This is a genomic window from Pedobacter sp. B4-66, from assembly GCF_018492665.1.
GTDB lineage: Bacteria > Bacteroidota > Bacteroidia > Sphingobacteriales > Sphingobacteriaceae > Pedobacter.
In genome coordinates this window covers 519,043-576,713 of sequence record NZ_JAFVME010000003.1, presented here as the reverse complement: position 1 = coordinate 576,713, position 57,671 = coordinate 519,043, and the positions used below count along the sequence as shown (strand labels likewise).

At 38.3% G+C, this 57,671-nt stretch carries 38 protein-coding genes (1 of these 38 running past the window's edge); 22 read left to right on the top strand and 16 right to left on the bottom strand.

What is annotated here, in order from left to right:
* The first annotated feature begins 156 nt into the window (after positions 1-156).
* Entirely contained in the window at positions 157-1,212 is a 1,056-nt protein-coding gene (locus J1905_RS07050; protein WP_214226572.1) for a patatin-like phospholipase family protein, read from the top strand.
* A 411-nt stretch (positions 1,213-1,623) separates the two neighbouring features.
* On the opposite strand, the gene J1905_RS07045 is transcribed toward J1905_RS07050, so the two are convergent.
* The 3 genes from J1905_RS07045 to dinB form a co-directional block, all read right to left on the bottom strand.
* Positions 1,624-1,935 carry a hypothetical protein gene (locus tag J1905_RS07045; protein ID WP_173089564.1) on the bottom strand — a complete coding sequence of 104 codons (312 nt, stop codon included), beginning with the start codon at positions 1,933-1,935 and terminating at the stop codon, positions 1,624-1,626.
* Between the two features lie 339 nt (positions 1,936-2,274).
* Positions 2,275-2,853 carry a hypothetical protein gene (locus J1905_RS07040; RefSeq protein ID WP_214226571.1) on the bottom strand — a complete coding sequence of 193 codons (579 nt, stop codon included), beginning with the start codon at positions 2,851-2,853 and terminating at the stop codon, positions 2,275-2,277.
* A 101-nt stretch (positions 2,854-2,954) separates the two neighbouring features.
* Entirely contained in the window at positions 2,955-4,010 is a 1,056-nt protein-coding gene (gene dinB, locus J1905_RS07035) for a DNA polymerase IV (protein ID WP_250318041.1), read from the bottom strand.
* Positions 4,011-4,016: 6 nt separating this feature from the next.
* Here dinB and J1905_RS07030 point away from each other — a divergent pair, with 6 nt between their 5' ends.
* The 3 genes from J1905_RS07030 (at position 4,017) to J1905_RS07020 (ending at position 6,327) form a co-directional block, all read left to right on the top strand.
* Positions 4,017-4,370 (top strand): hypothetical protein, encoded by a 354-nt coding sequence (locus J1905_RS07030; protein ID WP_214226570.1) that lies wholly within the window; start codon positions 4,017-4,019, stop codon positions 4,368-4,370.
* Positions 4,371-4,374: 4 nt separating this feature from the next.
* Positions 4,375-5,361, top strand: coding sequence for a Gfo/Idh/MocA family protein (locus tag J1905_RS07025; RefSeq protein WP_250318027.1), 987 nt, complete (start codon positions 4,375-4,377; stop codon positions 5,359-5,361).
* A 114-nt stretch (positions 5,362-5,475) separates the two neighbouring features.
* Positions 5,476-6,327, top strand: coding sequence for an HD domain-containing protein (locus J1905_RS07020; RefSeq protein WP_214226569.1), 852 nt, complete (start codon positions 5,476-5,478; stop codon positions 6,325-6,327).
* 289 nt (positions 6,328-6,616) lie between these two features.
* Here J1905_RS07020 and J1905_RS07015 read toward each other — a convergent pair whose 3' ends face one another.
* From J1905_RS07015 to J1905_RS06995, 5 genes are all read right to left on the bottom strand, one after another.
* Positions 6,617-7,033, bottom strand: coding sequence for a hypothetical protein (locus J1905_RS07015; RefSeq protein ID WP_214226568.1), 417 nt, complete (start codon positions 7,031-7,033; stop codon positions 6,617-6,619).
* Between the two features lie 25 nt (positions 7,034-7,058).
* Complete coding sequence (locus J1905_RS23705; RefSeq protein WP_214226567.1) at positions 7,059-11,813, bottom strand: collagen-like domain-containing protein; 4,755 nt, start codon at positions 11,811-11,813, stop codon at positions 7,059-7,061.
* A gap of 59 nt (positions 11,814-11,872) precedes the next feature.
* A complete protein-coding gene (gene porV / locus J1905_RS07005; RefSeq protein ID WP_214226566.1) occupies positions 11,873-13,039 on the bottom strand; it encodes a type IX secretion system outer membrane channel protein PorV in 1,167 nt (388 codons plus the stop codon).
* A gap of 4 nt (positions 13,040-13,043) precedes the next feature.
* Positions 13,044-13,544 carry a T9SS type A sorting domain-containing protein gene (locus tag J1905_RS07000; protein ID WP_214226565.1) on the bottom strand — a complete coding sequence of 167 codons (501 nt, stop codon included), beginning with the start codon at positions 13,542-13,544 and terminating at the stop codon, positions 13,044-13,046.
* A 207-nt stretch (positions 13,545-13,751) separates the two neighbouring features.
* Positions 13,752-16,127: an ABC transporter permease gene (locus J1905_RS06995; RefSeq protein ID WP_214226564.1), complete on the bottom strand. Its 2,376-nt coding sequence runs from the start codon at positions 16,125-16,127 to the stop codon at positions 13,752-13,754.
* Between the two features lie 381 nt (positions 16,128-16,508).
* Between J1905_RS06995 and J1905_RS06990 the strand changes: the two genes are divergently transcribed.
* The gene (locus tag J1905_RS06990; protein WP_214226563.1) at positions 16,509-18,293 is read left to right on the top strand and encodes a glycoside hydrolase family 15 protein; all 1,785 of its coding nucleotides are present in this window, start codon (positions 16,509-16,511) and stop codon (positions 18,291-18,293) included.
* Between the two features lies 1 nt (position 18,294).
* Here the strand turns inward: J1905_RS06990 and J1905_RS06985 are convergent, their stop codons facing one another.
* Both J1905_RS06985 and J1905_RS06980 read right to left on the bottom strand, forming a co-directional pair.
* Entirely contained in the window at positions 18,295-20,472 is a 2,178-nt protein-coding gene (locus J1905_RS06985; protein ID WP_214226562.1) for a bifunctional alpha,alpha-trehalose-phosphate synthase (UDP-forming)/trehalose-phosphatase, read from the bottom strand.
* A 44-nt stretch (positions 20,473-20,516) separates the two neighbouring features.
* Positions 20,517-21,221, bottom strand: coding sequence for a FadR/GntR family transcriptional regulator (locus tag J1905_RS06980; protein ID WP_214226561.1), 705 nt, complete (start codon positions 21,219-21,221; stop codon positions 20,517-20,519).
* Between the two features lie 172 nt (positions 21,222-21,393).
* On the opposite strand from J1905_RS06980, the gene J1905_RS06975 reads away from it, so the two are divergent.
* From J1905_RS06975 to J1905_RS06925, 11 genes are all read left to right on the top strand, one after another.
* On the top strand, positions 21,394-24,684 hold the full coding sequence (locus J1905_RS06975; protein WP_214226560.1) for a SusC/RagA family TonB-linked outer membrane protein: 3,291 nt from the start codon (positions 21,394-21,396) through the stop codon (positions 24,682-24,684).
* A gap of 18 nt (positions 24,685-24,702) precedes the next feature.
* A complete protein-coding gene (gene nanU / locus J1905_RS06970) occupies positions 24,703-26,247 on the top strand; it encodes a SusD family outer membrane lipoprotein NanU (protein ID WP_214226559.1) in 1,545 nt (514 codons plus the stop codon).
* Positions 26,248-26,326: 79 nt separating this feature from the next.
* Positions 26,327-27,256 carry a dihydrodipicolinate synthase family protein gene (locus tag J1905_RS06965; RefSeq protein WP_214226558.1) on the top strand — a complete coding sequence of 310 codons (930 nt, stop codon included), beginning with the start codon at positions 26,327-26,329 and terminating at the stop codon, positions 27,254-27,256.
* A 19-nt stretch (positions 27,257-27,275) separates the two neighbouring features.
* Positions 27,276-28,454 (top strand): kelch repeat-containing protein, encoded by a 1,179-nt coding sequence (locus tag J1905_RS06960; protein ID WP_250318026.1) that lies wholly within the window; start codon positions 27,276-27,278, stop codon positions 28,452-28,454.
* 39 nt (positions 28,455-28,493) lie between these two features.
* The gene (locus J1905_RS06955) at positions 28,494-29,741 is read left to right on the top strand and encodes an MFS transporter (RefSeq protein ID WP_214226557.1); all 1,248 of its coding nucleotides are present in this window, start codon (positions 28,494-28,496) and stop codon (positions 29,739-29,741) included.
* A gap of 29 nt (positions 29,742-29,770) precedes the next feature.
* Positions 29,771-31,345, top strand: coding sequence for a sialidase family protein (locus J1905_RS06950; protein ID WP_214226556.1), 1,575 nt, complete (start codon positions 29,771-29,773; stop codon positions 31,343-31,345).
* A gap of 2 nt (positions 31,346-31,347) precedes the next feature.
* Positions 31,348-33,423: a GDSL-type esterase/lipase family protein gene (locus tag J1905_RS06945; RefSeq protein ID WP_214226555.1), complete on the top strand. Its 2,076-nt coding sequence runs from the start codon at positions 31,348-31,350 to the stop codon at positions 33,421-33,423.
* Positions 33,424-33,434: 11 nt separating this feature from the next.
* Positions 33,435-34,616 (top strand): AGE family epimerase/isomerase, encoded by a 1,182-nt coding sequence (locus tag J1905_RS06940; protein WP_214226554.1) that lies wholly within the window; start codon positions 33,435-33,437, stop codon positions 34,614-34,616.
* Positions 34,617-34,651: 35 nt separating this feature from the next.
* Positions 34,652-35,827 carry a sialidase family protein gene (locus tag J1905_RS06935; protein WP_214226553.1) on the top strand — a complete coding sequence of 392 codons (1,176 nt, stop codon included), beginning with the start codon at positions 34,652-34,654 and terminating at the stop codon, positions 35,825-35,827.
* A gap of 1 nt (position 35,828) precedes the next feature.
* Entirely contained in the window at positions 35,829-37,784 is a 1,956-nt protein-coding gene (locus tag J1905_RS06930; protein ID WP_214226552.1) for a beta-N-acetylhexosaminidase, read from the top strand.
* 42 nt (positions 37,785-37,826) lie between these two features.
* The gene (locus J1905_RS06925) at positions 37,827-38,573 is read left to right on the top strand and encodes a hypothetical protein (RefSeq protein ID WP_214226551.1); all 747 of its coding nucleotides are present in this window, start codon (positions 37,827-37,829) and stop codon (positions 38,571-38,573) included.
* Here J1905_RS06925 and J1905_RS06920 read toward each other — a convergent pair whose 3' ends face one another.
* Entirely contained in the window at positions 38,574-41,669 is a 3,096-nt protein-coding gene (locus J1905_RS06920; RefSeq protein ID WP_214226550.1) for a PVC-type heme-binding CxxCH protein, read from the bottom strand. It lies immediately after the preceding gene.
* Positions 41,670-41,933: 264 nt separating this feature from the next.
* The gene (locus J1905_RS06915; protein ID WP_214226549.1) at positions 41,934-44,657 is read right to left on the bottom strand and encodes a PQQ-dependent sugar dehydrogenase; all 2,724 of its coding nucleotides are present in this window, start codon (positions 44,655-44,657) and stop codon (positions 41,934-41,936) included.
* A gap of 482 nt (positions 44,658-45,139) precedes the next feature.
* On the opposite strand from J1905_RS06915, the gene J1905_RS06910 reads away from it, so the two are divergent.
* From J1905_RS06910 to J1905_RS06900, 3 genes are all read left to right on the top strand, one after another.
* Complete coding sequence (locus J1905_RS06910; RefSeq protein ID WP_214226548.1) at positions 45,140-46,576, top strand: 3-keto-disaccharide hydrolase; 1,437 nt, start codon at positions 45,140-45,142, stop codon at positions 46,574-46,576.
* A 14-nt stretch (positions 46,577-46,590) separates the two neighbouring features.
* Positions 46,591-48,549 carry a hypothetical protein gene (locus J1905_RS06905; protein ID WP_214226547.1) on the top strand — a complete coding sequence of 653 codons (1,959 nt, stop codon included), beginning with the start codon at positions 46,591-46,593 and terminating at the stop codon, positions 48,547-48,549.
* Between the two features lie 118 nt (positions 48,550-48,667).
* Positions 48,668-50,353, top strand: coding sequence for a sodium/sugar symporter (locus J1905_RS06900; protein ID WP_214226546.1), 1,686 nt, complete (start codon positions 48,668-48,670; stop codon positions 50,351-50,353).
* A gap of 72 nt (positions 50,354-50,425) precedes the next feature.
* Here the strand turns inward: J1905_RS06900 and J1905_RS06895 are convergent, their stop codons facing one another.
* The 3 genes from J1905_RS06895 to J1905_RS06885 are packed head-to-tail and all read right to left on the bottom strand — an operon-like array spanning position 50,426 to position 54,192.
* Positions 50,426-51,784 (bottom strand): Gfo/Idh/MocA family protein, encoded by a 1,359-nt coding sequence (locus J1905_RS06895; RefSeq protein WP_214226545.1) that lies wholly within the window; start codon positions 51,782-51,784, stop codon positions 50,426-50,428.
* 10 nt (positions 51,785-51,794) lie between these two features.
* Positions 51,795-53,147, bottom strand: coding sequence for a 3-keto-disaccharide hydrolase (locus tag J1905_RS06890; RefSeq protein WP_214226544.1), 1,353 nt, complete (start codon positions 53,145-53,147; stop codon positions 51,795-51,797).
* A 31-nt stretch (positions 53,148-53,178) separates the two neighbouring features.
* Positions 53,179-54,192, bottom strand: coding sequence for a DUF6807 domain-containing protein (locus J1905_RS06885; RefSeq protein ID WP_214226543.1), 1,014 nt, complete (start codon positions 54,190-54,192; stop codon positions 53,179-53,181).
* A 171-nt stretch (positions 54,193-54,363) separates the two neighbouring features.
* Here J1905_RS06885 and J1905_RS06880 point away from each other — a divergent pair, with 171 nt between their 5' ends.
* The 3 genes from J1905_RS06880 to xseB are packed head-to-tail and all read left to right on the top strand — an operon-like array spanning position 54,364 to position 56,948.
* Positions 54,364-55,404, top strand: coding sequence for a S66 peptidase family protein (locus J1905_RS06880; RefSeq protein ID WP_214226542.1), 1,041 nt, complete (start codon positions 54,364-54,366; stop codon positions 55,402-55,404).
* Complete coding sequence (xseA, locus tag J1905_RS06875; RefSeq protein ID WP_214226541.1) at positions 55,379-56,770, top strand: exodeoxyribonuclease VII large subunit; 1,392 nt, start codon at positions 55,379-55,381, stop codon at positions 56,768-56,770. The genes J1905_RS06880 and xseA overlap by 26 nt, the downstream gene beginning before the upstream one ends.
* Positions 56,748-56,948, top strand: a complete 201-nt coding sequence (gene xseB, locus J1905_RS06870) for an exodeoxyribonuclease VII small subunit (RefSeq protein ID WP_173091152.1) — start codon at positions 56,748-56,750, stop codon at positions 56,946-56,948. The genes xseA and xseB overlap by 23 nt, the downstream gene beginning before the upstream one ends.
* Positions 56,949-56,953: 5 nt before the next feature.
* On the opposite strand, the gene J1905_RS06865 is transcribed toward xseB, so the two are convergent.
* Positions 56,954-57,671 carry the 3' portion of an NAD-dependent epimerase/dehydratase family protein gene (locus J1905_RS06865; protein WP_214226540.1) on the bottom strand. It continues 272 nt past the right edge of the window, so only the last 718 of its 990 coding nucleotides appear in the window; its start codon lies off the right edge, out of view — the gene reads right to left on this strand; it ends in the stop codon at positions 56,954-56,956.

Sequence of the window (57,671 nt, the reverse complement as noted above, 5' to 3'; positions counted from 1 at the left end):
CAAAGTACTAAAGAGGCCGGTACAAGTGCCTTATTCTTTAATCAAATCGCTACTACAAACATAAGCAGGCAATATTTTTATTACAACTGTGTAAATACGCAGGTAGGTTTTGCAATATGATATAAGTAAGTATATTTACAGTAACCCAAATGTATTATGAAGAAAATCCTTTCTATAGATGGCGGTGGGATAAGAGGAATTATTCCAGGGATGCTTTTAGTAGCGCTCGAGGAAAAGTTAAAAAAGGAAAGTAAGAACCCAGATGCAGCTATTGTTGATTATTTTGATTTTTTTGCCGGAACGAGTACAGGAGGTATTTTAACCTGCCTGTTACTATGTCCGTCCGAAGAAAATCCAACCCGGCCAAGATTTTCGGCTAAGGAGGCACTCGATCTTTATCTGGAGCACGGTAACGAGATTTTTAAAATGAGTTTCTTTAAACGCTTGAGAGCGAAGTTTGGCTTAGCGGGTGAACGCTACAATAGTCGCATCTTTGAGGGGGTGTTGAAGAAGTATTTCGGTGAAACTAAGCTTAGTCAGCTTATTAAGCCATGCATCATAAGTGCTTATAATATTGAACTTCGCAAAACACATTTTTTTAGACAACAAAATGCAATAGTGCGTGGCGATGTAAGGGACTTTTATTTAAAAGATGTGTGTAGGGCTACATCAGCTGCACCAACTTATTTTAGTGTTGCTGAGATACATTCATTGGCAAATGTTAGGTACCCATTACTTGATGGGGGCGTATTTGCTACAAATCCTGCGTTGAGTGGCTTAATAGAAGTGACAAAAGCATTTAATCAGACAAGGATAAACGACATTTATCTATGTTCTTTAGGTACCGGTCGTTCTAAAAGGTCTTATGATTACGATCACTTTAAAAAGAGTAGCGCGATGGCTATTGTGCCTGCTTTAATTGATATTATGATGAGTGGCGTTGCAGAAACCAGTGATTTCTTTTTGCAGCAACTTTTTCACTCAGTAGGGAAGGAGAAGAATTATGTACGTATTGAACCAAATAGTTTGGAGAGTATTAAAGAAGGGTTAGATGCGGCTAGTCCAACAAATATTGAGAAATTGGTGGCTCTAGGAGATAAAACCGTAAGTGAAAATGAAAGTCTGTTAAACCTGATAGCTAAATTCCTGGTTGAGGAGGAAAAACGATCTTCAAATAAAATGCCTTGGGATTTTTTAAAGGTTGCACGCTAATTCCCAATAGAACATTTATTAGGGAGTAGTTATTTTACAGGCCTGATAGAAACAGAATACAAATAAAATAAATGCTAAAACTTTTAAGACACTAATAGCATACTTGGTTACAGATGATTTTTTTGTTTTTTTGAGATACATGGCATTAGGGTTTATTAATTGCTTTTTTATTGATACCAAAATTAATAGGGAATTGGAATGATTACAACTGTGAAAATACGCAGTTATTAAAATAAGTATTGTAAAAACACGTCTGGCAATTAATTAGATGCATTTTTATATCTTATATTGCATGATGGTATTTTTGTGAAATAACATCACAATTAATAGAAGTTATGCTAAACAACAAAACCAGATTGCTCTGGCTTTGTTGCTTGTTAATTAAACTTTAGGGATTTTTGGTTCTTTATATTACTGGATAATTTTTCCGTCTTTGTCAATCTTCAATGAACCTGTTTCTGCTTCTTTTTTAACATCAACTTGATAGTATGTCGATTTATCTTGTTTTGTTACAAGAAAAGCTGCTGTTGGAGTCCAAGCTTTAACTGCATCAGATTGTAGTGTTTTTTGAACTGGCTCAGGAAGATCTTTTAATTCAATCGGAGTTTTCGTAACACTATCTTGTTGAACAGCAACTCTAACTGGGTTTTTAATGTCGCTTGCTTTTACTGTAGTTAATCCTGCTAATGCTAAAAATGCTGCTGATAAGATGATCTTTTTCATAATACTTATTTTAAAATTTCAGTTAAAAATTCTTGTTAGTTATGTCTAGACTAGGCTACATAATAATGCCTAAATCTTATGTTTATGGCATTAGGTTGATTTTTAGATAGTTACTGGTTTTTGTATGTGTTGAACTTGTGGAGAAACTCCACAGATTGGTGAGATCAGAAACAAAAAAGTGGTAATGACGTTATACTACTATAGCACACGTCCTGATCTCGAACAAACAGATTTAAAATACGGGTATAAAGAGTACTTTAACAGAATGCATCGTTGATAAATAGAAAAGGCCGTATCATGTTTAAATGATACGGCCTTTTCAAAGTTAAAGAGTAGCGATTATTGCATATCTCTTTGTACTTTACGTGCGGTACCTTTTCCTGGTAAGTAAATTTGGAAACCTACCCCAAGACCAAGATTATGCGCATAGGCACTACTGCCAAAACCTACAACACCATTGTATTTAAGTAATGCTTCCAAACCGATGCTAGGCGTTACAAAGTAAGTCCAGCCCGGTCCGAAACTAAAACCTAAGCCGTTAGTAGAGCCACCAACTGAAGGATTTACACCTGAAATACCAACTGTAGCTTCGCCAAAGAACCTTGAGTTTTTAACCACTTCATTGGCTCCGGTAGCACCATAGTAACGACCAAGAGCACCAACGCCGTAGCTGATATCAGTACCTGCACCTTTAGCGGTTGCAAGACCAAATGAAACATCACCACCTAATGCCAAACCATCTTGTACAAACCATGCTGCTTTAGGATTTATTTTTAAACTGAATACATTTGGTTTATCCAATCCGAAAGAAATGTTTGAGAGGTTAGCACCCATCATTACATTACCTTTTTGTATCTGTGCATTTGCTCCAAATAACACCGTGATACCTAAAATAAGAGTTAAAGTTAATTTTTTCATAGCTAGATTTTTTAATTATATAATAAGTTAACAAATCCGGATGTTTTTTGTTTGAAAAATGGAAATACGGACTTAAAATATTAAAAACTAGTTAGGTTAGCTTAATCAAATAGTTGAAGTTGGTAGGGGTCTCCTAAACGGGGATGAAGCTGGATTTCATTGAAATTGGAAAGAGATATTCCAAGTAGTCTAACCTTTTTTTCTACTAAATCAATATTCTCTAAAAGCTGTTTGGCAGTGTCTATAATTATCTGGTAATCAGAAACAGGATGTGGGAATGATTGATTTCGGGTGATTTGTTTAAAGTCGCTGTATTTTAATTTAAGTGTAATTGTTCGTCCCTTTAGCTGATGTTTATTTAAGCGAATAGCTACTTTATCTGCCAGTTTGCTTAATTCGGTATGCATTTCCTCTACAGTAATTAAATCATGCTCAAAAGTATCTTCCGCTGCCAGAGATTTAGTTTGCCGTTCAGATTGTACAGCCCGGTTATCAATACCTCTAACAATTGTATAATAGAATTTGCCTGCTTTGCCGAAATATCTAACAAGGTCTTGTTCAGTGAGTCTTTTAAGATCAGCACCCGTATGAAGCTGCATGCTTTTCATTTTCTTGGCAGTTACTTTACCAACACCAAAAAAGCGCTCTACCGGAAGTTTTTCCATAAAGCTTTCAATCTTTGAGGGGCCGATAAATGTTAAACCATCAGGTTTATTCATGTCTGAAGCAATTTTAGCAACAAACTTACCTGAGGAAACACCAGCAGATGCAGTTAAATTAAGTTCATCCTTTATGGCTTGTTTAATCTGTTTGGCAATTTCAAGCGCCGACCCTATATTCAATTTATCTTGTGTTACATCAAGATAAGCTTCATCAAGTGATAAAGGCTCGATAAGATCGGTGTATCGACTAAAGATTTCTCTAATACGTACTGAAACGGCTTTGTAAGCTTCAAATCGTGGTCTGATAAATATAATTTCAGGACATAGTTGAAGCGCTTGTCTCGAAGGCATTGCTGATTTAACACCAAATTTGCGTGCTTCATAGCTTGCCGTTGCTACAACACCCCGACCATCAGGGGAGCCACCAACAGCAATTGGTTTACCCATAAATTCGGGGAAATCACGCTGTTCAACTGATGCATAAAATGCATCCATATCAATATGGATAATTTTTCTGATCACAGTTTAAATTTAGGCATAACATTTACAAATGTATTTCAACTGGTAAACAATAACATAGTTTATGTGTTTTTAAATAAAAATAAAGACATTATTATGGAGAAGGACTTGAACCCACATGAATTTACGATTGAGATTAGCGGCGAGCCAAGTGCTATTCGTATTGAAATGCCAAAAGAAGGGGACTATATCGTATATATTAATGGCGAAAGAACAGGGCATATCTATTGTATTAAGGGAAGCAGTTCAGTACAATGGAAAACTACAGATCATATAAGTCAGGAATTGGTTGATGAAATAGGAATGCATATTGTAGCTTTGGAAAGTAAAAGCTAAACTAATGCAATCAATAAAAGAAATTAAATGGGGTATTATAGGTTGTGGTGATGTAACTGAAGTGAAAAGCGGCCCTGCCTTTAATAAAGTGCCAAATTCATCAATTGTAGCAGTAATGCGACGAGATGCGGCGAAAGCTAAGGATTATGCGTTAAGACATGGAGTTCCTAAATGGTATGACGACGCAGAAAAATTAATTAACGATCCTGATGTCAACGCTATTTATATAGCAACACCTCCTTTACAGCATGAAGAGTATACATTGCTCTCATTAGCAGCAGGTAAGTCTGTTTATGTAGAGAAGCCTATGACTTTAAATGCTGAATCGGCCTTAAGGATGCAGAACGCATCACTAAAGTATAAGGTTAAATTAAGTGTAGCGCATTATCGGAGGGCACAGCCAATGTTTTTAAAGGTTAAGGAGCTATTGGATAAGAGAGTAATCGGAGAGGTTCGATTTGTACAATTGCAAATGCTACAATCTCCTGCTCATAATTTAATAGCTAGTACGGGAAACAATTGGCGACTAGATCCATCCATTTCCGGAGGTGGGTTATTTCATGATCTGGCACCACATCAATTAGACTTAATGATTTATTACTTTGGACAAGTAAGCAGTTCTTCAGGGATTTCAATAAATCAATCTGGAGAATATCCGGCAGACGATCTTGTTGTTGGGCAAATTTTATTCGAAAGCGGAGTGGTATTTAATGGAACATGGTGCTTTACTGTATCAGAAAATGATAAAAAGGATATTTGTGAAATAACCGGTTCTGCCGGAACAATTAGCTTCCCAATATTCGGAAATAAGATATCAATAAAAAAAGATGGGTACGAAGAAGAATTTGTTTTTGAACCCTTAAAGCATGTTCAGCAACCAATGATAGATAAAGTTACCGCCTATTTTTTGGATCAAGGAGATAACCCATGCTCTTCAGAACAAGCAATATTATCTATGCAGCTAATGGATAGCTTTACAAAAAAGGGGTAACTTATTGTAAGCTAATTTGTTTAGTAATACTGATCAATTTAGCTAAAAAAATTGAAATTATTATTTAATAAAAACTAATATTATTAGTATTATTGTGCGTTAATAAAATGTATTATGGTACTAATTAATGATATCTTTTTTGGTAAAGTTGAGCTTCCAGGAATATTTGATGATTTAATTAACTCCTCCTGGGTTAAGAGACTTGGCCGTATTCACCAAAGTGGCGCTATTTTTCTGGTTAATCCAGATATCTGCCATACAAGGCTTGAACATTCAATAGGAGTGATGTTGTTGATCAGACAGCTTGGAGGATCTGAAATTGAGCAGGTCTCTGGTTTGTTGCACGATATATCGCATACTGCATTTTCGCATGTAGGCGATTACGTATTCGACAATACTGAAGAAAACTATCATGAACAGATTTTTGAGGAGGTATTGAAATCATCTGATATTCCCGAAATCCTGTCTTGGCATGGCTATCATGTTGATGAAGTTGTTAAAGGAGTTTTTAATATTCTGGAACAGCCAATGCCTAAGCTTTGCGCAGATCGCTTGGATTACACTTTGAGAGACTCTTATCATGCCGGTCTAGTTTCAAGAAAAGATGTTAAGGATTTCATTAGCAGCCTTACTGTTGAAAACGGAGTTATTGTAGTTGAAAATGCCGAAAAAGCTGAATGGATCAATAATTTGTACAAGAAGCTAATTGAGGAAGTCTTTAATTTTCCTTTGCATGTTTATGCAAATAGAAAGCTTACAGAGCTAATTAAAGTTGGTCTACAACGAAATGAGTTGGTTCATAGTGATCTTTTTAAAGATGATACTTATTTGCTTAATAAGATCAGAAGCACTACTGCCGGCTATGAGGGCATTAAAGCAATCAAACAACAAAGGGGCTTTGATGTGTTTGTTAAAAAGGGGATGGGTTTAAAGATGAAGAACCGTCAGTTAAATGCTTTAATTTAGTTCTTAGAGAACCTTAATCCCCTTGTGTGTCTTAACTATGTTTAGTGGTGTCCTGCGTCTTCAGTATTTCTCTGTTTGCGAAAAGTTAAATAGAATGCTGTAACTGCAATAATCACAGCTAAAGTTACTAATACAATTGTTATTTGAAGACCGTGTGCTGACTGATGTTGTTCCATGATATTAAATTTTTGATGAAGGTAAAAATAAAATAATAGTTTAGGGAAAAAAAAAGCAAAAACCCGGTTGCATTGAAGCAAACTGGGTTTTTACTATTCAAAATAAAGGTGTCTTATTTTGTTTTCTTATTTTCATTTGGCTTGATATCGGGTTTTACATCTCCTTGCGATGGAATAATGTTTTTTATTTCTGGTTTGTTTTTCTCCGGTTCCGTAGCTTTTTCTTCGCTCGTTAATTTAACATTAGAGGGCTTTGCTAATGTCTGATTCGTTCTGGAAGCTTGTGGTTTATTTGCTGGTACACCACCTGTAAAGATAATATCTCTAATGTTTCCCGTGGTATTTTGCTTTGAATTATCGGATTGAATACTGCTTTTCTGTATTGCCGATGGGCCATATTTTAAACCAGGTACTCGGTTGTTAATGTATTGTTTTCCAGTGCTTTCTTTGGTGTTTGGTTCTTGTGAAAATGAGGTTTTTGCATTTAGAATTAATGCGAAAATTGCTATTGTTTTATATATCGTTTTCATATATTCTATTTTACTATGTTGAATACTATTTAATACTAACCAAAACTTTGATTTTTCCTACGTTTTCCGTTGTATAAGGTTCCAGCGCTTTACCGATTACCTGTCCGATTTTGACTTTGTCAGGATCTGCTTTCATGGCAACACCAGAGGTAGAAGATGTAACCAGAAGATCACCTCTGGAAATTACGCCACCTTCAAGACAAACTTTGGTCGGAATTACACCAATAACTCCCATTGGGACTTGTCCACTCAAATCTGTGTCAATGCTTTCTTCTGTTAGTAATACCCCAGGTTTTGTGGCATAAACACCAGCAACCAAGGTGGAATAGGCTTTGTTTGATTTTTCTACAGTCCTGTCTTTATCTACTGAAATGATTAGAATATCTCCAGGCTCATATTTTGATATGTGATCAGTAACCTCAAAAGCTTCAGCGATATCTGCCCCGCTATTTTGTGTCCCTCCATTGAAAAAACCTCTTCCTGCTTTATTGATACGTGCTACATTTGCACTTGCATTTTGGTAAACTGCAATATCTCCTGACGGACCTTGATGGTTAATCAACAAGGCATTTCCGGTTCCCAGAGTAGTAACATGTACTACTGGTTGTGAGTTTGCATTATTAAAATTAGCAAATCTACCAGCCTTTCCTGTGCCAAAATTGGGTATAAATCCTGATATTGCATTTCCATTTCCATCGGCTGAGGCTTCAACTCCATCGCCATTACCACCTGCATTTGCAGTTATGCCGTTACCATTTCCTTCCGTTAGCGCGACAACTGCCGGGCCATTACCGGCAGTGTTGGAAGCATGAAATAATCCAGCGTATCCGCCCGTTCCAGAAGATATTCCGTAAACGCCTGCTGTTCCAAAGTCTGCAAACATAGAATTAACTTCACCTTTAATAGCAGGAGATGTACCGGTAGTGCGGTCTACTAAAAAATTACCGGCAGTACCATTTCCGATTGTTCTAACTGTTATTGCATCATTTGTATTGTTTTCATTATATATTTCAAAGCGGCCTGCTCGCCCTTGTGAAAATGAAGGTACCCATGCATAAAGCGCATTTCCCGAACCATCTACATTTGTTTCTACACCGTTACCACCTTTTCCTGCGTTTGCAGTAATTGCGTTACCATTGCCATCAGTAAGTGCTACTAATGCTTGTCCGTTACCTGCAGGATTAGACGCATAAAACAAACCGGCCCGACCACCAGTACCGGAAGAAACGCCGAAAATACCGGCAGCTCCAAAATTTCCGAAGATAGTATTTACTTCGGCACGTACCGCAGCACCAACACTATTTGCATTTTTCAAATTAAAAGATGCTGCGTTGCCTAAAGTGTTATTCGGAATATTTCCATTCGAGTTACTAACTACTTCCAGAATATTCGCTTCAGTATTGTTTTGATTAGAGTTTTCAAATTTACCAGCCATACCCGTACTGTTATTTAAACCCACCTGTCCTAACACCCCAACACCTGTATTAGCAGTATTGGTGGCGATAAAACCTCTTACTCCATAACCACCACCGTCATTACGACCAACAACAGCCCCTGCAATATCGCTTGTTGTGCGGCCTACTATGGCTTCTCCTGCGCCTTTGTTATCTCCAACAATACCTGCAGATGTTTGTTGTGAGGTAATTCCATGTATTCCAAAACCAGATCCAGTACTACTATAGACACCGGCTCCAGATCCTGTGGAAGTTACACTTATAACGGTTCCATTACCCACAGTAGAAGCATTTAATACAGAATTATGATTGGCATTATTAAAAATTGACATAGTTGCTGCCACTCCGTTATTGCTTGTTGCTGTAAGACCAATTCCAGAAGTACTGTTAGCATATACCCCGGTTCCTGAGCCGGATGAATTTCCATATACACCAAGGCCATTAGGGGTTGTACCGTATACACCCCAGCCAGATCCAGCCTGAGATCCCCATACGCCAATTCCTAAACCACCTGTTCCATTATTGATGCCGCGTACTGCACTAGAAAATCCCCCAGGAGCAGAGCTAGTAACAATACCTTTTATTGCTGTTACACTACTGGTTGAAGTTCCATTTGTGCCTTCAATTGAAGTTCCATCTCCTGAATTATTTACAGAAAATAATGGAGTTGCATTGTTTTCATTTGCATTAAAAGGTAAAACGAAGCCACCACCGCTAATTGCTGCTGGTGCCCAAGATACACCATTGAATTTTAATACATCATTTAATACTGGTGCTGTCGGGTCAATGGATTTGGATTGTAGCGCCACTACAACCGGATTAGGGTAAGTACCTGAAAGATCACCACCTGCAGCTATCCCACTAATATTACCGGGAATACCTTGTGGTCCAGCGGGACCAATCGGGCCAACAGCACCTGGATCGCCCATAGCACCTGCAGGCCCAACATCGCCCTTGTCACCTTTTATACCTTGAATACCCTGTAGCCCGGTAAGGCCAATTGGCCCAATTGCACCTGGGTTACCTGTGGCACCTGCAGGTCCTACATCACCTTTGTCGCCTTTTGGTCCAGTTAACCCAGTTAGTCCAGTTGCACCGACTGCACCTGCAGGCCCAACATTTCCCATATCACCTTTGTCGCCCTTGTCACCTTTGAGTCCTGGGATACCTTGAATGCCTTGTAGCCCGGTAAGGCCAATTGGCCCAATTGCACCTGGGTTACCTGTGGCACCTGCAGGTCCTACATCACCTTTGTCGCCTTTTGGTCCAGTTAACCCAGTTAGTCCAGTTGCACCGACTGCACCTGCAGGCCCAACATTTCCCATATCACCTTTGTCGCCCTTGTCACCTTTTATTCCTGGGATACCTTGAATGCCTTGTAGCCCGGTAAGGCCAATTGGTCCAATTGCACCTGGGTTACCAGTAGCTCCTGCAGGCCCTACATCACCTTTGTCGCCTTTTGGTCCAGTTAACCCAGTGAGTCCGGTTGCACCGACTGCACCTGCAGGCCCAACATTTCCCATATCACCTTTGTCGCCCTTGTCACCTTTTATTCCTGGGATACCTTGAATGCCTTGTAGCCCGGTAAGGCCAATTGGTCCAATTGCACCTGGGTTACCAGTAGCTCCTGCAGGCCCTACATCACCTTTGTCGCCTTTTGGTCCAGTTAACCCAGTGAGTCCGGTTGCACCGACTGCACCTGCAGGCCCAACATTTCCCATATCACCTTTGTCGCCCTTGTCACCTTTTATTCCTGGGATACCTTGAATGCCTTGTAGCCCGGTAAGGCCAATTGGTCCAATTGCACCTGGGTTACCAGTAGCTCCTGCAGGCCCTACATCACCTTTGTCGCCTTTTGGTCCAGTTAACCCAGTGAGTCCGGTTGCACCGACTGCACCTGCAGGCCCAACATTTCCCATATCACCTTTGTCGCCCTTGTCACCTTTTATTCCTGGGATACCTTGAATGCCTTGTAGCCCGGTAAGGCCAATTGGTCCAATTGCACCTGGGTTACCAGTAGCACCTGCAGGCCCTATATCACCTTTAGCTCCTTTTGGTCCAGTTAACCCGGTTAGTCCGGTTGCACCGACTGCACCTGCAGGGCCAATATTTCCAATATCGCCTTTGTCGCCCTTGTCACCTTTTATTCCTGGGATACCTTGTAGCCCGGTAAGGCCAATCGGTCCAATTGCACCTGGGTTACCAGTAGCACCTGCAGGCCCTATATCACCTTTAGCTCCTTTTGGTCCAGTTAACCCGGTTAGTCCGGTTGCACCGACTGCACCTGCAGGGCCAATATTTCCAATATCGCCTTTGTCGCCCTTGTCACCTTTTATTCCTGGGATACCTTGTAGCCCGGTAAGGCCAATCGGTCCAATTGCACCTGGGTTACCAGTAGCACCTGCAGGCCCTATATCACCTTTAGCTCCTTTTGGTCCAGTTAACCCGGTTAGTCCGGTTGCACCGACTGCACCTGCAGGGCCAATATTTCCAATATCGCCTTTGTCACCCTTGTCACCTTTTATTCCTGGGATACCTTGTAGCCCAGTGAGGCCAATTGGTCCAATTGCACCTGGGTTACCAGTAGCACCTGCTGGTCCTACATCACCTTTAGCACCTTTTGGTCCAGTTACTCCAGTTGCACCGACTGCACCTGCAGGGCCAATATTTCCAATATCGCCTTTGTCTCCCTTGTCACCTTTTATTCCTGGGATACCTTGTAGCCCAGTGAGGCCAATTGGTCCAATTGCACCTGGGTTACCAGTAGCACCTGCTGGTCCTACATCACCTTTAGCACCTTTTGGTCCAGTTAATCCAGTTGCACCGACTGCACCTGCAGGGCCAACATTTCCAATATCACCTTTGTCGCCCTTGTCACCTTTTATACCTTGCACTCCAGCAGGACCTGCAGGGCCGGGATTACCTGATGCAGCATATAGTGCATAAGGAACACTCATTAATTGAGTGCTACCAAGTGCAGTGTATGAACCTCCTCCAATAGCTAGTTCAACTTTAGCAAATTGGTTTGCGTTATGCCATGGTATGGAAGCAAATGTACCAGTTCCAGGAGTTCCTTTACCTATTTGCAAAGAAAATAGCCCCAGTTGATTTGTATTTACAGAATGCTCTTCCATATATTGAACAGCGCCATTTGCTGAGCCTCCCAAAATGGAGATTTTAACCTTTACAGCTTGATTTGAAAAGACTGTACCATTGGTATTTCTGGCAACAGCCTGATAGTTTATCCCTTTAAAACCATCTTGAGCGACGGCCCATTGCAGTCCTGAAAAAAGAATAAATACTATAGCAAAAAATGTACTTCTCATAATGTATGATTTTTAAGTGCGTTTTGTTTTTTAAGTGGTTAGATTTTCTTATAATGATGTTAATTCCATGATGTTTTACCTGCTCCCGGAGTAAAGCTGAGTGTGAATCTCATGGAATTCCTGAGCACATAACGATTCTCAGTTGGGGATATATAACTTACATCTATCCTGATTGGATTGATGTTTAGACCTAGTCCGGCTGCAATATGCTGCCTGTTGCCTTTCTCGGGATTTTCGTAGAAATATCCTGTCCTGATAAAAAAGCGGTTGTAGTAAGAAAACTCCAAACCTCCGGCAATTGTAAATTCCGAAAGCTCTTCCTTAAAACCACCTGGAGCGTCAAATAAAGACGTAAATAAAGCGCTGGTAACACTTCTGTTTGGGTCTTTACCTTTTTCTATTTCCCGGTTAAAATTGCCATCAGTATCTTTTTTGTACCTGGGTGGGGTAGGGATCATCAATTTGTTAATATCCAATAAAAGTGTAAGCCTGCTTTCTGGAGCTGCATAAAAGTTGTAGCCTGCACCAATCCTTAAATTGGTAGGTAAAAAGGAGGCTTGGTTATCGGAATATTTAAGCTTACTACCAAGGTTGCTTAAGTTTATTCCCCAGTTAAAACTTCTGGAGTACTGGCCGTCTTGCAACTCCCTATTTGAGTAAATGGATATATCGGCAGCAAATGCATCTGTCGGATTAAGTTCAATATTGTTATAAGTTCCCTTTCCTATATCGCTTCTAAAATATCTCGCTGTTAAGGCCATTCCAAAAGTTTCACCAAATTTGCGAGCATAGCTGGCATCGATACTAAATTCGTTGGCCTTATACTGATTTATTAGCCCACCTGCATCATCTCTAAATGAAATCGATCCTAAGTCGAGGTATTTTATAGATATACCAATTGCTTCTCTGTCATTCAATTTTCTGTATGCAGAAATGTAACCTAAATGAGAATCTTTACTTACCTGTCTCATCCATGAGGTATAGGATGCGCTGATGCTTGTCGGTTCTCCAAAAGTGATCTTAGCAGGGTTGATGTATAATGCATTTGCATCTACGTTTAAACCTGTACCTGCTTCTGCTACACTTGAATTTCTGGCATCAGCACTTAGCATTAGGAAAGCAGCACCACTTTGAACTACTCTGTTGTCTTGCTGGGAAAAAACGTTTTGGCAATAACATGCGAAGAAGCCCCACAGGCTTACTGTGAGGTAAATGTTTGTTTTCATAAGCTTATTGTATAACCAGTTTCTCAGAATAGGTTCTTCTGCTGGCTTTGATAACCACATAGTACAGGCCAGAAGGATAACCACTTAAAGGCAAAATGTAATTTGCCTTACCTGCTAACATTTTTAAAGAGATGTTTCTGACTGTTTGTCCGGCATTATTTACCAGTTGGATGTTTACCAAGTCGTCATTTATCAGATCAAATTCAAGTTTAGTTTGACTGCTTGCCGGATTAGGGTAAACAATAAAACCTGTAATTAAGGGAGCTTCTATAGGTGGTGTACTACTATTAAGCTCAGGTTGTTGAAAGCCTTGGGTTACCAAGAGGGGTGAGTTCTCTATGGCGGTTATTAAAGTTTCGCCAATAGTGTACTGGAAAATAGTATTATTTATGGTAGCAGAGCTCCCACCGCTAGCTACAACGGAACGTGGTAGTTCTACCTGTTGGGCGTTGGCTACGGCAGTAATACCGAACATACTAATAATTGGTAAATATCTTTTTTTCATTGAAAACGTTGGTTAATTAGTTGTTTAGGTTATTAGGAATAAATAGGTTATGGATTGTTAAAAATATATATATTAATGTTAATTTTTTTTACGACATATTAAATTTTTGACCAATATAGAAATAAAATGACATTTCTTTGAAAAAAAAGAAACCCGGTTACGCTTGTGCAACCGGGTTTAGATAACCGTAAATTAATGAAAGTGAAATTAGTCTTCTTTAATAGCAGTAATAGGGCTCATTCTGGCTGCCCTAAGTGCTTGATAAAACACCGTAACAAGGGAAATTACCAAAGCGGTAAATCCTGCGGCTACAAAAAACCAGAGTTTCAAATCTATTCTGTAGGCAAAAGTATTCAACCAGTATTGTGTAAGCACATAACTTAGTGGTAAAGCTATTAGTATAGCAGCGATTACAGGTTTTGTGAAATCTCTCGACAAGGTGTAAATTACATTATAATTGCTGGCACCTAATATTTTTCTGATACCGATTTCCTTTAACCTTCTTTCGGCTGTAAATGTAGCCAGACCAAATAGCCCCAAACATGAAATTACAACAGCCAGGATAGCAAAGTATCTTGAAAGTAACGCGACCCTGTTTTCGGCAACATACTGAGCCTGAAAATCCTGATCAAGAAATTTAAAGTCCAAAGTAAAACCTGGATTGTATGTAGCATTGAACTTTTTAAGCTCTTCAATAACTTCTTTTTCTCGTCCATGCGCAACCTTTACCATGATTCTGTTTGTGTGTTCGGGCTTATACCTTAAGTACATTGGCCTTACGGGCTGGTGCATTGATTCAAAATGAAAATCCTTTATTACACCAATGATTTCAAAGTCGCTGCCCCATAATTTAAATATTTTGCCGACAGGATTTTTCAGTCGCATTGCTTTTATGCCAGCTTCATTGATCATAATTTTTGAAGTATCGGAACCGAACTTTTTAGAAAAGCTGCGGCCGGTAGCCATTTCCATTCCAACGGTTTCAATAAAGCCAGCATTTACATCCCCATTTTGAAATTTAATGTTCTCCTTAGGATCACGACCTTCCCAACTGAACTCTCCGAAAGTATAATTCAAATCGCCAAGTAATTCCCTGTTTATACTGGATGCATTAAGCACACCAGGTATTTCTTTAATTTTTTCGATAGAAAAGTCTGCTCTGTTTTGAAGCTTTCCTTCCGTTTCAAAATACAATACATTGTCCTTTTTAAAACCGGGGTTTGAAGTTTGGACGTATTCAATTTGTTTGTAAATCACAAATACGGCAACAATAAGGACAACTGAAAGGGTAAACTGAAACACAACAAGCCCCTGTCGTGTCCATAATGCAGACGAGCTGAGGTTGAGTCTTCCTTTTAGGGCGGCAGATGGTTTTAGTCCTGAAAGGTATAATGCCGGATAACTACCCGAGATAAGGCCTGTAAAAACAGTGATCCCCAATAAGGCAGCAATAAGCGTAGTATCATAATGCAGTGTTACCTGTTTGCCTATAATCTGGTTAAACTGTGGTAGCAGCAGCTCAACAACAAGAAGCGAGATGAACAATGCCATAAAAGTGAGTAACATGGATTCGGCCATGTATTGCAGTATAAGTGTACCGCGCTGTGCACCCATTACTTTTTTTATACCTACTTCCTTTAGTCTCCTGGAGGCTTTTGCGGTAGAGAGGTTCATGAAATTGATGCAGGCAATAACCAGAATAAAGACAGCGATGAGCGAAAATAATTTTATGTAATCTATCCTGCCACCTACAAGAACCCCGTTTTCGTAATTGCTGTACAAATAACTATCGGCATATGGCCTGATAAATAATTCGCGGTTTTTCTCATCTTTATTATTTTGTTTTATAAAATCACGAATCTTTTTATTGAATAGGTTAGGATCGGCATCCTTTTTTAAGGTTATAAATGTATTTGGCCCAACATTACGCCAATTTGTAAAGTTAGAGCCGGGGCTCATAATTGCATCAAGCGAAACTAAAAAGTCGAACTGAGTTGAAGATGTAGCAGGTAAATCTTTAAAAACGCCGGATATTAAAACCGGATTTTCTTTATTGACCTCTATATTACTCCAGGCCATTTCCTTTCCAACAACATCAGTTGTTTGGAATAATTTCTTGGCCAGGCTTTCTGAAATGACGATTGTGTTTTTCTCTTTCAGCACTTGATCTGCACTGCCTGTAACAAGCGGAAAGGAAAATACCTTAAAGAAGTCAGGACCGGCAAATCTGCCTGCGGCTTTAATGGCTGGTTGACCATTTATGGTAACCTTGCTTTTTGCCAGCCAGTAATCTGGTGATACTGTAACCGCGTTTTCTACTTCCGGCATTTCCTTTGCCAAAGCTTCTGCTAAAGGTCCGGATGTGCCATCTATAGTATTGATCCCATCCGAAGTACGTTGGTTCTCCATAGCCTGGTAAATGTTTTTAGTATGAAACTTATCCATACTCATTTCAGAATTTACCCATAGGTAGATAAACAGGGCACAGGAGAGTCCGGTACTTAGCCCAATGAGATTAATAAAGAAAGAACTTTTATATTTTTTAAAGTTTCTGAAGATCAGTAGCAGATGGTGTTTAAACATGGCTTGGTAGTTTCGACAGTTAATTCAATTGGTATGCCATTCCGAAAATATAATCTAATATACTAAAGGACAGTTAAACAGTAGTGTTTACTGTTCGAATATGAACAGTGTATGTTCACATACGAACAAGAAAGAGATTAACCTCAAAATATAATTAGTATTAAAACAGGATTGTATTAGGCTGTAGTCTAACCAGAGTCTGAGGCAAGTCTGACTTGAGTCTGAGTTGAGTCTAACAAGTTATAGTTTACATTCGAAAACTGAAAAGTGATTTAAGCAATATTGCTACATTTTTGATATCCAACAAAAAGGCTTTTGCGCATTATAAAGAACAATATACGAATTTTCTTGTTGTTCTATCATACACCAATTGAATTATAGATGACAGAGAGACACACCTATCAGACGGGAATTATTGGCAATTGCGCTTATTTAGCACATATTAATAAAAATACCAATGTTGATTGGCTATGCTGGCCAAGGTTTGACAGCTCATTCGTTTTCGGCGGATTATTAGATGAAGATAAAGGCGGTGAGTTTTCTATTCGCCCTAGTGGCGAATTTACTTCAGAACAGTTTTATCTGGAGAACACCAATATTCTCTGCACCGAAATAACCAACTCCGAAGGCAGATACAGAATAACCGATTTCTCGCCCAGATTTTATCAGCATGAACGGTATTATAAACCCTTAATGCTGATTAGAAAAATAGAAACGATTGAAGGAAATCCAAGGGTTAGGGTAAAATGTAAACCAGTATATAATTATGGTTCTACAAAACAAAAAGGACATCGCGGAAGCAATCATATAGAGTTTAACGGAGCCGACGAGGATATGCAGTTAAGCACTAATATTTCGCTCAGCTATATTGAAGATGAGAAGTTTTTCGCTTTAAATGAGCCTAAATATTTAATACTAACTTATGGCCATGAGCTTGATGCCCCTATAGTAAGTACTGCCGAACGGTTTTTAAGAGAAACAATTAGGTATTGGAGAACATGGATTAAACATTCTACAATTGCCGGCTTTTATCAGCATATGGTGATCCGCTCTGCGCTGGTATTAAAAATACATCAGTATGAGGATACAGGAGCAATAATTGCTGCCAGTACCACAAGTTTACCGGAATCGCCGGGGAGTAAAAGGAATTGGGATTATCGATATTGCTGGATGCGAGATACTTATTATGTAATTACCTCTTTAAACCACATTGGCCATTTTGAAGAAATGGAGAAATATTTTGGTTACATCACCGATATTTCTTTTAGAGATGATGTGAGGTATCAGCCGTTATTTGGTATTGCCGGGGAAAGGGTGCTTACTGAACGGGTACTGAAGAATATTAAAGGCTATCAAGGAAATAAGCCCGTCAGAGTAGGTAATCAGGCATATGAACATATTCAAAATGATATTTACGGACAAGTTCTGGTTTCTATGCTGCCGCTTTACACTGACTATAGGTTTGTTTTTAAGGAAAGACAGGATTCGGCTCAGTGGTTAGATTATTTGTTGGGCAAAATTGAGCGGACTATTGATGAAAAGGATGCCGGATTATGGGAGTTTCGCAGTATTGCCAATGTACACTGTTATACCAATTTGTTTCAGTGGGCTGGTGCAAATGCTGCTTTGAAAATGGCTAAGATGATTGAGAATAAGGAATTTGAGGATAGGGCGATAGTGCTAATCAATAAGGCTGCCAAGCATATAGAAGACTGCTATGATCCTGAGCGAAAGGTTTATACCCACGCGGTTGGTAGTCCTTATCTGGATGCCAGTACTTTGCAATTGATATTAATGAATTATCTGGATCCGAATTCTCAACGAGCCAAGGATCATTTGATTGCATTGGAAAAAGAGCTAAAAGCAGAAAATGGATTGTTCTATAGGTACCTGCATACCGATGATTTTGGTAAGCCTAAAACAACCTTTTTGATCTGCGCTTTCTGGTACATTGAGGCGCTGGCTTGTGTGGGTAGGTTGGATGATGCGATAAGAGAATTTGAATCTATTATAGATTATTGCAATCACTTGCTGTTGTTTAGTGAAGATGTTGATGAAAAGGATGGAAGCCAGTGGGGCAATTTCCCACAGGCTTATAGTCATGTTGGCCTGATGAATGCGGCTCATCGCATTGCGATTAAATTGGATAGACCAGTGTTTTTATAAATTAAACCAAAGATTTAAGTAGCTCTCTTACTTCTTTGTAATCTCTTAAGTAATATCGGGCAGCTGAAATAGTGCTGCCTACTTTTATAGTATAGGCTTCGGGCGGTAGGGCTTTAAAGATGTCTTCATCTGTATGGTCGTCGCCAAGTGCGATTATAAAATCAGGATTCTGTCCGTATAGCCAGTTTTGCGCTGCTTTGCCTTTATTAACTTCTATATTTTTAAATTCAATAACCTTGTTTCCTTCCATCATTTGCAAACCTTTGTCGGCAATAAACAACCGCAAGTGATTGGTGATTTCGTTGGCACGTAATTCACCTAAACCTTTTTCTACTTTTCTGTAGTGCCATACCAGCGAATAACTTTTTTCTTCTATAAAAGAGCCGGGAGTTCTATCGGTATAGGTATCTAATACGGCTTTAACCTCTTGTTTCCACTTGTCAGTTAATAGGGGAAGCGCTTTCCATTCTTCGTTAAGATGTTTCTGCCAGGCACCATGTTCTGCAATCATATCCAGGTTTAAATGGCCAAACCATTGTTCCAGAGTTTGGTACCTGCGCCCACTGATAATCACTACACGGTTTGCAGGATCAGTACTTAATTTAGTTAGTAGCTTGTATAGGTCTTCATCTGGCGAAGCCTTATCAATATCACCTTGAAAACCTACAAGGGTTCCGTCGTAATCTAAAAATATATACCTGTCCTTTGATTTTTTATAATCCGCAGCTATTTGATCTTTTACTGATTGCACTGCATGTTTTGTTTGTAGAGACTCTTGCAGTTCTTTCACTTCTTTTAGTTTATCCATAAAATTTTTAACCCATAGGTTGATGTTGAACTTTTTAACAATATGCCTCATGCTAGTCATACGTGTAATTTGTTCTTCAATTGGCATTTCCATTGCCTGTACAATTGCGCGCATGGTCTCGCCAATGTTGGTTGGATTAACAATTATTGCATCGTTTAGCTCTTTAGATGCGCCCGCCATTTCACTTAAAACCAGTACTCCGTCGTTATTTGTTCGAGAGGCTACATATTCTTTACTTACCAGATTCATTCCGTCTCGCATGGGAGTAACCAGACAAATGTCGGCAGTGCTGTATAGCGCCGAAAGGAATTCAACAGAAAACGATCTGTAGAAGTAATGGATAGGCTGCCAGTCCATTGTACGAAAACGCGCATTGATATTACCTACCAACTGATCTATTTGATCTTTTAGCTCCTTGTATTTAGGCACTGTATCTCTTGATGGCACAACAACCATGTACAGTGCTATCTTTTCTTTATACTCTGGATGAAGCTGGAGTAATAGTTCTATTGCTTGTAAACGCTGAGGTATGCCCTTGCTATAGTCCAATCTGTCGATGGTAAGCATAATTTTAAGGCCTTTCTGATTGGCTTTAAATGAAGCAGAGTGCTTAGCTACTTTTGCATGTTTGGTTAAACTTTCAAATTTATCTGCATCAATTCCCATAGGGAAAGCTTCTACAACAACCTGCCTGTCTTTATGAATAATCACATTATCAGATAATTTACTGGTTGATAATCTGGATGCTGCACTTAGGAAATGTCTTACATCATCAAATGTATGGAAGCCTAGTAAATCTGCGCCAAGCATTCCTGAGATCAGTTCCTCTCTCCAGGGTATTAGTCTGAATATTTCATAAGAGGGAAAAGGAATGTGTTGGAAGAAGCCTATGGTAACCAGTGGCTTTTCTCTTCTGATGAGGCAAGGTAAAAGTAGCAGCTGATAATCGTGTATCCAAATGGTATCACCATCGTTAATTGCTTCTATTGCTGCATCTTTAAACTTTTCGTTTACAGCTTTGTAGGAGTCCCAGTATTGCTGCTCAAAGTTTGCATAGGTAGTGAGGTAGTGAAATACAGGCCATAGTATCTCGTTAGAAAATCCCTCGTAGTATAGATTGATTTCGTCGGTAGTTAAGAAAACAGGTATAAGATTAAGAGGGGCAAGTAGTTTTTTGACTTCTCCTTGCCGTTCTTTTGGTATGTCGATGCCGGGCCAACCGATCCAAACATTGTTTCCTTGTTTATAAACTGAGCCTAATCCTGTTGCCAGGCCGCCCTCACTTGATCGAAGTATGTACTCACCGTTTTGTTCTGTAATCTTAACTGGTAAACGGTTTGATAGAATGATTGTTTTGTTATTAGTTAGCATATTATACTAAAACAACCAAGACGAAGCCTGATTGTTTTAATAAATTAACTAAAGATTCTTAAGAAATGGTTTTCGAGGTGATTCCTCATTCCATTTCTAAACAACTCTGGTGAGCCATTTTCAAGGATATCTACTAACCCTTTATGAGATACAAATTTCTGTATTTGAGCTGGTTTTTTTAATAAACCGCTGTTGTGTACGTAATCAAAAACAGGCAAAAGCATTTTTTGAAAACGTTTTAGTGTTTCATTCCCTGCTATTTCATATAGTTTACCATGAAATACTATTTCGTGGTCTATATTAAAGATGTGGTCTTTTGCAGTATCAGGTTCGTTCTTTACAATTTCTTTTAATTCTTCTATGTCTTTGGGAGTAACACGTTGGAAAAGGAAATCAGCCATTCCTATTTCAAGTACTAGTCTTAATTCAAATATCTCTTTTAGTGTACCCTGATCTAAAATATGAGGATTCATACTTTTGCTCATAATACCAAAGATATCTGGGCTGGTAATTATAGAGCCTTTCTTTTTCTTTGTTTCTATTAGTCCCATCATTCTCATTCTTAGTAAAGCTTCGCGCACAACGGTGCGACTTACTCCAAGACTTCTTGATAGGTCTAGTTCTGTAGGTATAAGGTCGCCAACTTTTAATTTCCTCTCTACTAGGAGGTTTACAAGGTTGGCTTCAACTTTATCAACCAGCGAGCTGGTATCTAATTGCATTAAGGATTCGGTAGCGTCAGTTGTCATATTATGTATTACATATAATTTTCTTGGTTAGAATAGCTAAAAATAAAGATTTAGCTTGTATTTCAGTACAATGTTAATAAAAAAAATGAAAATAATTCTTGCATTAAAGAAAAATAAGTTACAACTTAGAGTCATTATGTTATACATAATACTAAACCTAACCAATATAGTAATGAAAAGACTTTACCAAAAGTACGTTAGCAAAGTCCTACTAACGTTAATTACAAGCATGACAATGCTTACTGCACTAGGCCAAAATATTAAAATATCTGGGCGGGTAACAGATGCCAAAGGGCAGGGTATACCTATGGCCAGTGTTTTGATTAAAGGAACAAAAATCGGAACTGCTACAACCGAGTCTGGTAGCTACACTCTTTCTGCAAAAAGCGGAGATGTATTAGTAGTAAGTTATACTGGATTTATCAGCCAACAGATAATAGTTGGAAATCAAACTACTATAAATGTAAACCTATTAGAAGATACTCAGGGACTGGATGAGGTAGTGGTAGTTGGATACGGAACTCAAAACCGTAGAAATGTAACCAACTCTATAGCTAAGCTGGATAAAGAGGTTCTGGCAAGTACTCCACGTTCTAATATAGGTAGTGCATTGCAAGGAACTGTTTCAGGCTTACAGGTGGTCAATACCACTGGTCAGCCGGGTGCTTCTCCTTTAATTCTATTGCGCGGTGGTGCTTCAATTAATAGTCCGGGTGCTCCTTTAGTTATTGTAGATGGGGTTGTTAGGGCATACAATGACATTGCTTCGGAGAATGTTGAATCTATTGAATTACTTAAAGATGCATCTGCTACTGCAATTTATGGTGCACGTGCTAACAACGGGGTAATTTTGATTACCACTAAAACCGGAAAAGCAGGGTCAGCTCAGATCTCTTATAAATTTACTGGTGGCTATAACAAAAACAGAGAGGGTTATAAATATATGGATGCTAAAGATTACATCTATTATACCCGTTTAGGTTATTTGAATGCAGGCAGATCCCTAGATCAGGTTAATTCTTCAAGAGGTTTAGGCCTTTCTACAAATGCTGCTGACCTTGCAACATTTGATATTAAAAAATATGTTGCAGGTACTACAACTTTGCCTTCGGGATGGGGTGTGTTGGATGATCCTTATGGCGGTCAGATCATGTATAAAGATCACGGTGGTGAGGTTGAGAATGTATTGTTTAGAAACACCTACACCAAAGATCATTATGTAAATGTTAGTGGTGGAAATGATAAAGGGAAATACTTTGCCGCATTTGATGCTTACAATGAAAATGGTGTAATTGTAGGTTCTAGCTACAAAAGATATACTGGCGATATAAATGGTTCTTATAAAGTTAAACCTAATGTTGAAGTAACCAGCGGAGTAAGTTTGTCAACTTCATCGCAAATAGGTGCTATTGGTGGGGATGTAAATACTTTATATCGTAACATGGCCATCTGGCCTACTTTCAATCCTTGGTTAGATGAGGCTAAGACAGTTCCTAACCCAGGTAACGGTGTTACTGATGGTAATCCGCTATACTGGTTAAATCGTTTAGATCGTAGCAATGAGGTAAACAGGGTAGTAGTTAATGGAGCCGTAAAATGGGATATCATTCCTGGTTTATATTTTAAGGCTACCGGAAATGCTTATCTAAATGAAAGATTAGATCAATCTTTTCAGAAGTCTACCCAAACCTATGCCAACGTTTTTTCTGGAACAATAGGAAATAGTACAAGAAACTCTATCTATGCATTTACCAGAGATTTTCAGACTCAATACAATGCTATTTTAAATTATAGTAAAACCATAGGAGGTAAGCATAATTTTAATGTAATGGGCGGTGGTGAGTATTTCAATGTGAATTCGTTCGCACAGCAGGTGTTTGGTCAGAATGCGCCAACAGATGATATTCCTACTGCAAATGCTTCAACAACTTTTGCTGCGGGAAGCAATTTTTCTAATAAATCTCAATATAAAATCCTTTCAGCTTTAGGACGTTTTGCTTATGATTACGACAACAAGTACTTGTTCTCTGCTGTATTTAGATTAGATGGTGTTTCTAGTTTAGCTGAAAATAATAGAAATGGATTTTTCCCTGGTATGTCTGCTGGATGGAACGTACATAAAGAAAACTTCTTCATGAATTCGGGTATCAGCAATTACATTTCTTCTTTAAAACCACGTATCAGTTATGGAGAGAATGGTAATGTTGCAGGATTAGGTCGTTATGAGGTTCAAGGTGTTTATGCTTTGCAAACCAACTATAATGGTGCTGCAGGTTTCTTAAATACCGGAGTAATAAACGGAAACTTAAGATGGGAGAAAAGTAAAACTACTGACGCAGGTTTAGATTTGGGCTTATTTAAAGACAAAGTGAGCTTAACTTTCGATTACTACGATAGAAGAACAGGCGATTTGTTAACTAATCTTGATTTGCCTAGCTATGTAGGTTTTACATCGCTAAGAACTAATCTTGGTACTTATCAGAATAAAGGTTATGAGTTTGCTATTAATGCCAGCATATTTGATAAAAATGATTGGAAAGTTAATGCTGGTGTAAATGCTTCGTTTGTTAAAAACAAGATTTTAAAATTACCTTTTAATGGTAATGAGAATAACAGGCAGGGTGGTTTACAGGTTTTTGATCCTAAATCCGGACAAGTTGTATGGGTTGGAGGTTTGCAGGAAGGACAAGCTTTAGGTGATATTTATGGATACAAGCAATTGTCTATTTTTAAAGATGATGCTGAGGTTGCTGCGGTTGCAGGAAACCGTACTGACGCTGTAGCTGGTATTACGGGACCAAATTTAGCTGCTGGTAAAAATGGCCGTATTACTCCTGGTGATGTTAACTGGCAGGATGTAAATGGAGATAACATTATCGATTCAAGAGATCAGGTTTATTTGGGTAATATTTTTCCTAAATGGACTGGTGGTTTTAATACCAGTGTTTCTTACAAAGGCTTATCAATGTATAACAGATGGGATTTTGCAATCGGTCATACTATCTATAATGATTTAGTTGCAAGAACTTTGGGTAACTATCAAGGTACGTTTAACTACATTGAGTTACAAAAACAAGCTTGGTCGCCAACTAATACGGTTACCGACATTCCAAAGGTTTATTATGCAGATCAGGTTGGTGGTTCGAAACAGAACTATACAAGAGCAAATAATGCTAATGGTGTATTGAATGGTAACAACTCGAGATTTTATGAAAAAGGCGATTATCTGGCTTTAAGAGAGGTTACACTTGCTTATACAATACCTGATAATTTAGTGAAGAGATCAAAGGTTCTTTCAAATATGAAGGTTTATATAACCGGTAGTAACTTGTTTTACATTACTAAGTTCTCGGGCCCTTCTCCAGAGCCTCCTGTTAATACAGATGGTGTAGTTACCGGTATTTACACAGGTACATATCCAACTGCAAGATCATTTATTATGGGTGTACAAGTTGGTTTCTAATATTTAAGATTTAGCGATATGAAAAAGAACATAAAAAATATTCTAATCTGTTTAGGGATTAGTGCAATAGCCTTAAGCTCTTGTAAAAAAGATTTAAATTTAAGTCCAATAAGTAACTTAAGTGATGCAAGTTACTGGAAAACTGCTGATCAGTTTGATGCTTTCCTAAGTGGTGTACATACACGTTTTCGCGAACATACCGGCAATTTTGAGTTTCTTGGAGAGGTACGTGCCGATATATATGGAACGGACCTGGGAACAACAGCTACCTTTACAGGGGAAGCGACTCAAGGTATGGAGCGCATGTGGTTGCATACATTGGATGCAGACAATTCTGGTGTAAGTAATTTTGGAGGGTTTTATAACAACATTAATCAGATCAATCTTTTGATTAGCAAATTAAACTCTACGTCCATAGTATCTGACGCTACAAAGAAGAATTATTTAGGTGTAGCTTACGGTATGCGTGCTTATTATTATTATCAACTGTACAGAAGTTGGGGTAAGGTAGTAGTCGTAACAGATCCAACTGTTGATATTGATATTTCAAATTTAGCTAAACCTGCATCTTCCGAGGCAGATGTAATGAGCCTGATTAAATCAGATATTAATCTTTCAAATGAAAACTTTGGATCTGATTATTCTTTCTCTGCTAAGAACAAAAAAGGATTCTGGTCTAAATCTGCTACTCAGATGTTAAATGCAGAAGTCTATTTGTGGACCAGCTATAGGGGTGGTGGTACAGCAGATGCAAATGTTGCAAAAACAGCATTAACAAGTATTCAGTCAGGTGCCCCGACATTATCTTTGTTGTCTAACTTTGCCGATGTATTTTCATCAACAGGTAAAGATAACAATGAGGTTATTTTTGCTTCAAGAAATAAACTTAACGAAGCTACTTTGCCATTCATCGGAAACTTTGTGCCGCAGACAAGTTTAATTGTTAACTTCTACGATTCTTTAGCTAACAGAAAGTTTGATGTAGTTACTGATAATTATGGTGGATTATTAAGAATCCCAACTAAAATAGCTACCTACAGAAAGTTTGATGATAAAGATACCCGTAAAAACTTAACTATTCAGGCGGCTTATTCTCAGCCTTCGGCAGGTATATTTAAAATTGCAGGTGCATTCTTGAAAAAATATCTAGGAGAACAAAATGCGGGAAGCAGAGCTTATACTAATGATTTTCCAATTTATCGGTATGCTGATTTGTTGTTGCTTTTAGCAGAAGCTAAGGTAGCGTTGGGTGAAAGTCCGGCAGCGGAGATTAATCTTGTAAGAGCAAGAGCTTATGGCACTAATTACAGTGAAGCGGTGTATGGTTATCCTAATCAGGCTATAGATAGCGACCCTAAAGAAGCAATACTTCAGGAACGTTTATTAGAGTTTATTGGAGAGGGAAAAAGATGGTATGATTTAAGACGCATGGGGAACAACTACGTGTTTGCTAAAACAGGTTTGTCATCATCGGAGGCTTATAAATTGTTATGGCCAATTGACAGAACATCTTTAACGAATAACCGGGCACTTACCCAAACTGATGGTTATCCTGCATTTTAAATAATAATTTTAAGAGGGTGTTCCTTTTTTAGACACCCTCTACCACTAATTTTACAAACTACAATAATAATATACACATATGATTTTCAATAAGCTCGAAGGCTTAATTGCCGCTCCTTTTACTCCTATGAATGAAAGTGGAGCCATCAACTTAAATATTATTCCAGATTACTATAGATTTTTAAAACACAATAAGGTTACTGGTGCTTTCATTTGCGGATCTACCGGAGAGGGAGTTTCAATGTCTACCGAAGAGAAAAAGCAGGTTGCTCAGGCATGGGCTATATGTACTAAAGATGATCCGGATTTTAAAGTGATGTTGTTTTTAGGTGGCACAAGCATTACAGATTGTAAAGATCTTGCTTTGTATGCTAAACAGATTGGGCTATATGCCATTTCATTTACTGCACCATTCTATTTTAAACCTGCAAATGTAGATATGCTGGCTAAAGCATGTGCTGAAATTGCTGCGGTAGTACCAGATATGCCATTTTACTATTACCACATTCCTGTATTAACAGGAGTAGGTTTTGCAATGTATGATTTATTAAAAGCTGTAGACGGTAAAATCAAAAACTTTGCAGGCGTAAAATATACGCACGAAGACTTTATGGATTTCTTATCTTGTATGAGCTTTAAAGATGGAAAATATGATATGCTTTGGGGCCGTGATGAAAATATGCTTTCTGCTTTAGTATTGGGTACTAAAGGGGCGGTTGGTAGTACATTTAATTACGCAGCACCATTGTATTACGATATGATTGAGGCATTTGAAAATAACGACCATAAAAAGGCTCAGTCATTACAACAGTTGTCGATTGATATGATTAGGCTACTTGGTAAATATGGCGGTATAGCAACAGGAAAGGCCTATATGAAAGTAGTAGGAGTAGATTGTGGCGAATTTAGATTGCCGGTTAAGAATATGGATAATGATCAGTTTGAACAGTTCAAATCTGATGTTGCGGGGCTTGATTTTGATACTTTCAAATCAAACGCGCCTTATTAGTTTTTAATAACGTAGGCTTATGAACAAATACTTATTCTCTTTATCAATCCCTTTTATGCTAATGTTTACTGATGTTTCTGCCCAGGAAACCACTATAGAGCAGGTACAATGGCGTACTGCTGCAAAACTGCAAAATGCAGATGGCAGTACATCATTGGGTTTTGCAGGTGCAATTAATGCTGTTTTTAATGATGCACTTCTGGTAGCTGGCGGCGCTAATTTCCCTGATAAAATGCCTTGGGAAGGAGGGAGTAAGTTTTATTCCAATAATATTCACATCCTGCTTAAGCAAAATGGTGGTTATGTTTGGAGTACCAAAACCTTATCTGCGAAATTACCTCATCCAATTGCCTACTGTGGCAATACATCCACTGATTCGGGGGTTGTATATGCTGGAGGAGAGGGTAAAGATGGTTTATCTAAAAAGGCTTACCTCATTACTTGGACTGCTGAGAATTTAAATATTAGTATAAAACCATTACCTGATCTGCCTGTTGCAATTACAAATACCGGACTAACCCATATTGGTAATGTAGTTTATTTGGTTGGTGGTGATATGGAAAAGGGCTCTTCAAGTGCTTTTTATAAGCTTGATTTGAATGCTAAAGATGCTTCATGGCAGGAATTACCAAGCCTGCCACTTCAATTGGCAAATGCCTTGGTAATTGCTCAATCTGATAGGATCTTTGTAATAGGTGGTCGCACTAAAACTCCATCAGGAATTAGTGATTTACACAATACTACTTTTGCTTATGATATAGCTAAAGGTAATTGGCAAAAAATGGCTAATATATCTGATGGCAAACATACAACAACCTTTTCGGCTGGTGCCGGAGTTGCTGTAAGTGACAATTTAATATTGGTTTCAGGAGGCGATAATGGTTCGGTTTTTCATAAGATAGAGAACTACATTTCGCAAATTTCGAAGACAACATCCCAAGAAGAAAAGGATAAACTTACTAAGGAAAAGAACAAGTTAAATGTTAATCACAAAGGGTTTTATAAGGAGCAATTGGTGTATAACATTAACACAAATAAATGGAGTAAAATAGGCGAATTACCTTTTCCTGCTCATGTTACTACTACTGCAACAAAATGGGGAAGTGATATTGTTTTATCTAACGGAGAAATAAAACCCGGCGTAAGAACACCATCGGTAATGATTGGCACGATCAAAATTGGTCACATAAAGAAATAAGCACTTGATGGTTTCATTGGGCTTCAAAACAATAATGATATGCTAAAGAAAAATACAAATAATTATGCCTGGGTGCTTGTTGGATTGCTGTGGGTGGTGGCATTATTAAATTATATGGATCGACAAATGTTGTCGACAATGAAGTCAGCGATGCAGGTCGATATTGCAGAACTGCAATCAGCTACAAATTTTGGTTACCTGATGGCTATTTTTCTATGGATATATGGCTTGATGAGCCCTGTTTCAGGAATTATTGCTGATAAGTTTAACAGGAAATGGTTAATTGTAGGGAGCTTATTTGTCTGGTCGGCCGTTACTTTTTTAATGGGGTATGCCGAAACTTTTAATCAGATCTATTGGTTAAGGGCAATTATGGGCGTAAGTGAGGCGCTTTATATTCCTGCCGGCTTGTCTTTAATAGCTGATTTCCATTCCCCAAAAACAAGATCTTTGGCTATAGGTATTCACATGACTGGATTGTATATGGGGCAGGCCTTGGGAGGTTTTGGCGCTACTGTTGCAAGTATGTTCTCCTGGCAATCAACGTTTCACTGGTTCGGAATTGCCGGTGTTTTCTATTCATTTATATTAGTTTTCTTTTTAAGAGAGAAAAAAGTAGGGGATGACGAAATAACTTCCGATACGATAAAATTAACGGTTAAACCATCACTTTTTAAAGGACTAGCGTTGCTATTTACGAATATTTCCTTTTGGATTATTTTGTTTTATTTCGCGGTTCCAAGTTTACCCGGTTGGGCAGCAAAGAATTGGCTACCCACGCTATTTGCACAAAACCTCAATATTCCTATGGCAACTGCGGGTCCGTTATCAACCATTACCATAGCGGCTTCTTCTTTTTTAGGGGTAATTTTTGGTGGAATTTTGTCTGATAAATGGGTGCAGAAAAATATTAAAGGGCGTATTTATACTAGTGCTATTGGTTTGGCATTAACCATTCCATCGTTGTTGTTACTAGGTTTTGGCCATTCCCTCTTTCATGTTGTAGGGGCAGCCATTTGCTTTGGTATTGGCTTTGGAATGTTTGATGCCAACAATATGCCCATTTTGTGTCAGTTTGTTTCGGCCAGATATAGGGCTACAGCATACGGATTAATGAACATGACCGGTGTGTTCTTTGGTGCTTTTATAACTGATTTGCTAGGCAAGTCATCAGATGAAGGTAATCTTGGTAAGGATTTCGCGATGCTTGCAGGAATTGTAGTGATTGCATTAGCTGTTCAGCTTTATTTTTTACGACCAAAGCATAATGATTTTGTAGATGCTTAATTTTTTTCAGTTTAATAGATTTATGTAAGATGAAGATACAGAGAGATATAAATAAAGTTTTTTTAGCTATAGCGATAGCCTTAGCTATTACCTCATGTGGTAAAAAAATATACCTGGAAACTGGTGCTAGTGCTATAAAAATAAGTGCTGTTTCAACAGTAAATCCAATATTCAAAAGGATGGAGTCAAACTCCTACCTTCGCATTGAGGTAAGTATACCTGCAGGCGATAAAGAAATTACTTATAAAGCCCTTTACGGGTCTTTAAATAAAGAATCATCAAAAGATATCGCTAAACTCGAAGTTTATCAGAGTAATGAAAAACCTGACTTTAGTAGTGCTCAATCAATTGGAAGCACTGTTCCTTCAGGCAATAAATTTAGCATTCCGCTTGATGCAAAGCTAAAGTCGGGTACTCATTATTTCTGGTTAAGTGTTAGTTTAAAAGACGATGCAAACATTGATGACAGGTTAGTTGTTAGGGCAGATGCTTTTACCGATTTATTAGGTATGGTTTATAAAATTAATCAGAGTAAGACAGTAGCAAAACCCATTGGTATTGCCTTGCGTAAACCAAAAGATGAAAATGTACATACCTACCGTATTCCGGGAATGGTTACTACTGATAAAGGAACTTTAATTTCTGTATATGATATCCGTTATGACCATAGTGGCGATCTTCCTGCAAATATTGATGTTGGCTTGAGCCGTAGTGTAGATGGAGGAAAAACATGGGCGGCCATGAAAAACATTATGGATATGGGAGGCCCTAATGAAAATAGTGGTATTGGCGATCCTTCTGTACTGTTTGATCCTGCTACTAAAACTATCTGGGTTGCTGCTTTATGGAGTAAAGGAAACCGCTCTATCGCCGGTTCAGGACCAGGACTTACACCTGATGAAACGGGACAATTTGTGGTAACTAGCAGTACTGATGATGGAATTACTTGGAGCAAACCTTATAGCATTACGGCTCAGATAAAGAACCCTGAGTGGAGAATCTTTTTCCCAGGTCCTGGAAACGGTATTGCAATGGTTGATGGCAAGATTGTTTTTCCGGCGCAATACTGGGATACTCAAAAAATGCCGCACTCAACATTGGTTTATAGTGATGATCATGGTAAAACATGGAAAAGTGGGATTGGTGCAAAATCTAATACTACTGAAAGTCAATTGGTAGAGACTACTCCTGGAACTATAATGCTTAATATGAGAGATAATAGGGGCAAATTTAGAAGTGTTGCTACAACAATTGATATGGGTAAAAGCTGGACGGAACATTCAACTTCGTACAATACACTTGCAGATCCGGTTTGTATGGGCAGTTTTATTAAAGCAAAAGTTAAGGTGAAGGGCGTGTTGAAGGACGTATTGTTCTTTAGTAATCCAAATGTGTCAAAAGGACCAAGAAGAGACATCACGATAAAAGCTAGTTTGGATATGGGCGAAACATGGCAGCCTGCAAATGAATTACTCATCGATGATCGTGAATCTTTTGGTTACTCTGCACTCACAAAAATTGACGACAATACGATTGGTGTTTTGTACGAAGGCATCAGTAGTTTACTATTTGTTAGGGTTCCGGTAAACGATATTATTAAATAATTATGTGTTCAAAGAGATTAATCTTTTTATTGTTACTTCTAATGCCGTTTGGATTGTTTTCGTACAGCCAAACAGTAAAGGTTGCGTGTATAGGAAACTCCGTAACCTTTGGCTATGGTTTAAAAGATCCTGGTACAGAATCTTACCCTTCAGTATTACAGGGTTTGCTAGGACAAAAATATGAGGTTAAAAACTTTGGATTAAGTGGTGCTACTCTTTTAAAAAAAGGGCATAGGCCTTATTTTAAAACTAAGCAATTTGAAGATGCAATGGCTTTTAAGCCAGATATTGCCATTGTGCACCTTGGTTTAAATGATACTGACCCCAGAGATTGGCCGGAATTTAAAGGTGATTTTGAGGCTGACTATGCATGGTTATTGGATACGCTCAGGAAGCAGAATCCTAACGTAAAGTTATTTGTATGTAAGCTTACACCCATATTTAATGGTCATCCACGATTTAAATCGGGTACAAGAGATTGGTATTGGCAAATTCAGGAACGCATTGTGGAGATTGCTAAAAATAACAATACAGGATTAATTAACCTGACAGTTGCTTTGTACAATCGGCCTGATTTGTTTGCTGATAACCTGCATCCTGATAAAGAAGGAGCGGCTATTATTGCAAAAACTGTTTATGGGAACTTAACAGGTAATTACGGTGGACTTAAGCTTCCAGAGATCTTTACAGATCATATGGTACTTCAAAGAAATAAACCCATAAAAATTTATGGTATCGCAAATAGCAACGAGCAAGTAAAGGTTATATTTAATCATAAAAACCTCAATGCTACGGCTGATAGTGATGGCAAGTGGAAGGTTCAGTTTCCAGAAATGCAACATGGTGGGCCATATGAGTTAACTGTACAATCTGGTAATAAAACCATTTCATTAACTGATATTCTTGTTGGTGATGTTTGGTTATGTTCTGGGCAGTCAAATATGTCTTTCCCCTTAAGTGCTGCTAAAACAGGAAAGTCGGAACTGGCTGGAATGAAGCTTGATAAGAATATAAGGTTGTTTAAGCTTAGCCAGTATGCAGAAACAAATGATGCAGCCTGGGATGCTCAGACTTTGCAACAGGTAAATCAACTTAATTATTTTTCAGGAAAGTGGACTGCAACTACTTCAGAAACTGCAGCTGATTTTTCGGCAGTTGGCTATTACTTTGGTAAGAAAGTATCCACCGAATCCGGAGTGCCAGTTGGCTTAATACAACTTGCAGTTGGTGGCTCAACGATAGAATCATGGGTAGACAGGTACACAATGGAGCACGATGAGCAGTTGGTTGATGTACTTACAGACTGGCGTAAATCTGATTTTATACAAGAATGGGCCAGAGGTCGCGCAGATGTTAATTTAAAAGAAGCAACAAATCCTAAACAACGCCATCCTTATGAGCCAATATACAATTATGAAGCAGGCATAGCTAAACTAACCGACTTCCCAATAAAAGGTGTAATATGGTATCAGGGAGAAAGCAACGCCCAAAATGTAGATTTCTATGAGCACACAATGCCCATATTGGTAGATAGTTGGCGTAAAAAGTGGGGATACAATTTTCCATTTTACTATGTGCAGCTTTCAAGTATAGATCGCCCGTCATGGCCATACTTCAGAGATGCCCAGCGTAAATTACTACAAGTTATACCCAATAGTGGTATGGTAGTGAGCTCAGATGTTGGTGATTCTTTAAATGTACATCCTAACAGAAAAATGGAAGTAGGTGAGCGACTTGCAATCTTGGCCCTAAAAAACACTTATCGTAAACCTATAACTGCCAATGGCCCGATTATTTTAAGCGCTAAAAAAGGGAATAATAACATTGTACTTTCTTTTACCAGTGCTAAAAGCCTTTCTACACAAGGAGGAGCACGATTAGTTGGCTTTCAGTTAGTTAATAGAAATGGTTTTCACTTAACGCCCGAGGCTGTTTTAGTTAAAAACCAAGTAATACTAAAAATACCAAAAGGCGAAATTATAAGAGAAGTGCAGTACGCTTATCAACCATTTACCCGTGCAAACCTGGTTAATGAAGCAGGTTTACCAGCTTCAACTTTTTCAATCCCATTAAATTAAAACATTACACTATGAGCTATACCGCCCAGGATTTACAGAACCTTAAAACATTTTACAACAATCAATTATTAAACGACACTGTGCCTTTTTGGTTTCCAAGATCGATAGATACAGAGTATGGAGGCTATTTATTAATGCGCGATGAGGACGGAAGTTTAATTGATGATGATAAAGCCGTTTGGATACAAGGTAGGGCAGCTTGGCTTTTGTCAACTTTGTATAATACCATAGAGCCAAAACAAGAATGGCTTGATGGTGCTAAGTCGGGAATAGACTTTTTAAACAATCATTGCTTCGATGCAGATGGACAGATGTTTTTTCATGTAACCCGTGATGGACAACCTATTCGTAAAAGACGTTATTACTTTTCGGAAACCTTTGCCGTAATTGCCAATGCAGCTTATTCTAAAGCTAGTGGCGATGAGGAAGCTGCAGCTAAAGCAAGATATTTGTTTGGCAAATGCATAGAGTACTCAACCACTCCAGGCTTATTGCCGGCAAAGTTTGCAGGCACAAGACCAACCAAAGGAATCGGTGTTCCGATGATTATGATGAATACTGCGCAGCAATTAAGGGAAACTATTGGCGACCCGCGTTGCGATGAATGGATTGATAAATGGATTGCCGAAATAGAGCAATACTTTGTTAAAGATGACATTCAATGTGTTATGGAGCAAGTAGGAACAGACGGAAGCATAGTAGATCATATTGATGGAAGAACCTTAAATCCAGGCCATGCAATTGAGGGTGCTTGGTTTATACTTCACGAAGCTAAATTCAGAAATAACGATCCTCATTTAATTGCATTAGGATGCAAAATGCTTGATTATATGTGGGAACGTGGATGGGATAAAGAGCATGGTGGTATCCTATATTTTAGAGATGTATATAACAAGCCGGTTCAGGAATACTGGCAGGATATGAAGTTTTGGTGGCCTCATAATGAGGTGATTATAGCTACATTGTTAGCTTATACAATTACAGGAGACGAGAAATATGCCAAATGGCATAAAATGGTGCATGATTATGCTTATCAGCATTTCCATGATCCAAAGAACGGGGAGTGGTTTGGTTATTTGCACCGTGATGGTAGTTTAGCGCAAACAGCTAAAGGGAACCTATTTAAAGGGCCTTTCCATTTACCTAGGCAAGAATGGTATTGTCTGTCTTTATTGACTGAATATTTGAAATAATATAATTAACTGAAAATAAGTAAATAAACTAAGCTATGTTAAAGTATCTCCTTCTCGTTTCATTATCGTTTACCTCAAGTTTTACCTTTGCTCAGGATACACCGGTTACGGTGTTTGAATCGGGAAAAGATGGCTATAAGAATTTCAGAATCCCAGCAATGATCAATCTTCCTGATGGAGAAATACTTGCTTTTTCAGAAGGAAGGGTAAACAACGCAGGAGACTTTGGAGATGTAAATGTGGTACTTAAACGTAGTAGCGATAAAGGAAAAACATGGGGGGCGCTGCAACTCGTTGCCGACTATGATAAGCTGCAAGCAGGCAACCCTGCACCGGTAGTTGATTTAACAGATCCACTTTACCCGAAAGGCAGAATCTTCCTGTTTTATAACACAGGAAACAATCATGAAGCAGACATCAGAAAAGCCAATGGCTATAAGCAGGTATGGTATAAAACCTCTATAGATGGTGGTAAAACATGGTCTGAAGCAGTTGATATAACCGCACAGGTTCATCGTTTAAAACAGCCTTCAATCAATCCACTGTGGAACTTTACTGAGGACTGGAGGTATTATGCCAATACGCCCGGCCATGCCTTGCAATTTAGGTACGGTAAATACAAAGGCCGGATATATGTAGCTGCTAATCATACCACTGGCGATCCGAAAAACAAATTTGAGGATTATAATGCACATGGGTTTTACTCTGACGATCATGGAAAAACTTTTAAGATTAGTGAGGATGTGAGTTTTCCTGGAAGTAATGAATCTATGGCTGCTGAATTAGATGGGGGTAAATTGATGATGAATAGTCGCAATCAGCAAGGTGACGTTCGTGAGAGAATTGTTTCTATAAGTTCTGATGGTGGGGTCAAATGGGATACTACATATTTTGATCATAATCTTCCTGACCCTGTTAATCAGGGTAGTATCTTGTCATTTAAAGATAAAAAAGGAAAGTTGCTTCTTGCATTCTGTAATGCTGCAGACACAAAATACAGAGACAATTTGACTTTAAGAATTAGCGATAATGAAGGTAAAAGCTGGTTTAAAAACATCGTTATCAATAAAAATCCTTCTGATACAAAATCAGATTACACAGCTTACTCGGATTTAATTAAACTTGATGATAATAAAATAGGGGTACTGTATGAATTTAATGATTATGGTAAAATAGTTTTTACAGCTGTTAATTGGAGAAAAACGAAGTAACATGATTAAAAGATTTCTAGTACTGCTGCTTATTTTAGGTATAAAGGCAGGGGCACAAACACCTGTTGAGAAACCCTCATTAATTCCATTACCTCAGAAATTGGAGTGGAAAAAGGGCTTGTTTGCACTTAAAACCTATAAAGAGATTGTTGTCAAAAGCGCTTCCCTTTATCAGGAAGCAGAGTTGCTGCAAAAGCAGCTAAAAGAACTGGGATTTTTGGTTCCTATTAAAAAAGAAACAAATAGCAATCAACCTAAAATAGTTCTCGAATTAGGAAGGGTTGAAGCGCAGGATACTACAGCAGAAGCCTATAAACTCCGTATTGATGCGAGCGCAATAACAATTACTGGTTCTGGTAATGCAGGTGTATTTTACGGTTTGGAAACACTAAAACAGCTTACCAATAGCGGTAAAAATGTGCCAGCTTGTAGTATCACGGACTGGCCTTCTTTTTCTTGGAGAGGTTATATGATTGATGCAGGACGAAATTATCAGCCTATGCATTTGTTGAAGCAGCAAATTGATGTGATTGCCGCATATAAGCTCAATATTTTCCATTTCCATTTTACAGAAGATATTGCATGGCGATTAGAAAGTAAACTGTATCCACAGTTAACTGATCCGGAAACAATGATTCGTAATAAAGGCAGTTTTTATACTCAAAATGACCTTAAAGAATTAATAAACTATTGTAAAGAACGCCACATTACTCTGATCCCTGAGATAGATATGCCTGGCCATAGTGCCGCGTTTAAAAGGGCTATGAAAACAGATATGCAAAGCGATAGCGGTTTGGCTATTGTAAAGAATATCTTAAATGAATTTTGCGATACTTTTGACGTTCCTTATATCCATATCGGTGCCGACGAGGTTAAAATCACCAATAATAACTTTCTTCCGGAAGTAATTGCTTTACTGGAAAAGCGCGGTAAAAAAGTAATAGGATGGGAGCCAGGAGGAAAGTTTACGGAAAGTACCATCCGACAATTGTGGATGGAAGACGCTACAAAAGTTAGTGCCAATCACAATGTAAAATATATAGACTCGCGCCATTTGTACATTAATCATATGGATCCATTGGAAAGCGTAGTGTCTATATTTAAAGGGAAAATTGCCAATTTGGATAAAGGGAATGATGCAGCATTGGGCGGAACACTTTGCGTATGGCCAGATCGTAGGGTAAGCAAACCTGAAGATGTGTTTATGCAAACCGCTGTGTATCCGGCAGTGCTGGCTTTTGCCGAAAGAAGCTGGCGTGGTGGTGGACAACAGGGTTGGTTAACCTATGTAGGCTTGGCAGGCTCAGAAGAGGTTAATGTTTTTAAAGAATTTGAGCATCGCTTAATGAATCATAAACAGCACTACTTTTCAAAAATGCCATTCCCATACCAGGCTCAGTCACATTTGAAATGGAAGTTTTATGGACCATTTAATAATCAAGGTGATCTTTCTAAGCAATTCCATCCGCAAGAAACAAAAGAAATAGACACCAACAAAGCAACACTAACCGCTATTGGTGGCACTTTTATTTTAAGGCACTGGTGGGGGCCTGTGGTAACAGGATTAATTGAGAAACCTGAAGAAAACACTACCTGGTATGCAAGCACAAAAATATGGAGCAATAAGGATCAGTTACAAAACTTCTGGATAGGCTTTAATAACATTTCCAGATCATATGGTTCAGATTCTCCATATGAGGAAACATGGGACAATAGAAAAAGCGAAGTATTTGTTAATAGCAAGCTTATAACGCCTCCGAATTGGAAACAGGCAGGAGCTAAGGGTAGTTTAGAACTGCCACTTATTGACGAGGGATATGAATACCGTGAGCCTACCAAGGTTTGGCTAAAAAAAGGGTGGAACACTATATTGGTTAAACTACCTGTAGGGTCTTTTAAAGGGAAAGATTGGCAAAATCCAGAAAAGTGGATGTTCACAGTGGTACCTTGGCTTTAAATTTGATAGGCTCCAAGTATTACGTGAAAAGTGATCCTTTATATGATTAAAAACTACAAACTCCTATTATATCTATCTCTCCTATTTTTCGCCTCTTGTTCTTCTGTTTATATGCCCAATGTGCCTAATACACCGATGCTAAGTCAAAAAGGGGAATTTAGCGGGGGTGGACATATCTCACTTCGTGGTAATATGAGCTTAAACGGGGCGTATGCTGTTTCAGATCATATTGGTGTACTATTTAGTGGTTCGTATATGAACAATGAAAAGCACAGCAAAGATTATAGACATAAATTAGTAGAGATTGGCGGTGGGTACTTTGATACATTTGGTCCCGACAACAACCGGATTATTGAAATATATGCCGGATATGGTGGTGGAAAAACCAATAGAACGTTCAGGACGTTTGATGATAATGATATACTAACAAGTACAGATCTGGAGGAAGTTACCTACAACAAAACCTTTCTTCAGGTTAATTATAGTTCTAAGAAAAAGAATAACCTAAGGCTTTTTGGTACAGATTTTCCTATAAATTATGGAACGGCATTGCGCATCAGTAGTGTACAAATGAAAACATTTATGCGCAATTCAATTGGGCAAACAAGAGAAGGAAATACTTTTCTAGAACCAATCTTCTTTACCAGAATGCAGTTGAGCGACGCTGTACAGCTGCAATATACATCAAGTGGTAATTTTGGCCTTAACAGCCGCAAATTTATGAGCGCCGGTAATTCAATATTTACCATTGGCGCTGTTATAAGTGTTGGTGGAAAAAAGAGCAAATAACTATTGCTCTTTTTTCTTTAGTGAAGAAAGGAACTCCAGCAGATCTGAAAATTCCTGTTTAGTCATGCTTTCATGCAATCCCTCAGGCATCATTGATCCGGGAACTTCTTTTATTGAGTTAACATTTGCTGACTTTAGCTTTTGAATAGCCCCACCAGGGTATTTTAATTGAATGTCGGATTCTGTTCTGCTTGATACAATACCTACAAGACTCGATCCGTCTTTCATATCCAACTGAGAAGTTTCATATCCAAAGCTTACTCCCGCTGATGGCCTTACTATGGCATCAAAGAGGCCTTCTTTTGGTAGTTTAGCTCCAATTTCAGATAGATTAGGTCCAAAATCCATACCTTGCCCATTTGCTTTGTGGCAGATGAAGCATGCTTTATTATAAACAGCTTTTCCTTTTAATGCACTTCCTTTAAAAGCAATAATCTCATTGAAATTAATCATTGTGCCCTTTTTAGCCTCATCTGCTTTAGCGTCCGGTAAATAGGTTTTAGCTTCATCATAAAGACCTTTGACACCTGATCCACTTAATCCCTTCACTGCAAATGGAATTAGCTCAGCGGTTAGCGCTTTGGTTTTTAGCATGCCTAATACAGCGGTTTCCCCAGTGCGACTTTTGCCCATCATCTCTACTGCTTTCTGACGTAAGGCTTTATCATAAGATGTGTTGGTTACCACACTTGAAAGTATGCTCATCGATTCTTTATTGCCTATAGTTCCAAGCGCTTCAAAAATTGGTGTCATTTTATTAAGGTCTTTAGCCTTTATCACATCTTTAATTCGCTGACTGTCCTTAGATTCAATTAAAAGTCTTGCAGCATCAATTCCAATAGAATTATTTCCATTGGCAATAACCATATCCAATAATTTAGCACCTTCTGTTTTTATTTGATACTTTGTTATCATGCCAATATATTCAGAAGTTCCTGATTTTGAATCGAGCACTTTCTTTACTGCATTTAAAGATACCGGTGAACTTGATACTTCTTGGGCATCCATTAAACTAAGTATAATGGAAGTGGTAGTAAGGTCGGTGTTATTATTTAACATCGATAAGAGTGCTTTAGTCCTCTCAGTACCCTTAATAAAGTCAAATGCACGGAAATACCTTAGTCGTTTATTTATTGGTGTATTTTGGTCTGATGCGAGTTTTTCAAGAAAGGGTAGAGCTGATGCAGTTCTAGAGCGCCAAATAATATCTTTTCCTCCTGCCGTTGCTAATGGATCTTTAATTTCCTTTAAATAGGCTATAAGAAAAGCATCCCATTGTTTGTCTGCTCCAATACCTAGGGCTTCCAAATACCACCTGTCAGTTCCATTGTGTTTAGCTGCTAGTTTAGCCCAAAGTTCAGCAGCCTCTGCTGTTTTATTGTGTCTAAGGGTGATTGCACATTCCCTTAAAACTTCCATGCTTGGATCATTTATCAATTGCTTCACGTAGATGGCAGCATTTAAGGTTGTTTGTCTTGCAGCCCTTAAGCCTGTAATGCGGATATCCGGATTTTTATCTGATACAGCTTCATCTATGTATTTCTTTGAATCGGCTGACTTAGATAGAATCCATAAAGCTCTGGCTCTCATGCGCTGATTGCCTGTTGAATTCCATAATTTCTTTAGTGCAGGAATGGCTTTTTCATTCATGCCAACCAACGCTAAATAAGCATGTCTGCGGACAGCTAGATTAGGATTTTGAAGGGCTGTTACAGCTCCATTAGGAGTTTCGAAATTAAACTTAGGAACTACATATTTAGATGCCAATTCCGTAGGGGCAACCCTATAAATGCGGCCACGTTCAAGATCTCCAACTCTGTGTCCACCAACTCCAGGATCATACCAATCGGCAACAATTAAAGAGCCATCTGGTGCTATACAAACATCTGCAGGGCGAAACCATTGATCTCTGTCGTTACTTAATATATTAACAATATCAGCAGTATATCCTGCTCCATTTTTCTTTACCGGATAAGACCTTACAACATTGTGGCCCGGTTCAGAATGAATCATTTGATTATGAAATTGTGCAGGTAATAATGAACCTTCATAAATGAGTATTCCTGTCGGAGATCCAGAGCCTGTCTGTAAAAGATTAGGTACTACACCTGGATCATTTAAGTGCCAGTGACGTAGAGGGATAGAATCTTCCATGTTAATTCGTTCTGAAGGCCAGTAAGCGCCGGTCATTTCATCTTTAAAGCCAAAATTACCATGTTCCATTACATAGTTTATTCGAACACCTTTATTGCCATCATCATCGTTGTCGCTTTGCCATACAGTACCATAACTATCTACCGCAACCTCAAATGGATTTCTAAAATTGTGTCCAAGAACTTCAACATTCGAACCATCAGGATCACACCTGAAAGCCATACCTTCTTTATATTTTTTTGGCCCGATTTCATCACCATCCTGATCCAATACTGTTTTGTTGTTTTTGTCTTTAAGTGTTTCGCCCATATTCCCGAAGTTGAAATATAGCTTGCCATCAGGACCAAAAGTGAAAGTATGGATTCCATGATCGTGTTGCTCACCGCCGATTCCCTGGAAAAGAATTTCCTTACGATCGGCTTTGTCATCACCATTATCATCATAAAAAGCCCATACATAAGGACTTTGAGAAACAATAACTCGGTTGCCAAGTACACAAATGCCTAGAGGGGCATTAATTTCAGCGCCTTGATAAAATGTTTTGCTGGTTTCCAGAGTTCCATCGCCATCCTTATCTTCTAGTATTAAAATTCTATCGCCCTCTGGTTTAGGTTTGTTGTTATTGATTTCGAATCTGTAATTATAAGCCTCGGTAACCCAAACTCTACCTTTTTCATCTACATCAATGTTCGTTGGATTAATCAATGTAGGTTCAGTAGCCATGGTTTGTACATGCAAGCCGGGAAAGGTATGTAAACCGGCCAAACTATTGCTGGGGAGATGTTTTGCAGACTCCGTTAGTGAGGAATCAATTTGAACCTTTAATCTTGAATTCTGTTCACTAATAGGCGTATTACACGTTTTAAATAGCAAAACAGGTTGAAACAATACAAAGATAATCTTGGTAGCGAACAGAGAAGTTCTGGTAAAATTAATAGCCATTCTTTTTGTGGTTTAAAGTGAACCGGTATTCAAATGTGGTTAACTCATTTAAAAGGATCACAGTTTATTTGGTATAACTAATTTATAAAAAAGATCTTAATATGCAATCGATTGCTTAATTTTTAATTTACAAATTATAAGACTTTTTATTTCGGATAAATAGTTATTAATTAAATGGGTGTAAACGCAAAGAGGTCAGGAATAGCTCCCGACCTCTTTGCTGAAATATATAGTTACTAAGCTTAGGCTTAATAATTAAGAAGCTTAAATAGGCTTCACAGTTACTGATTTTAACAGTGGTCTGTCTTTCACGTCTTCACGGGCAGCTTTAGCCACTATATATACATCATGGAATTTACCATCAGTAACAGGACTAATAGTTACACCTGCCGTAGCAGAACCTTGTTTTCCAATAACTTGTCCATCTTTGCTATCCAATCTAACCTCTACAGTGTAATCTGCATCGGCATTAGCTAATCCAAAGTTAAAGGCAGCTACGTTAGTTAAGTCAATACCTTTTAACTTAATCCATCCGCTTTTTTCAGGGAAAATCAAAGATTGAACTCCATCAGCATCTTTGCGTCCGAAATCAGAAATATCTTTGATATCACTTGCATCGATAACATTGCTTTTTAAGTTCACAACCTTAGTGTTCGACAGTGGTCTTAATCCGGCAGCACCTAAATCAGAGTAGGTAGCTTTAAGGTTTAAAACAGATTTATCTTTATTTGTTTCTGATGGAGGAACAATTTTTCCAACTGCAGGTAAAGATGGACCAGTAGTAGATTTAGCACTTAAAGTCATAATCCATTCTGCAATTTCTTTAGCATCAGATGTTTTCATTGTAGAGTGAGCTGGCATTGGAACCTCACCCCAAACACCTTTACTACCATTAATTACTTTAGAGGCAAGGTAATCAGCTGCTTTAGGTTTTGTTTGATATTTGGAAGATACCAATGTAAATGCAGGGCCAATTGATTTGGTAGAGATTTTATGACAGGTACTGCAATCAGATTTAAGCATTATAGCTTTACCAACAAGCGTTTGTGCAGCCTGCTGATGGCCTAATTTTGCTCCTGCCATATCCAATCCTTCGGTGTAGGTATTTGATACATAGATTCTGCTTTTATTTACTGCAGCACCTTTGTCAGAAACCAACACCTGGTAATTAATAGGTTTTCCAGGGAAGTAAAAGCTTTTATTGCCTGTTAACGCAATATCAACCTTAGGTTCTTCATTTCCGGCATAAACAGTTACAGTATTGCTTTTTGAAGAAGCTTTGGCTTTATCCAATACCTGAACGCTAATCGCATATTCTCCGGCAGTAGTAAAGGTATGTTGCAATTCAGGAGTTGTAGTAGTCTTTTTAATACCTTTTCCTAAGTTCCAAACGTAAGTTAATGCATCTCCATCTGGATCTGAAGCATCCACCTTTGCTACAAGTTTGTATGGTAGTAAGCCACTGGTTTTTTCAATTTCCAGGTTTTTTACTATCGGAGGTCTGTTTCCAGCCATGTAGTCAATTCTTACAATACCGGCATCCGGGTTTTTAGAAAACCATCCTTTACCATATTCAAGAATATATAATTTATTGTCAGGACCAAGTTCCATGTCAATCGGAGCAGCCAAAGAAATCTCTCCTAACATTGGTTCCATACTTAAGTAATCACCGTTTGGCGCCATGGTTACCGCTTTTACCCATCCACGAATCCACTCATAAATGATAAGTTTACCATCATAATAAGAAGGGTAGGGTGAAGCACCCGGTCTTGAATAGTAAACCGGACCAGCCATTGCAGTACGGCCACCTGCACCAACTTGTGGAAATTCTTTAGATTCTCCATAAGGATACCATATAAATGCAGGGTTAGCAGGAGGTAGTGTAGTTAACCCAGTGTTGTTCGGTGAGTTATTTAAGCCGGCTTTAGGGTCAAACGCATCTCCGTTTTTACCATCAGTATAATCATAAGCTTTGTAAGGGTAGTTGTTGCCAATAAATAATGGCCAACCATAGAAACCTGCTTTACGCGCCTGGTTCACTTCATCGTATCCTCTTGGACCTCTTAAAGCATCATCATTCGATGCATCAGGACCAACTTCACCCCAATAAAGGAAGCCTGTTTTCTGATCCACTGATATTCTGTACGGATTTCTGTTACCCATTACAAAGATCTCAGGTTTAGTTTTTTCCTGGCCCTTAGGGAACAAGTTACCATCAGGAATACTGTAGGTGGCATCCTCATTAACTTTAATTCTTAGTACCTTACCTCTTAAATCATTGGTGTTACCTGAAGATCTTCTGGCATCATACTGCTGAAACCCTTCACGGTTGTCTAATGGCGCATAACCATTGTTTACATATTTAGATTTTGGTGCATCAAAAGGAGTGGAGTTATCACCTGTTGATACGTACAAATAGCCTTCAGGGCCAAAAGCGATAGAACCACCAGTGTGACAGCAAATTTCGCGCTGAGAGTAAAACTCAAGCACAACTTTTTCTGAAGCCAAACTTATTTTATCGTTTACCAGTTTAAAACGTGATAATCTATTTACTGAAGGTTTTACCGGGCTGTAAAAAGCATATACGTACTGGTTTTTAGCGAAATTAGGATCAAGGGCAATACCTAATAATCCTTCTTCAGCATTTACATCAGGAGTATTTAAAGTTTTAGAATACACCTCTAGCTTACCTGCTTCTTTAAGTGTTTTAGTACTATTCTTATATAGCATGATCTCGCCGCGACGCTGCGACACCAAAATATCATAATTAGGTAATACCGCTAATTCCGTGGGCTCTGTAAGCTGACCCTGAAGGAGGGTTACCTTAACAAACCTATTCTGATCAGGAGTATCAATTCTAAGTTTTGATTTGAACTTACTCTGCTTCAGGTCACTTAGCAGCAGAGTATCTGTTTTTTTTGTTCTGGTTAGCGGCGGCAGTAAACTTAGCGCAATACCAGAAATTAACAATGCAAAAGAAGTTTTCATTAAATATTATAATTATCGTGTGTTGTTTGGAGCACTAAATATAAATGAATATTTGATAAAACTAATAAATTTTACGCAATCGATTTCCAAACTTTTTTTAAAACTCATTTTTAGGCACAAATTCTAGATTTTTAATCATAAATATTTATTAATTTTTCCTGCGTTAGTGTGCTTAATACACACAATTCTTAGTGTTACAAATACACATATTAAATATAGCAAACAAAAATCCCTTACTTTTTTAGCAAATTTAGTATTAAAGGTGTTTTGACGACATCCAATAAAAAATGACGTTTTTCATAAAAGTTGATATTTTTCCCCACTTTCATAAAATGTTGATAAATAGTTTTAGCAAAACTTTTAGAGCTTATTTATTGATTTTAAGGGGGTATTGTTTATTGTAACAAAATCATTATTTTGCAAACCTTTTAAACCAACATGAAATTATATACATTTAATTTTTTTTAACCAAAAAACACAACATGAAGCTTAATTATTTAAGGTTTGGAACAACCGCTTTTATCTGGTTGTTAGGAACTGCACTTGTGTCTGGTCAGCAACTAGCTGATCAGTCAGAAATTGATCTGAAAGATCTTTCTTCATTTAAGACTCCTGGAAAGACCTGGACTCTAGCTGGTGGCGTTACAGCCAATTTAAACGAAGCAAACGTTTTAAACATTGCAAAAGGTACTGGAATTCTAGTAAATGTACCAACCAAAAAAGATCATGGATCAGACCTTTTAACAATTGGTGAACATGGTGACATTATTCTTGAGTTAGATTATTTACTAGCAAAAGGAGCAAACTCAGGAATTTATCTTCAAGGAGTTTATGAAATCCAGTTAGAAGATTCATGGGGTTTATTAAATCCAACATCATCTAACAATGGTGGTATTTACCAACGTTGGGACGATTCAAAACCAGAAGGACAAAAAGGATACCAAGGATATGCACCACGCCAAAATGCAAGTAAAGCACCAGGTTTATGGCAACATATTAAAATTGCATTCCAGGCTCCGCGTTTTGATGCATCCGGTAACAAGACAGCTAATGCAAGAGTTTTAAGCATAGAATTGAATGGCGTACTTATACAAGATAATGTTGAATTGTTTGGTGCAACAAGAGGTGCAAACGATAAAGAAAAAGCAATCGGTTCTTTACGCTTACAAGGCGATCACGGTGCGGTAGCTTTCAGAAACATCAAAACTTCGAAATTGCCTGCCGAAATGTTAAACGGTGGTCAAAGAAATGGTAGCGATACTGATCCTATTTATATTGATGTAACTACCACTCCAAACATCCGCAGTTTTGTTGATGTTCCGGGAGGACCTAAAGTAGTTCACGCTATTTCTGTAGGTAGCCCTGCTCAGGTTCACTTTAGCTACGACTTAGACAACGGTATGATGTTCCAGGCATGGCATGGTGAGTTTATTGATGCAACTCCAATGTGGCATGATAGAGGTAATGGTACCTCAAGACCTCGTGGAAGTGTAACAGCATTCACTAAAAAACCGGTTCCTACTTTAGCTAAACTTACCGATCCTCAGGGAGCATGGTTAGTTGATACTACTGGAACAGGATTTAAAACTAAAGGTTATACCTTAGATGCTCAGGAGCGCCCTACGTTCAACTATAACATCTATGGCACTAAAGTTTCTGACGCAATCAAAGCACTTGAAAACGGTCAGGGATTAAGCAGAGAGATCTCTCTTGAAACTCCGGTTGATAACATTTATGCATTAATAGCTGATGCTTCAAGCATCGAAGAAGTTTCTAAAGGACTTTACCTTGTAGACGGACAATCTTTTTATTTAAAATTTGACGATACCAAAACCAAACCTGTTATCAGGGATGTGGACGGCAGAAAACAACTTGTTGTTCCTGTTCGTGGCAAGTTAAATTATTCTATTTTATTTTAAGAAGGGGCTAGATAATGAAATACACTTTTAAGACGCTGGCAATGCTGGCTTTAAGCTTTAGTTTTACAACGGGGTTTGCTCAGGAAACACCAAAAGAAGAAGATTTCTTCAAAATAAATAAAGTAAAAATCCCTGAAGGACCTATTTTAGAGGTTGGTGGATTGGTTACTTTACCAAACGGAGATCTTGGTATCTCAACCAGAAGAGGAGAGGTTTACATTGTAGAAAACCCTACAAGCAAAAACCCTTACTTCCGTAAATTTGCATCGGGCTTACACGAAATATTAGGTCTTGCTTACAAAGACGGTGCATTATATTGCGCACAAAGAGGTGAGCTAACCAAATTGATTGATAAAAATCAAGATGGTAAAGCTGATGTTTATGAAACTGTTTATGCATGGCCATTAAGCGGTCATTATCATGAGTATAGCTTCGGACCAAAAATTGCTAAAGACGGTTCATTCTTTGTAACCGGTAACGTAGCTTTTGGTGATGAAATGTGGTATCGTGGCGAAAGTCGTGTGCCAATGCGCGGTTGGACAATGAACATTACTGAAGACGGAAAAATGCAGCCATGGGCTACAGGTCAACGTTCTCCAGCAGGTCCAAACGTAATTGACGGACAACTTTACTATACAGATAACCAAGGCGACTGGTTCGGTTCTGGTGGAATCTGGAAAGTAGATAAAGGAGATTTCTTAGGTCACCCGGCTGGATTAAGATGGACTGGAAGAGCTGATTCTCCAGTTAAACTTACTGAAGAATACTTCAGATCTAAAATCGACGAGAGAAGAGATAAGGATGCTCAAGGAAGAGCTATCAAACCTGAAAACAGAGTGAACGAAAACTTCAAGATGTTATGGGAAATGAAAAAAGACTTCCCTGAATTAAGATTGCCATCTGTATGGTTGCCTTATGGTATCTTAGGTATCTCTACTTCAGAGCCAGTTAAAATTCCTCAAGGAGCTTTTGGTCCTTTCGAAGGTCAGATTTTAGTAGGTGATCAAGGTATGAGTATCATTTCAAGGGTATTCTTCGAAACTGTAAACGGAGTTGAGCAAGGTGCTTCATTCATGTTCAGAAGTGGTTTCCGTTCTGGAGTTTTAAGAATGGCTTGGGGTACTGACAATTCGTTATTTGTTGGAGAAACTAACCGTGGCTGGGGATCTGCAGGTGATGCAAACGAAGGTCTTGAGCGTTTAGTTTACAACAACAAAATGCCTTTCGAAATGAAAGCTGTTAGAGCAATGCCTGATGGTTTTGAAATCGAATTTACTAAACCTGTTAATATAAAATCTGCTGAAGATTTGGCTTCTTACGATGTAGAAAGCTACTTATATAAATACCACCCGGTTTATGGTTCACCTCCAATTAACAAAGAAAAGTTAAAAATTAAAGGTGTTAAAGTATCTGCTGACGGTTTAAAAGCAAGACTTATTGTTGATAATCTTCGTCAGTATTATATTCATACCATCACTGTTGAAGGTGTTCGTTCAGAGGAGAATTCTTATCATTTAGTTCACCCGATTGCTTACTATACTTTAAACAGTATTCCAAACGGAGAGAAATTATCGATGAGTGGCGTAAGTACTAAAAACTCTGCAAACGATCCAGTAGCTAATGCAGTTCCTGGAAAAGCAACTGGTAAGAAAGCAGCTGTAGGTACTAAAGCTACTGCTACTGAGAAAGCTGTAGAAGGTGGTGCAAAAGCTGCAGCTCCAACTTATGCTCAGGTTAAAGGTTTATTAACAAGCTATACTTGTACTGCTTGCCATAACCCAACAAAAAAACAAATCGGACCTGCATTTGTTGACGTTGCAAAACGTAAGTACACTGCAGAAAAGATTCTTGCTTTAATTCATAACCCTCAGCCTCAAAACTGGCCAGGTTACGCGACAGAAATGCCGCCTATGCCACAGGTTACTAAGGAAGATGGGATCAAAATAGCTAACTGGATTAACTCTTTGAAATAATAAGAGCCAGGACACCTATTATCCAATAAATAAAATCGGCATTTCCCTTGAATATCTATGGGGAATGCCGATTTTATTTATATTTTAGTACCTCATTTTAAAAAAACCAATATAAACAATGAACAAACTAGACTACCGCGATTATATTGTATTCTTTATATACTTTATAATCGTATCAGCTTATGGCTTTTGGATCTACTATAAAAAGAGAACCAAAACCGCCGATTCAAAGGATTATTTTCTTGCAGAAGGCTCTCTAACCTGGTGGGCAATTGGCGCTTCTCTTATAGCTTCAAATATATCAGCTGAACAAATGATAGGTATGAGCGGATCTGGATTTAAGCTCGGCCTAGCAATTTCTGCTTATGAGTGGATGGCAGCAGCAACACTAATTATTGTAGCTATATTCTTTATGCCTGTATACCTTAAGAATAAGATATTTACCATGCCGCAGTTTCTCAGTCAGCGCTATAACGAAAAAGTAGCCATGATTATGGCTGTATTCTGGTTAATGCTTTATATTGTGGTAAACTTAATGTCTATCCTTTATCTTGGTGCATTGGCCATTAGTGGTATATCTGATCTTCCGCTTACCTTCTGTATACTTGGTTTAGCTGTATTTGCTATTATTATCACTTTGGGTGGTATGAAAGTAATTGGTTACACAGACGTTATACAGGTATTCTTTTTAGTGCTTGGTGGTTTGGTAGCCTCGTATATCGCATTAAACATTATCTCTGGTCAACAAGGTATTGTAAAAGGTTTCTCAATTTTAACGGATGGTGCTTCAGAACATTTCCATCTTATCTTTAAAAAGGACGACCCTAACTATATGGATCTTCCAGGTCTAAGTGTGTTAATTGGAGGTATGTGGATTGCGAATTTGAGTTATTGGGGATGCAACCAGTATATCACTCAAAGAGCACTTGGCGCTTCGTTACCAGTAGCTAGAGCAGGTCTTTTATTTGCAGCTTTCCTAAAAATGTTGATGCCTGTAATCGTGGTTATACCTGGTATTGCTGTTTATTATATCATTAAAGAAAAAATACCTGCTATCAGTCCGGAGAGTTTATTAACCTCTTCAGGTGTTCAGGATCCAAATAAAGCATACCCTGCGTTGTTAGGCTTATTGCCAGTTGGACTAAAAGGACTTTCATTTGCTGCACTTACAGCTGCAATTGTTGCTTCATTAGCCGGTAAAGCGAACAGTATCGCTACCATTTTTACATTAGATATTTACAAGAAAGCTTTCAATCCGAATGCCGGCGAAGGTAGATTAGTAAACGTTGGTAAGATTACTGTAGTGGTTTCTATGTTACTTGCAGTAGTATTATCTCTAATCGTAGGTGACGCCTTAATGGGCGAGGGTAAACAAGGATTCCAGTACATTCAGGAATATACAGGTTTTGTATCTCCGGGTATCTTTGCCATGTTTATATTAGGTTTCTTCTGGAAAAAGACTACTTCAAATGCAGCGTTGTTTGCAACTATTGGTGGTTTCATAGCTTCCGTAGTTTTGAAGTTCTTGCCAGGATGGATAGATCTTGCTCCTTTGCATGATTACGGATGGTCAGTAGCTAACTCAGCTGGTGTATTTGAAATGCCATTTATGGATAGAATGCTGATTGTATTTGCAATCTGTATTATCGGAATGTACATCATCAGTATCTATGAAAACAAAAAAGGTGTTGTAACTAATGGATTAGAGGTTGATGCGAAAATGTTTAAGGTGTCCACATCTTTTGCAGTTGGATCATTAATTATTGTAGCGATGTTAGTAGCATTGTACACTGCCTTCTGGTAGCATTCAAAAAATATAAACAACAAAAAAGGAGCATTGATCATTCAATGCTCCTTTTTTGTTGCCGTAAAGTTTCTAGTACTTGAATACTTTACCACCAACCATTACTTCCTGTTTGGCCTCATCAAACGTAGCCTTCTGACCCGTTCTTGCTGATGCATTAGTCATAATGTTTGCTATTGAATGATAGTACCCTGCCTCAACCGGAGCATTGGTTTCCTGTCTGCTACGCACACATTCCATCCAGTTTCGCATATGTGCTGACGTTAGTTTATCGCCACCTGTATTAGCCGAAGCAGCTACTTTTTCTACAAGATCAGTAAGCTTAAGCTCTGGCAACAAATTTGGTTTCATATTCATTGCAGCGGCAGCATTAGCTGTAAGACCACCTTTAGGAGATACGGTATTAGTATTCAGGTTCATTTCTCCGCCATTAGAATAATATATCTCAGTAGGGTTCTCATCGCCGTTGTGCATTCTTGAAGTAAACACTACCTGAAATCCATTAGTAGGATCGTTTTCTTTACCGTAATCAAATACAGCGGTAGTTGTGTCCCAGTTTCTTCGACCATCTTTCCATTGGTAAATACCACCATTGGCAACAACACTTCTTGGGTGTTTTAAACCTGTAAACCAGTGTACAGTATCTATCTGGTGTGACATCCATTGTCCGGGCATTCCCGACGAGAATGGCCAGAATAAACGATACTCTAAGTATTTTCTAGGATCCCACTCTTCAAAAGGGCGGTTTAATAAGAAACGCTTCCAATCAGTATCCTCTTGTTTTAGTTTAGCTACGAGTTCTGGTCTGCGCCAACGGCCTGGCTGATTTACGTTCCAGCTTAGTTCAACCATGGTTACATCGCCAAATTTACCATCTTTTATAAATTGAGATGCTGCCTTGTAATTAGTGCCACTTCTGCGTTGGGAACCGATCTGTAAAATCTGTTTAGAAGCTTTCACTGCTTTTAAAGTAGCTCTTGCATCCTCCATTGTTTCAGCAAAAGGCTTTTCGCAATACACATCACACTTTGCCTTAACAGCCTCAATTGCATGAGAAGCATGTGCAAAATCAGGAGAACTGATGATAACTGCATCAATATCTTTTAAACCATATAGCTCATCATTATTACGGCAAGCGGTAATATCATGACCAAATTTGCTCTTTAAATGATCAACACCCAATCCGCGACGGTAATTCCATAAATCGGATACAGCAACCATATCAAAATTCAATTCCTTATGGTGATTTAAAAAGCTAGGTAGTAACGAATCCTTAAAACGGTCAGAAAAACCAACAACACCAACTCTTACGCGGTCGTTGGCACCAATAATATTTCCATAACTCTTTGCACTTAACCCCATAGTACCCAGATAGGTTCCGGCAGCTGCAATGGCAGATTGCTTAATAAATTTTCTTCTTGATTCTAACATTGATCTAAGTTTAAAGTTGTTTTAGTTTTATACTTCTAAATGAAACATTATCTCCATGGTCCTGAAGCAGGATGTGGCCTTTGGGCGCCATACCGAAATCTTTCCAGTCTTTATATTTACTGCCTGCAACAAGGTCTAAAAATTCTTTAGTTCCTCTGGTAAACTCTACTATTTTGAAGCCGTTTAACCAATATTCAATTTTGTTATTTGGAAATACCCTTATTAAGCCCTTGTTCCATTCGCCAATTCTTTTTTGGGCATGAGGGATTTTTTTACTTGCAATCAGGTCATAAAGTGAACCAAGCGTACGGTTTCCATTTTTGCCCAGTTTAGCATCAGGATGTCTTTCATCATCAAGAATCTGATATTCCATACCAATAGCAGAACCTTTGTTTTTTTCCGAAAGCGTTACAAAAAACTTAACACCGCTGTTGGCGCCTTCAGTAAGTTTAAAATCAAACTTCATTTCAAAAGCCCCGTATTCTTTAACGGTAACAATATCACCACCATTGGTAGATTCAGCGCCGTTAGATTTTACTACACTAAGCACGCCATCTTTAATTTCCCATCCTTTTTCGGGGAATTTTGTTTTATAAGCGCCAACCCAACCGTTGGTAGTTTTTCCATCCCATAGCAAAGAAAAACCTTCTGCTTTCTCTTGTTTAGATAGGTCGTTAGGAATCATATTTACTACGTAGATATTATCTGGTTTAGAAGGCTTAAGGTTTTCTGTCTGAATACGTATGTTGCGCCAGCGAATCTTTTTGCCTGCAGTTTCATCACTATGCACCTGCAAAGCAATAAAGCCTGATGGAGTCGCGTCATCTACAACATTAACTGTAGGGATACCATTAACCCAAATTCTTATTGAATTTCCAATACATTCAATATGGTATTTATTCCATTGTTCCTTTTTAAATGCGGCTTGACCTTTAGGATTAATATCTAAAGGATACAACCATCCGCGACGATCCTCATCGTACAGGCCACCGCTCCACCTTCTTTCGGATGGATCAACCTCTGCCTGATAGCCAAAAACTCTACCATTTTCATGATCTGCTTTGCTTTCACTTCTTATCTGAATACCCGAATTCATAGTATTATCAACCAATAAATCTACTTCAAGTATAAAATCACCGTAATTTTTCTCGGTTACTAAAAAAGAGTTAGGAGTATTTGTAACTGTAGTACCTACAATTTCACCGTTAATCACTTCATATTTAGCTTTACCATTTAACTGTTTCCATCCCTTTAAATCTTTTCCATTAAAAAGACTTTGCCATTTTCCTGTTTGAGCCTGTAATGTAAACGGAGTGGTTCCAAACATTAGGGCAGCAACAATCAGTAACTTTGTTTTTTTCATTAGTGTATTTTGTTTTAGTCTATGTTCAAGTTTATTTTCCAAAATTAGCAGCTTGCTTGTTCAGCGATTCCAAAGAAACCTCAGTGCCTGAGGTAACAATAATTCTGTAACGGAAGGTGACTGACGCTCCAGGTTTTAAGCTAAAATTTAAAGTTTCCTTTCCCTCGCTAAATATAGCCTGTCCAAGTGGATTTGCAGCAAACAAGCCATAATCACGGGCATGCCAGTAAGTAGGGTAGCCGGGGTTTTTCGGATGATCAATTATGGCAATCGAAAGTGGTTTAGTTTCTTTAACTCCATACAGCACACACCAATTACCTCGGGTACCCCATGCGTCGTTACCCTTTTTGCCTGCACTTGTTAAATAAGTTCCGTTGGCTCCATTACCTGATGCTGAAACCTTTGTTACATTACCTTGGCTATCAGTAAACTCTTCAACCTTATCTGAAGGAAATTCCAACTCTTTGGTAACCCTGATGCCAAGCATTCCATCTTTAACATCTTTAAAACTTACAGTTTCTTTTTGGGCAGTTAAGGTTGTTATTCTGTCAATAATTCTTTCATTATCAGTGCCCGAAAAAACAAATGTAGTTTGCTCTTTCAGTAACACATCTTTAGCTTGATTTTCCCAATTAGCACTATAACTTAGTTTGCCATTTTCAATCTTTTCTACCTTTACATTTCTTATCCATCCGTATTTTGCCTTTTTATCGGCAGGGATAGCGAACGAATTATTCCAGAAATCAAGTCCATTAACACTTTCGTAGTTAAACCATAAGCCAACATGATGAGGGTGATCTACCCTTTCACCTTCTCGTTTATTCAGAGGGAAACCTCTGGTTACAATTGCACCATCAGCAGCAAGTATTGGATAGAGCACAGGTTTTTCCATGTCAGCAGGGTAAATAAAGCTGGTAAATGGTCTGCCGTCAATTAATACATCGACTTTACGCTCCTGATCATTTCTTACAAAAGCCACTTTTTTAGTTTGTGCATTGGCACTTAAGCTAAAGCAACAACAGGCAATAATCAGATATTTTTTCATTCAGGTTGTATAGGGGTAAAACATATTTGGTAAACTAATATACCGCTCTTGAAATACAATCTCCCCAGAAAAATGCATTTTGGTATTGAAATATTACGAAAACGATTGCGAGGAATACCTAAAGATTTCAGCAATTAGCCTTATAATTGTACATAGAAAAAGCTATCCTAAATGAACCGTAAACATTTCCTGTCCTTTCTTGTTACAGCTGGAGTATCTGCTTCAACATCAAAGGTATGGAGTAACTCCAAGGGGAAGAATGGTAGTTTTACTGCTGAGTTGGCCAAATCAAAAATACCACCATACCTTAAGCGCGGCGACACCATAGGAATAACAAGTCCCGCTAGCTATATCTCATTGTTAGACATTCAGCCAGCTACTCAAGTGATACAGAGCTGGGGTTTTAATACGGAAATAGGTAAAACAATAGGAGCAAAGGATTTTTCACTCGGAGGCACAGATGAAGAACGAACAGCTGATTTTCAACGGATGCTGGATGATCCGAATATTAAAGCAATTATGTGTGCCAGAGGTGGCTACGGAGTAGTGCGAATAATTGATAAACTGAATTTTGACAAGTTCAAAGCAAATCCAAAATGGATTATAGGATTTAGTGATATCACCGTTCTTCATGCACACATAAATAGTAATTACAACATTGCAAGTATCCATTCTAAAATGTGCAACAGTTTTCCGAGCGACTGGGCTTTGGCTAAACCAATGCAAATAGAAACCCTACTTTCCATAAGGCAAGTATTAACAGGACAGGATGTAAAATATAGCGCTCCACCTGTAAGTTATAATCAACCAGGTAGAGCCGAAGGGATATTGGTAGGAGGAAACCTCAGTATTATTGAAACTCTTGCAGGAAGTGGCTCCGACCTAAAAACAGATGATGCAATCTTATTTCTAGAAGATACACACGAAGAACTTTACCGTATCGACAGGATGTTTTGGAATCTTAAACGTAGTGGTAAGCTAGACAAATTAAAGGGACTAATAATAGGAGGTTTTAGCTTGGAAGAAGAAACTCCAGGTGAAGAATTTGGTAAAACAGTTTACGAAATTGTAATAGAAAAAATAAAGGAGTATGATTATCCTGTATGTTTTGATTTCCCTGTGGGGCATCAAATTAATAACTTTGCACTAAAATGCGGCGCTAAGCATATCCTTAATGTAGATAATAATGGAAGTTCCCTTGTATCCATCTAATCCTTCTTCCATCAAACTCTCAGAGCTTACCGGTCAAATCCAGCAGGCGATGGATGGGGTATTCGGACAAAAGACCTTTTGGGTAATTGCCGATGTAACCAACTATACCTACAAACCACAAAGCAATTATCATTATTTTGAACTTGTAGAGAAAGAAAAATCATCTAATAAAATACTTGCAAAGATTGCAGGAAGGGCATGGGGGAATGCCTCAGTAAACATTGCCAACTTTGAGCAAGCTACCGGACAAAAGTTTAAAAATGATATCAATGTATTGGTACAAGTATCAGTTCAATATAATCCTGCTTTTGGCCTTCAGTTAAATCTGATAGATATAGACACCAACTTTACACTCGGATTATTTGAACAACAGCGAAAAGAAACACTTGAAAAATTAGTAAGAGAAAACCCTGAATTCATACAAAAAAGGGGCGAGCAGTACTTCACCAAAAACAGTAACTTACAGTTAAATAAAGTGCTGCAGCATATTGCGATCATATCCTCAGATACTTCTGCAGGATATACGGATTTTATGCATACACTTGAAAACAATTCATTCGGCTACAAATTCCAGATTGATAACTATTTTACCTTGGTGCAAGGCGATGTTAATGCAAAACAGATCCTCAATAAGATCATCGAAGTATATCAGTCTGCCAAGCCATACGATGCGGTTGTTATCATAAGAGGGGGTGGCTCGCAAATCGATTTCCTGATATTTGATAATTATGACCTTAGCAGGGCCATCGCTAAATTTCCTATCCCTGTAATTACGGGAATAGGACATCAAAAGAATGAAACCATAGCCGACTTGATGGCACACACTTCTACTAAAACGCCAACTAAAGCAGCTGAACTAATTATAGCGCACAATAGAGCCTTTGAAGAATCGGTTTTGAGCATTCAAAAAATGATGCTGATTAAAACCTATCAAATGATCAATCACCATAAAGACAGGCTTAATCATCTTAATCAGATTACTATAAATACCACAAGAAACCTGTTGCACGAGCATCACAGAAGTATTTTAAACCTGTCGGGGCTAATACTTACCAACCCTAAAATAATTATCTCAAACAGGCGTAAGGACCTAAGTAACCTAAATAGCAACCTGCAATCGTATAGCAGAATGTATTTTGCCAATAAAAGAGGCTATATCGGTCACTTTCAGTCGTTGGTTAAATTGATGAGTCCGCAAAGTATACTCAATAAAGGCTTTGCAATAATAAAAATAGACGGAAAGATTGTAAACAATGCCGATCATGTAAAGGCAGGTCAGGAATTAACAGTCAGGCTAGCCGACGCGGAAATAAAAACAACAGTAATATCTAAATACACATACAATGGGAACGAATTTAACATATGAGGCTGCCTATAAGGAGCTAACAGAGATAGCGCAGGAAATTGAAAATGAATCTGTTTCAGTAGATGTACTTGCCGAAAAAGTTAAGCGTGCATCAGAACTAATCGAATTTTGTCAAACCAAACTTCGTGCAACAGAAACAGAAGTAAACAAGATTATTAAACAAATGGAGAACCAATAACCGGCCTACAGCCAGTTATTGTCTTTATACCACTTAACGGTATCAATTAGTCCTTTTTCCAGGTCAAATTTGGGCGAATAACCCAAATCTAGCTTTGCCTGGTCAATATTGCAAGCCCAGTTAATAGCAGTAAGTTCTGCCATCTTTTCTTTATTTAGGGTAGGTGTATCTTTACGGTTTTTGTAAATGAAATCCATAACTGAAGCCATAGCACCAACAACGGGCACTGGCAAATGGAACTTAAAAGTTTTTTTCTTTAAAGCCTTTTTTACAAGCTTCGCAAGCGCATAGCGGTCGTACACATTGCCATCAGAAATGTTGTATTGCGTTCCATTAATTTTAACAAATAGTGAGTTCACGATAACATCAGCCAAGTCCTTTACATAAATAAAGCTTAGCTGCTGTTTAAAGCTACCAATATGAGGCTCTAAACCTCTGCTTATGCTCTTGAACAAAATAAATATATCCTTCTCTCTCGGACCGTACACCGCTGTAGGACGAATGGTAATCAAAGGTAAACCCGGAATTTCATTTAGATATTTTTCAGCAAGCAATTTACTCGCGCCATAATTAGTTACCGGATGTCCAGGAGTGTCCTCTTTAATCTCCTTACTCAGATCAGTTAAGGGACCTAAAGCGGCCAAACTACTTACGAAAACAAATTTTTCAAGCCTAATGCTGGCTGTAATTGTTGCAACAGCAAGATTTTCAGAATATTCTGCA

Coding starts and splice junctions, on each gene's coding strand:
- nanU (WP_214226559.1), top strand. CDS start 24,703: ATGAAAAAGAACATAAAAAATATTCTAATCTGTTTAGGGATTAGTGCA.
- J1905_RS06890 (WP_214226544.1), bottom strand. CDS start 53,147: ATGAAAAAAACAAAGTTACTGATTGTTGCTGCCCTAATGTTTGGAACC.
- J1905_RS06995 (WP_214226564.1), bottom strand. CDS start 16,127: ATGTTTAAACACCATCTGCTACTGATCTTCAGAAACTTTAAAAAATAT.
- J1905_RS07020 (WP_214226569.1), top strand. CDS start 5,476: ATGGTACTAATTAATGATATCTTTTTTGGTAAAGTTGAGCTTCCAGGA.
- J1905_RS07000 (WP_214226565.1), bottom strand. CDS start 13,544: ATGAAAAAAAGATATTTACCAATTATTAGTATGTTCGGTATTACTGCC.
- J1905_RS07045 (WP_173089564.1), bottom strand. CDS start 1,935: ATGAAAAAGATCATCTTATCAGCAGCATTTTTAGCATTAGCAGGATTA.
- J1905_RS06925 (WP_214226551.1), top strand. CDS start 37,827: ATGATTAAAAACTACAAACTCCTATTATATCTATCTCTCCTATTTTTC.
- J1905_RS06955 (WP_214226557.1), top strand. CDS start 28,494: ATGCTAAAGAAAAATACAAATAATTATGCCTGGGTGCTTGTTGGATTG.
- J1905_RS06915 (WP_214226549.1), bottom strand. CDS start 44,657: ATGAAAACTTCTTTTGCATTGTTAATTTCTGGTATTGCGCTAAGTTTA.
- xseA (WP_214226541.1), top strand. CDS start 55,379: ATGGAAGTTCCCTTGTATCCATCTAATCCTTCTTCCATCAAACTCTCA.
- dinB (WP_250318041.1), bottom strand. CDS start 4,010: ATGGATGCATTTTATGCATCAGTTGAACAGCGTGATTTCCCCGAATTT.
- J1905_RS06945 (WP_214226555.1), top strand. CDS start 31,348: ATGTGTTCAAAGAGATTAATCTTTTTATTGTTACTTCTAATGCCGTTT.
- J1905_RS06910 (WP_214226548.1), top strand. CDS start 45,140: ATGAAGCTTAATTATTTAAGGTTTGGAACAACCGCTTTTATCTGGTTG.
- J1905_RS06980 (WP_214226561.1), bottom strand. CDS start 21,221: ATGACAACTGACGCTACCGAATCCTTAATGCAATTAGATACCAGCTCG.
- J1905_RS06885 (WP_214226543.1), bottom strand. CDS start 54,192: ATGAAAAAATATCTGATTATTGCCTGTTGTTGCTTTAGCTTAAGTGCC.
- J1905_RS07040 (WP_214226571.1), bottom strand. CDS start 2,853: ATGAAAAAATTAACTTTAACTCTTATTTTAGGTATCACGGTGTTATTT.
- J1905_RS06940 (WP_214226554.1), top strand. CDS start 33,435: ATGAGCTATACCGCCCAGGATTTACAGAACCTTAAAACATTTTACAAC.
- J1905_RS06895 (WP_214226545.1), bottom strand. CDS start 51,784: ATGTTAGAATCAAGAAGAAAATTTATTAAGCAATCTGCCATTGCAGCT.
- J1905_RS06905 (WP_214226547.1), top strand. CDS start 46,591: ATGAAATACACTTTTAAGACGCTGGCAATGCTGGCTTTAAGCTTTAGT.
- J1905_RS06975 (WP_214226560.1), top strand. CDS start 21,394: ATGAAAAGACTTTACCAAAAGTACGTTAGCAAAGTCCTACTAACGTTA.
- J1905_RS06985 (WP_214226562.1), bottom strand. CDS start 20,472: ATGCTAACTAATAACAAAACAATCATTCTATCAAACCGTTTACCAGTT.
- J1905_RS06880 (WP_214226542.1), top strand. CDS start 54,364: ATGAACCGTAAACATTTCCTGTCCTTTCTTGTTACAGCTGGAGTATCT.
- J1905_RS07015 (WP_214226568.1), bottom strand. CDS start 7,033: ATGAAAACGATATATAAAACAATAGCAATTTTCGCATTAATTCTAAAT.
- J1905_RS06960 (WP_250318026.1), top strand. CDS start 27,276: ATGAACAAATACTTATTCTCTTTATCAATCCCTTTTATGCTAATGTTT.
- J1905_RS06990 (WP_214226563.1), top strand. CDS start 16,509: ATGACAGAGAGACACACCTATCAGACGGGAATTATTGGCAATTGCGCT.
- J1905_RS06965 (WP_214226558.1), top strand. CDS start 26,327: ATGATTTTCAATAAGCTCGAAGGCTTAATTGCCGCTCCTTTTACTCCT.
- J1905_RS07030 (WP_214226570.1), top strand. CDS start 4,017: ATGGATAATTTTTCTGATCACAGTTTAAATTTAGGCATAACATTTACA.
- J1905_RS06950 (WP_214226556.1), top strand. CDS start 29,771: ATGAAGATACAGAGAGATATAAATAAAGTTTTTTTAGCTATAGCGATA.
- xseB (WP_173091152.1), top strand. CDS start 56,748: ATGGGAACGAATTTAACATATGAGGCTGCCTATAAGGAGCTAACAGAG.
- J1905_RS23705 (WP_214226567.1), bottom strand. CDS start 11,813: ATGAGAAGTACATTTTTTGCTATAGTATTTATTCTTTTTTCAGGACTG.
- porV (WP_214226566.1), bottom strand. CDS start 13,039: ATGAAAACAAACATTTACCTCACAGTAAGCCTGTGGGGCTTCTTCGCA.
- J1905_RS06900 (WP_214226546.1), top strand. CDS start 48,668: ATGAACAAACTAGACTACCGCGATTATATTGTATTCTTTATATACTTT.
- J1905_RS06920 (WP_214226550.1), bottom strand. CDS start 41,669: ATGGCTATTAATTTTACCAGAACTTCTCTGTTCGCTACCAAGATTATC.
- J1905_RS07050 (WP_214226572.1), top strand. CDS start 157: ATGAAGAAAATCCTTTCTATAGATGGCGGTGGGATAAGAGGAATTATT.
- J1905_RS07025 (WP_250318027.1), top strand. CDS start 4,375: ATGCAATCAATAAAAGAAATTAAATGGGGTATTATAGGTTGTGGTGAT.
- J1905_RS06935 (WP_214226553.1), top strand. CDS start 34,652: ATGTTAAAGTATCTCCTTCTCGTTTCATTATCGTTTACCTCAAGTTTT.
- J1905_RS06930 (WP_214226552.1), top strand. CDS start 35,829: ATGATTAAAAGATTTCTAGTACTGCTGCTTATTTTAGGTATAAAGGCA.